Annotated in this window: 51 protein-coding genes and 12 pseudogenes (1 of these 63 cut by a window edge); 39 read left to right on the forward strand and 24 right to left on the reverse strand. The window is 61.5% G+C overall.

Features of this window, described 5'->3' with window-relative positions:
• A partial coding sequence (locus ACIPUD_RS35910) for a hypothetical protein (RefSeq protein ID WP_446482563.1) occupies positions 1-234 on the forward strand: 234 nt, incomplete at its 5' end.
• Here ACIPUD_RS35910 and ACIPUD_RS35915 read toward each other — a convergent pair.
• Positions 127-965 (reverse strand): annotated as a pseudogene (locus tag ACIPUD_RS35915) (diaminopropionate ammonia-lyase); the annotation flags it as partial. The gene ACIPUD_RS35910 and the pseudogene ACIPUD_RS35915 sit on opposite strands and share 108 nt — an antisense overlap.
• 953 nt (positions 966-1,918) lie before the next feature.
• Here ACIPUD_RS35915 and ACIPUD_RS35920 point away from each other — a divergent pair.
• Entirely contained in the window at positions 1,919-2,137 is a 219-nt protein-coding gene (locus tag ACIPUD_RS35920) for a rubredoxin (RefSeq protein WP_446482513.1), read from the forward strand.
• Between the two features lie 62 nt (positions 2,138-2,199).
• Positions 2,200-2,844: an FMN-binding negative transcriptional regulator gene (locus tag ACIPUD_RS35925; protein WP_446482560.1), complete on the forward strand. Its 645-nt coding sequence runs from the start codon at positions 2,200-2,202 to the stop codon at positions 2,842-2,844.
• 280 nt (positions 2,845-3,124) lie between these two features.
• On the opposite strand, the gene pdxR is transcribed toward ACIPUD_RS35925, so the two are convergent.
• Entirely contained in the window at positions 3,125-4,651 is a 1,527-nt protein-coding gene (gene pdxR / locus ACIPUD_RS35930) for a MocR-like pyridoxine biosynthesis transcription factor PdxR (RefSeq protein ID WP_446482514.1), read from the reverse strand.
• A 403-nt stretch (positions 4,652-5,054) separates the two neighbouring features.
• On the opposite strand from pdxR, the gene ACIPUD_RS35935 reads away from it, so the two are divergent.
• Positions 5,055-5,363, forward strand: coding sequence for a hypothetical protein (locus tag ACIPUD_RS35935; protein ID WP_446482515.1), 309 nt, complete (start codon positions 5,055-5,057; stop codon positions 5,361-5,363).
• A gap of 93 nt (positions 5,364-5,456) precedes the next feature.
• Here ACIPUD_RS35935 and ACIPUD_RS35940 read toward each other — a convergent pair.
• Positions 5,457-6,354: pseudogene (locus tag ACIPUD_RS35940) on the reverse strand (LysR substrate-binding domain-containing protein).
• Positions 6,355-6,464: 110 nt separating this feature from the next.
• On the opposite strand from ACIPUD_RS35940, the gene ACIPUD_RS35945 reads away from it, so the two are divergent.
• The 5 genes and pseudogenes from ACIPUD_RS35945 (at position 6,465) to ACIPUD_RS35965 (ending at position 9,926) form a co-directional block, all read left to right on the forward strand.
• On the forward strand, positions 6,465-7,214 hold the full coding sequence (locus ACIPUD_RS35945; protein ID WP_446482516.1) for an SDR family NAD(P)-dependent oxidoreductase: 750 nt from the start codon (positions 6,465-6,467) through the stop codon (positions 7,212-7,214).
• 24 nt (positions 7,215-7,238) lie between these two features.
• A complete protein-coding gene (locus tag ACIPUD_RS35950) occupies positions 7,239-8,090 on the forward strand; it encodes a transketolase (RefSeq protein WP_446482517.1) in 852 nt (283 codons plus the stop codon).
• Positions 8,087-9,098: pseudogene (locus tag ACIPUD_RS35955) on the forward strand (transketolase family protein). Before ACIPUD_RS35950 ends, ACIPUD_RS35955 begins: the two are co-directional and overlap by 4 nt.
• Before the next feature lie 195 nt (positions 9,099-9,293).
• Positions 9,294-9,572 (forward strand): hypothetical protein, encoded by a 279-nt coding sequence (locus tag ACIPUD_RS35960; RefSeq protein ID WP_446482518.1) that lies wholly within the window; start codon positions 9,294-9,296, stop codon positions 9,570-9,572.
• Between the two features lie 102 nt (positions 9,573-9,674).
• Positions 9,675-9,926, forward strand: a complete 252-nt coding sequence (locus ACIPUD_RS35965; RefSeq protein WP_446482519.1) for a 4Fe-4S ferredoxin — start codon at positions 9,675-9,677, stop codon at positions 9,924-9,926.
• A 27-nt stretch (positions 9,927-9,953) separates the two neighbouring features.
• On the opposite strand, the gene ACIPUD_RS35970 is transcribed toward ACIPUD_RS35965, so the two are convergent.
• The 4 genes from ACIPUD_RS35970 to ACIPUD_RS35985 all read right to left on the reverse strand — a co-directional run bounded on the left by ACIPUD_RS35970 (position 9,954) and on the right by ACIPUD_RS35985 (position 12,623).
• Positions 9,954-10,358, reverse strand: a complete 405-nt coding sequence (locus tag ACIPUD_RS35970) for a hypothetical protein (protein ID WP_377789655.1) — start codon at positions 10,356-10,358, stop codon at positions 9,954-9,956.
• A 16-nt stretch (positions 10,359-10,374) separates the two neighbouring features.
• Entirely contained in the window at positions 10,375-10,575 is a 201-nt protein-coding gene (locus ACIPUD_RS35975; protein ID WP_377789780.1) for a hypothetical protein, read from the reverse strand.
• A gap of 138 nt (positions 10,576-10,713) precedes the next feature.
• Positions 10,714-10,902 (reverse strand): hypothetical protein, encoded by a 189-nt coding sequence (locus ACIPUD_RS35980; RefSeq protein WP_338014005.1) that lies wholly within the window; start codon positions 10,900-10,902, stop codon positions 10,714-10,716.
• A 992-nt stretch (positions 10,903-11,894) separates the two neighbouring features.
• Entirely contained in the window at positions 11,895-12,623 is a 729-nt protein-coding gene (locus ACIPUD_RS35985; RefSeq protein WP_446482520.1) for a TetR/AcrR family transcriptional regulator, read from the reverse strand.
• A 127-nt stretch (positions 12,624-12,750) separates the two neighbouring features.
• On the opposite strand from ACIPUD_RS35985, the gene ACIPUD_RS35990 reads away from it, so the two are divergent.
• Complete coding sequence (locus ACIPUD_RS35990) at positions 12,751-13,950, forward strand: cytochrome P450 (protein WP_446482521.1); 1,200 nt, start codon at positions 12,751-12,753, stop codon at positions 13,948-13,950.
• A gap of 73 nt (positions 13,951-14,023) precedes the next feature.
• On the opposite strand, the gene ACIPUD_RS35995 is transcribed toward ACIPUD_RS35990, so the two are convergent.
• Positions 14,024-14,359 carry a hypothetical protein gene (locus ACIPUD_RS35995; protein ID WP_446482522.1) on the reverse strand — a complete coding sequence of 112 codons (336 nt, stop codon included), beginning with the start codon at positions 14,357-14,359 and terminating at the stop codon, positions 14,024-14,026.
• A gap of 281 nt (positions 14,360-14,640) precedes the next feature.
• Between ACIPUD_RS35995 and ACIPUD_RS36000 the strand changes: the two genes are divergently transcribed.
• The 10 genes and pseudogenes from ACIPUD_RS36000 to ACIPUD_RS36045 all read left to right on the forward strand — a co-directional run.
• Complete coding sequence (locus ACIPUD_RS36000; protein WP_446482523.1) at positions 14,641-15,843, forward strand: cytochrome P450; 1,203 nt, start codon at positions 14,641-14,643, stop codon at positions 15,841-15,843.
• A gap of 94 nt (positions 15,844-15,937) precedes the next feature.
• A complete protein-coding gene (locus ACIPUD_RS36005; RefSeq protein WP_446482524.1) occupies positions 15,938-17,227 on the forward strand; it encodes a cytochrome P450 in 1,290 nt (429 codons plus the stop codon).
• Position 17,228: 1 nt separating this feature from the next.
• Positions 17,229-17,536, forward strand: a pseudogene (locus ACIPUD_RS36010) (ferredoxin).
• Positions 17,523-18,368, forward strand: coding sequence for a glucose 1-dehydrogenase (locus ACIPUD_RS36015; protein ID WP_035974728.1), 846 nt, complete (start codon positions 17,523-17,525; stop codon positions 18,366-18,368). The pseudogene ACIPUD_RS36010 and the gene ACIPUD_RS36015 overlap by 14 nt, the downstream one beginning before the upstream one ends.
• Positions 18,368-19,711 carry a cytochrome P450 gene (locus tag ACIPUD_RS36020; protein WP_377789645.1) on the forward strand — a complete coding sequence of 448 codons (1,344 nt, stop codon included), beginning with the start codon at positions 18,368-18,370 and terminating at the stop codon, positions 19,709-19,711. Before ACIPUD_RS36015 ends, ACIPUD_RS36020 begins: the two co-directional genes overlap by 1 nt.
• Positions 19,712-19,817: 106 nt before the next feature.
• Positions 19,818-20,816, forward strand: a complete 999-nt coding sequence (locus ACIPUD_RS36025) for a polyprenyl synthetase family protein (RefSeq protein ID WP_446482561.1) — start codon at positions 19,818-19,820, stop codon at positions 20,814-20,816.
• A 60-nt stretch (positions 20,817-20,876) separates the two neighbouring features.
• Positions 20,877-21,119, forward strand: a complete 243-nt coding sequence (locus tag ACIPUD_RS36030; RefSeq protein ID WP_446482525.1) for a hypothetical protein — start codon at positions 20,877-20,879, stop codon at positions 21,117-21,119.
• Entirely contained in the window at positions 21,116-22,669 is a 1,554-nt protein-coding gene (locus ACIPUD_RS36035; RefSeq protein ID WP_446482526.1) for a hypothetical protein, read from the forward strand. The genes ACIPUD_RS36030 and ACIPUD_RS36035 overlap by 4 nt, the downstream gene beginning before the upstream one ends.
• Entirely contained in the window at positions 22,666-23,568 is a 903-nt protein-coding gene (locus ACIPUD_RS36040; protein WP_446482527.1) for a terpene synthase family protein, read from the forward strand. Before ACIPUD_RS36035 ends, ACIPUD_RS36040 begins: the two co-directional genes overlap by 4 nt.
• 76 nt (positions 23,569-23,644) lie before the next feature.
• A pseudogene (locus ACIPUD_RS36045) lies at positions 23,645-23,818 on the forward strand (type 2 isopentenyl-diphosphate Delta-isomerase); the annotation flags it as partial.
• A gap of 2 nt (positions 23,819-23,820) precedes the next feature.
• Here ACIPUD_RS36045 and ACIPUD_RS36050 read toward each other — a convergent pair.
• Positions 23,821-24,089 (reverse strand): annotated as a pseudogene (locus ACIPUD_RS36050) (MFS transporter); the annotation flags it as partial.
• Positions 24,090-24,146: 57 nt separating this feature from the next.
• Positions 24,147-24,434 (reverse strand): annotated as a pseudogene (locus ACIPUD_RS36055) (aldehyde dehydrogenase family protein); the annotation flags it as partial.
• Positions 24,435-24,868: 434 nt separating this feature from the next.
• On the opposite strand from ACIPUD_RS36055, the gene ACIPUD_RS36060 reads away from it, so the two are divergent.
• On the forward strand, positions 24,869-25,456 hold the full coding sequence (locus ACIPUD_RS36060) for a GNAT family N-acetyltransferase (RefSeq protein WP_094183269.1): 588 nt from the start codon (positions 24,869-24,871) through the stop codon (positions 25,454-25,456).
• Between the two features lie 442 nt (positions 25,457-25,898).
• Here ACIPUD_RS36060 and sbmA read toward each other — a convergent pair whose 3' ends face one another.
• Positions 25,899-27,113 (reverse strand): peptide antibiotic transporter SbmA, encoded by a 1,215-nt coding sequence (sbmA, locus tag ACIPUD_RS36065; protein WP_446482528.1) that lies wholly within the window; start codon positions 27,111-27,113, stop codon positions 25,899-25,901.
• Between the two features lie 617 nt (positions 27,114-27,730).
• On the opposite strand from sbmA, the gene ACIPUD_RS36070 reads away from it, so the two are divergent.
• Positions 27,731-28,477, forward strand: a complete 747-nt coding sequence (locus tag ACIPUD_RS36070) for an outer membrane protein (protein WP_446482529.1) — start codon at positions 27,731-27,733, stop codon at positions 28,475-28,477.
• Between the two features lie 211 nt (positions 28,478-28,688).
• Positions 28,689-29,030: a transposase DNA-binding-containing protein gene (locus tag ACIPUD_RS36075; RefSeq protein WP_007605899.1), complete on the forward strand. Its 342-nt coding sequence runs from the start codon at positions 28,689-28,691 to the stop codon at positions 29,028-29,030.
• A gap of 194 nt (positions 29,031-29,224) precedes the next feature.
• On the opposite strand, the gene ACIPUD_RS36080 is transcribed toward ACIPUD_RS36075, so the two are convergent.
• Positions 29,225-29,875, reverse strand: coding sequence for a transposase (locus ACIPUD_RS36080; protein ID WP_446482530.1), 651 nt, complete (start codon positions 29,873-29,875; stop codon positions 29,225-29,227).
• 257 nt (positions 29,876-30,132) lie between these two features.
• On the opposite strand from ACIPUD_RS36080, the gene ACIPUD_RS36085 reads away from it, so the two are divergent.
• The 8 genes and pseudogenes from ACIPUD_RS36085 (at position 30,133) to istB (ending at position 38,754) form a co-directional block, all read left to right on the forward strand.
• Positions 30,133-30,441, forward strand: coding sequence for a hypothetical protein (locus tag ACIPUD_RS36085; protein WP_446482531.1), 309 nt, complete (start codon positions 30,133-30,135; stop codon positions 30,439-30,441).
• Positions 30,442-30,446: 5 nt separating this feature from the next.
• Entirely contained in the window at positions 30,447-30,719 is a 273-nt protein-coding gene (locus ACIPUD_RS36090; RefSeq protein ID WP_035973649.1) for a phosphoribosyl-dephospho-CoA transferase MdcG domain-containing protein, read from the forward strand.
• A gap of 419 nt (positions 30,720-31,138) precedes the next feature.
• Positions 31,139-32,010: pseudogene (gene panB, locus ACIPUD_RS36095) on the forward strand (3-methyl-2-oxobutanoate hydroxymethyltransferase).
• 14 nt (positions 32,011-32,024) lie between these two features.
• Positions 32,025-32,876 carry a pantoate--beta-alanine ligase gene (panC, locus tag ACIPUD_RS36100; RefSeq protein ID WP_446482532.1) on the forward strand — a complete coding sequence of 284 codons (852 nt, stop codon included), beginning with the start codon at positions 32,025-32,027 and terminating at the stop codon, positions 32,874-32,876.
• 1,303 nt (positions 32,877-34,179) lie between these two features.
• Positions 34,180-34,962: a YggS family pyridoxal phosphate-dependent enzyme gene (locus ACIPUD_RS36105; protein WP_377789626.1), complete on the forward strand. Its 783-nt coding sequence runs from the start codon at positions 34,180-34,182 to the stop codon at positions 34,960-34,962.
• A gap of 525 nt (positions 34,963-35,487) precedes the next feature.
• Positions 35,488-35,906: pseudogene (locus ACIPUD_RS36110) on the forward strand (hypothetical protein).
• A gap of 686 nt (positions 35,907-36,592) precedes the next feature.
• Complete coding sequence (gene istA / locus ACIPUD_RS36115; RefSeq protein ID WP_446482533.1) at positions 36,593-37,894, forward strand: IS21 family transposase; 1,302 nt, start codon at positions 36,593-36,595, stop codon at positions 37,892-37,894.
• 20 nt (positions 37,895-37,914) lie between these two features.
• Positions 37,915-38,754 carry an IS21-like element helper ATPase IstB gene (istB, locus tag ACIPUD_RS36120; protein ID WP_446482534.1) on the forward strand — a complete coding sequence of 280 codons (840 nt, stop codon included), beginning with the start codon at positions 37,915-37,917 and terminating at the stop codon, positions 38,752-38,754.
• A 617-nt stretch (positions 38,755-39,371) separates the two neighbouring features.
• On the opposite strand, the pseudogene ACIPUD_RS36125 reads toward istB, so the two are convergent.
• Both ACIPUD_RS36125 and ACIPUD_RS36130 read right to left on the reverse strand, forming a co-directional pair.
• Positions 39,372-39,467: pseudogene (locus tag ACIPUD_RS36125) on the reverse strand (glutamine amidotransferase-related protein); the annotation flags it as partial.
• 1,059 nt (positions 39,468-40,526) lie between these two features.
• The gene (locus ACIPUD_RS36130) at positions 40,527-41,216 is read right to left on the reverse strand and encodes a methyltransferase (RefSeq protein WP_446482535.1); all 690 of its coding nucleotides are present in this window, start codon (positions 41,214-41,216) and stop codon (positions 40,527-40,529) included.
• 969 nt (positions 41,217-42,185) lie between these two features.
• On the opposite strand from ACIPUD_RS36130, the gene ACIPUD_RS36135 reads away from it, so the two are divergent.
• Entirely contained in the window at positions 42,186-42,854 is a 669-nt protein-coding gene (locus tag ACIPUD_RS36135; RefSeq protein WP_446482536.1) for a response regulator transcription factor, read from the forward strand.
• Positions 42,855-42,872: 18 nt separating this feature from the next.
• Here ACIPUD_RS36135 and ACIPUD_RS36140 read toward each other — a convergent pair whose 3' ends face one another.
• From ACIPUD_RS36140 to ACIPUD_RS36165, 6 genes and pseudogenes are all read right to left on the reverse strand, one after another.
• The gene (locus ACIPUD_RS36140) at positions 42,873-44,222 is read right to left on the reverse strand and encodes an aminotransferase class III-fold pyridoxal phosphate-dependent enzyme (RefSeq protein WP_446482537.1); all 1,350 of its coding nucleotides are present in this window, start codon (positions 44,220-44,222) and stop codon (positions 42,873-42,875) included.
• Between the two features lie 23 nt (positions 44,223-44,245).
• A pseudogene (locus ACIPUD_RS36145) lies at positions 44,246-44,893 on the reverse strand (HAD-IA family hydrolase); the annotation flags it as partial.
• Entirely contained in the window at positions 44,890-46,155 is a 1,266-nt protein-coding gene (locus tag ACIPUD_RS36150; protein ID WP_446482538.1) for a Tm-1-like ATP-binding domain-containing protein, read from the reverse strand. The gene ACIPUD_RS36150 and the pseudogene ACIPUD_RS36145, both read right to left, overlap by 4 nt.
• Positions 46,156-46,856: 701 nt before the next feature.
• Complete coding sequence (locus ACIPUD_RS36155) at positions 46,857-47,054, reverse strand: hypothetical protein (RefSeq protein ID WP_446482539.1); 198 nt, start codon at positions 47,052-47,054, stop codon at positions 46,857-46,859.
• 2 nt (positions 47,055-47,056) lie between these two features.
• Entirely contained in the window at positions 47,057-47,416 is a 360-nt protein-coding gene (locus ACIPUD_RS36160; protein ID WP_446482540.1) for a hypothetical protein, read from the reverse strand.
• 402 nt (positions 47,417-47,818) lie between these two features.
• Positions 47,819-48,046, reverse strand: coding sequence for a hypothetical protein (locus ACIPUD_RS36165; RefSeq protein ID WP_446482541.1), 228 nt, complete (start codon positions 48,044-48,046; stop codon positions 47,819-47,821).
• A gap of 344 nt (positions 48,047-48,390) precedes the next feature.
• Between ACIPUD_RS36165 and ACIPUD_RS36170 the strand changes: the two genes are divergently transcribed.
• Positions 48,391-48,678 (forward strand): DUF1488 family protein, encoded by a 288-nt coding sequence (locus ACIPUD_RS36170; protein ID WP_446482562.1) that lies wholly within the window; start codon positions 48,391-48,393, stop codon positions 48,676-48,678.
• A 400-nt stretch (positions 48,679-49,078) separates the two neighbouring features.
• On the opposite strand, the gene ACIPUD_RS36175 is transcribed toward ACIPUD_RS36170, so the two are convergent.
• Positions 49,079-49,258: a hypothetical protein gene (locus tag ACIPUD_RS36175; RefSeq protein WP_377789609.1), complete on the reverse strand. Its 180-nt coding sequence runs from the start codon at positions 49,256-49,258 to the stop codon at positions 49,079-49,081.
• Between the two features lie 1,470 nt (positions 49,259-50,728).
• Between ACIPUD_RS36175 and ACIPUD_RS36180 the strand changes: the two genes are divergently transcribed.
• Positions 50,729-51,190: a hypothetical protein gene (locus ACIPUD_RS36180; protein ID WP_446482542.1), complete on the forward strand. Its 462-nt coding sequence runs from the start codon at positions 50,729-50,731 to the stop codon at positions 51,188-51,190.
• Between the two features lie 216 nt (positions 51,191-51,406).
• Here the strand turns inward: ACIPUD_RS36180 and ACIPUD_RS36185 are convergent, their stop codons facing one another.
• Together ACIPUD_RS36185 and ACIPUD_RS36190 are read right to left on the reverse strand one after the other, a co-directional pair.
• Entirely contained in the window at positions 51,407-51,643 is a 237-nt protein-coding gene (locus ACIPUD_RS36185; protein ID WP_446482543.1) for a hypothetical protein, read from the reverse strand.
• Between the two features lie 4 nt (positions 51,644-51,647).
• A complete protein-coding gene (locus ACIPUD_RS36190) occupies positions 51,648-51,866 on the reverse strand; it encodes a hypothetical protein (protein WP_446482544.1) in 219 nt (72 codons plus the stop codon).
• 1,972 nt (positions 51,867-53,838) lie between these two features.
• Here ACIPUD_RS36190 and ACIPUD_RS36195 point away from each other — a divergent pair.
• The gene (locus ACIPUD_RS36195; RefSeq protein ID WP_446482545.1) at positions 53,839-54,072 is read left to right on the forward strand and encodes a hypothetical protein; all 234 of its coding nucleotides are present in this window, start codon (positions 53,839-53,841) and stop codon (positions 54,070-54,072) included.
• Positions 54,073-54,142: 70 nt separating this feature from the next.
• The gene (locus tag ACIPUD_RS36200) at positions 54,143-54,391 is read left to right on the forward strand and encodes a hypothetical protein (protein WP_446482546.1); all 249 of its coding nucleotides are present in this window, start codon (positions 54,143-54,145) and stop codon (positions 54,389-54,391) included.
• Between the two features lie 89 nt (positions 54,392-54,480).
• On the opposite strand, the gene ACIPUD_RS36205 is transcribed toward ACIPUD_RS36200, so the two are convergent.
• Positions 54,481-54,711 (reverse strand): hypothetical protein, encoded by a 231-nt coding sequence (locus ACIPUD_RS36205; RefSeq protein WP_446482547.1) that lies wholly within the window; start codon positions 54,709-54,711, stop codon positions 54,481-54,483.
• Between the two features lie 362 nt (positions 54,712-55,073).
• On the opposite strand from ACIPUD_RS36205, the gene ACIPUD_RS36210 reads away from it, so the two are divergent.
• The 3 genes and pseudogenes from ACIPUD_RS36210 to ACIPUD_RS36220 form a co-directional block, all read left to right on the forward strand.
• A complete protein-coding gene (locus ACIPUD_RS36210) occupies positions 55,074-55,415 on the forward strand; it encodes a helix-turn-helix domain-containing protein (protein ID WP_446482548.1) in 342 nt (113 codons plus the stop codon).
• A pseudogene (locus ACIPUD_RS36215) lies at positions 55,405-55,509 on the forward strand (HipA N-terminal domain-containing protein); the annotation flags it as partial. The gene ACIPUD_RS36210 and the pseudogene ACIPUD_RS36215, both read left to right, overlap by 11 nt.
• Positions 55,510-55,601: 92 nt before the next feature.
• Positions 55,602-56,119: the 5' end (the start) of a HipA domain-containing protein gene (locus ACIPUD_RS36220; protein ID WP_446482549.1), read on the forward strand. 523 nt of this gene lie beyond the right edge of the window; the window shows 518 of its 1,041 coding nt (coding positions 1-518); the start codon lies at positions 55,602-55,604; the stop codon falls past the right edge of the window.

Genomic DNA, 56,119 nt, shown 5'->3' on the forward strand with positions numbered 1-56,119 from the left:
CTCGTCACCCGGGCGACATCATCCCGGAATGGTGGGCGACATCATTTCGGAACGGGTGGGCGACTTCAAATCGGAATGGTGGGCGAGATCATCTCGGAATCCTGGGCGACATCGATCGGAATCCGCAGGCTGCCCATGAGCTACCTTGACGCGATGCCAGGTTCGAGCGCTTTCAAACAGGCACGCTGCGCGCGATGGATCGACAACCGTGAAGAACGGGCGATTATCACCTAACAACACCGAAAAATGTCCGGCTACGGCTGCGGCAAGTCCACCGACTCCTGTCTGGACGAAGACGTGGGTCGGAGGTTCGGGCAACTGTCGTAGTGCTTCAGTCAGGAGCGCGGTATATCCCTGCATTACCAGACCAGGAATACGTTCGTAGCCCGGCCGGGACGTGTCAGACACCGTGATCCAGCCGTTCTCTGCGGCAACTCAGGATGCTTCGGCAACGGAGTCGGCGCTGACGCGGATCATCTGCGCGCCATGTCAGACGATTGGCGCTACTCTGATTGCTGACGCCCGAGTGAATGAATATAGCGCAGTTCGCCCCCACTAGCTGAGCGCCGTGCGCTACGGACCTGCCATGATTGCCGTCCGTTGGCGCAGGATACCGTCATCCCCCGTGCTACGGCCTTCACCTCAGGTGCGTGAAGCTCCGAGATGTCAACAGCCCTGCCGAGGCGCGGAGTTGCTGCTTCTAAGACGAGCCGGATGACGGCATAGGAGCCGCCCAAAGCCTTGAAACTGCCAAGGCCGAGCCGGTGACCCTCGTCGTTGACTTGGACCGAGCCCACGCCAATCTCGTTGGCGAGGCCCGGCAAAGAAATCAGTGCTGTTTCCTTGTGGCCATTGCGATATCTAAGAAACCGCTCCACCTCGCACGCAGCTTCGCGACTCAGTATGTTGGCATCCGCACTATCCAAAGGCGCCCGGTGGTCAGTGCGATGGTTAAGAAGCAACATCGTTCGAGTTAGCGCAGATCTAAGCATCGCGGCGATGCGCTTGCCGAAACACTAGCGGCAATGCCAGCGATGTCACGCCTTCTCGCTAATCCGCAAGAAATGGGAGGCCGCTCTCGATGACGACCCTGACGGTGCTCAGGATCGGGCGGGTGATGCCTGATGTTTGAAGATCCGGCAGGAGGGCGTTGCGGCCATCGCTCACCCGTTCCCGGCTGCACTCCTCGTTTCGAGCACGAGGAAGGATGACGATTTCTAGGCCGTGGACACGAACTCGGTCCTCATCACGTACCCAGATCCAGCAGCACGAGAGCAAAAGGCAGCAGAGGCAAGCGCGTTGGATTGCAGTGGCGGGCCTTGCTCCCGGCCGGTTGATGCGTGCCTTCATGTTCTGCCGGCCCGGACGGCCAAAGCGCGGCCGAAGTCGAACCAGCATCGACGCTGGTCGTGATCCCGTTGCACGGTGAAGCAAGGACCTCCGATGGCAAGGCGTGTGGCGCCAATCTTCGTGCATGATGGCTAGACCCGTTTCACGCCTGAGTGCAATTGCAGAAAGCTCAGGACTGCAGCGGCCGCGTGGCTCGCCGCAAAGCCATTTGTAACGCCGCCGGCCGGCTGCTGGACGGTTCTGGCTCATTTGCGCTCTTATCGGAAGTGATGGAACGCACAGCCGACGCCTCGCAGGCCTTTGCGCCGATGAAAGCGGCGGCGCGTGGCTGAGGGACCAAAGGCTTCGCGGTCATGGCTGTCCAACAGTCGGATGACCAGTTTCGGCTGCTCGAAGAAGGAATGCACTTCTTCTCTGAGAGATCTTCCTACTACCGGGTTCACGGCCTTGACCAAAACCAGAGGACGTCAATCTGGTACAGCAAGAATGCGGCAGACTGGCTCTATGGAATGAACCAGTTCTGGCCTACATCCGTCTCATGAATGCTCCACAGCATAGGAGACCCGAGATGAGCAATGAAAGCGCTCACCTGCACTCTGAAACAGCGATCGGCGCACCGGTTTACAAGACTTGGATGTGCGCGCTCTGCGGGGTTGTTTACAACGAGCGGGAGGGATGGCCGGACGAGGGCATTCCGCCGGGCACTCGCTGGGAAGACGTCCCCGACGAGTGGATCTGCCCCGATTGCGGCGCAGACAAGAGTGAATTCCAGATGACCGAGGTCTGAACGAAATCCCGTTGATGCTGCGAGCAGCGTGCGCGGCATTCATCAATTGCCAGGGAGCTAGCATGTACGTCCCCCCACATTTCGCCGAGTCGCGCCCCGAGGCGCTTCACGATCTCATCAACAAAAATCCTCTCGGCATCCTCTTTACCAACGGGAAGAGCGGGCTCGACGTAAATCACCTACCTTTCGAGTTGCACGCGAAGGAAGGGCAGCAGGGCGTGCTTCATTCACATGTGGCTCGCGCAAATCCCATTTGGCAGGATATCGCCACGGGGAACGAGGTGCTGATCGTATTCCGCGCCGGGGACGCCTACATCGCGCCGAACTGGTATCCGAGCAAGGTCGAGTTCAAGAAGCAGGTCCCGTCCTGGAACTATATGGTGGCTCATGTGTACGGACGCGTGACGATCCGCGACGATGAGCGTTACGTTCGCGGCATGGTCGCGCGGCTGACGCGCATCCATGAGGCGAAGCAGGCCGATCCTTGGAAGATGACTGACAGCCCCAAGGACTACATCGACATGATGCTCAAGATGATCGTCGGAATCGAGATCGAGATCACACGGCTCGTTGGCAAGTCGAAGCTTAGTCAGAATAAGGAGGTTCGGGACATTCTCGGTGCAGGGAACGCGCTCAAGGCCCAGGGCAAGGATGTGATCGGCGATGCAATGCTGGCCGCCGCTGTGGCCAAAGCGGAGCAGGCCTGACTCATCCGACGGAGCGACATGCTCGCAGAAATCGTGGGCGCAGCACCTACTTGTAATCCTCGGGTATGGCGGGGCCAAATCCATCGGCGGCCCTGCGCAAGCATGGAAGAATCTCATTTGCCCTACGATCGTCTGCCCTGGCGAAAGCTGTGGTTGGAGTCAAAAACTGGAGATCAGTGCGCGTTCTTCCCGGCGCGCTGCGGAGCACCCCAACCCAATGTTCAAGTTCGCGGCGAGCGCCGATTGCCGCGAAAGAGACCTGAGCGCGGCCATCCAGATATTATCTGGCAGTTTCCATCCGTGGGCGCTTGGACAGTTTGGCATTTCTGTTCGCGCGGACCGATGCCTCAAGGACACCTTTCAGGCGGACTGCGGCCGCCTGCAAGTCCGCGACGGAAAAGCCGCCGAAGCCGAGCATTAGACCGAACCGAGCAGGCGCATCTTGGTACATGGGCGAGATCGGTCGCACAACCAGCCCGGCCTTGTGTGCTTGCTCGGCAAGCTTGACGTCGTCGAGGCCGGCAGGAAGCCAAAGCACCAGGTGCATACCTTGGTCGCTTGGTTGGAGCGCTGTCCAGGACGGCAGCTCTGTCTTAATGGCGGAGATCAGGGCCGCGCGCCGTTCTGCGTAAGCGCCCCGGATGCGCCGTATGTGAGCTTCGAAATAGCCCTCGCGCATATATTGCGCGAGCACATATTGATCGGCTGTCGGAGAATGGCGGTCAATAGGAGCACGGGCGCCCGCGAACGCATCCACCAGCGGAAGGGGAACGATGGCGTATCCGATCCGCATGGAGGAAAACAGCACCTTGCTCATCGTGCCGAGGTAGACGACACGTGTAGGATCGAGTCCCTGCAGGGACGGAAATGGATGTCCCGCGTAGCGAAGTTCGCTGTCGTAATCGTCCTCGACAATCCAGGCATTGTTTTGACGGGTCCAGGACAGCAGAGCCGTGCGTCTCGCCATGCTCATCGGCATGCCGAGCGGATATTGATGCGATGGCGTAACGAACGCGACCCGAGCCTTCGGGCATCGGACGAGACCTTCGTGGACGTCGATGCCCTGCGCGTCGACGGGAATCCGAGAGGTCTGGACGTTGAAGTTTCCGAGAACCGCGACAATACCGGGATAGGCGGGGTCTTCCGCCCAAACTGCGTCTCCGTCCGCAAGAAGAACGGTTGCAGCCAGAAAAAGACCCTGCTGCGTACCTGCCGTGATCACGACCTGGCCGGGCTCGCATTTCACTCCACGGGCCTTACGAACGTAGTCAGTAATCGCGAGCCGCAAATCAAGCAATCCTTTCGGGTATCCCGACGGGGCAGCCACGCGCAGCGCTCGGACGCGATTACCGAGGCGGCGCCACTTGTCATCCGGGGCGACCGCGCCTGCCGGCTGAGCGATTGCAAATGGCGTCGTCCCTTGGGGTCGAAGAGTTTGCGCGACCTCTGCAAGACGGGCGACGTTCTCCGCCAACACAGGGCCGATCCGCGGCGGCTCAATGAATGCCTGCGCTGGGCTCACGAGTTCGCTATCGCCGTTGACGTTGGCGACGATCGTGCCGCCTCTGACGCGCGCCTCGAGGTAGCCTTCCGCATGTAGCTGACCAAACGCCTCGATGACCGTACCCCTCGCGAGTTGGAGCGATGCAGCGAGGGCGCGAGTGGACGGCAGCCGTTCGCCCGGCTTCAACATCCCGTTTGATATCGCCTCGCGAAGTACCTGCGTGAGTTGTTGTCCGAGCCGGCCTGCGGTCTTGTCGAGAGAGCCCAGCGAGGGAATTGCGATGATGTTTCGGCGCCTTGCCATTGCCGTTCTGGTCTACCTGTCCGCTCGTACTTTGAAGTCCAGAATAGACCAACTGTGTGAGTCATTGAAAGAAATCGTCACATACCGCTCTACCGCTCGGCTTTGAAATCCCAACCCCCGAGCAGCGATGGCCTTGCGGGTCAGCTACCATCTCCCCATGACTTAGGTAGGCCGGCCCGAGGGCCGTGGAAGATCGCCTCGTTGAATCAAGGGCTGAGCATCTTCGTTGTTGAGAGGCTATCCAGTTTCGAAGCCCATCGAAAGTGTGAAATCCATCGGCCGCGTAGCAGCGGACGTCCGGAAAGGCCTGCATCAATTCGGCGAGCGCATGTCCCGGATCGAGGTCCAGCACCCCTGCTGACCCCCCAGCTCTGCCAGGGCCTCCAGGGTCGCCGACCAGTCGATGAGGCGCGCGATCTGGCAAGCGAGCTTCACTGTTGCATCGCTTGGGCAGAAGATGCGCTCGCCGTCGCCTCCTGCGAGCAGAATCCGCGGGCTTGCGATCGGCTCGCGCCTGCTGGCGTCGAGCGCCTCTTGCAACGGTTTGCAGGCGCGCGCGAGCCGTGACGTGTGGGAAGTGATCTCAATGCGTGTCTATATGTTGAAGGCGGCTGCGGCGCTCAGGCGCTACATCGATGATCGCCTTGTAGAGATGGATCGGCGAGCATCAGCGATAGCTCGCTGCCAGACCAATGAGGAATGCATGATCTGAGGTTCTCCGCAGGCGCGGACGCCCCGGCGGCGAAGGTTGCTGTTCGGCGCCAAGCAGAGGTTTGCTGAACCAAGCTCCAGCCAGACCTGCAGTTCATCGCGAGGAGCGGGCGTGTTCGCCGTCGAGTTGCGCCAGCAGCCAGTCTGCAAACGCTCGTACGGCCGATCTTTGTCGGCTGGCGCGCGGATAGATGAGACGGTGACCGGCGTAACTGATATCGTTCGCCCGTCCCGCCAATGGGGCAACCAATCGCCCATTGGCCAGTTCACGCTCGGCCAGGAGGGTTGATTCCAACGCCACTCCCAATCCCTCCGCAGCGGTCGCAATCGCAAGAAAGCTCCGATCGAACCTCATGCCGTGGAGCGCGGGGGGCTTCCAATCCGTTCGCGGCGAACCATTGATGCCACTGCACTTGCTTCACGTCTGAGCGGATGAGCGTCTGATCGAGCAGATCAGCGGCTTTCCTTATCGATTTTGCGAGCGGGGGAGAGCAGAGCGGCGTGACCGTCTCCTCTGGTAGAGGAACAATCTCGACGCCTTCCGCGCGCGGCGGACCGTAGACGATATCGATATCGAAATCATCGTTGCTGAAGCGCGCATAATCCGTGCTTGCGGCCAATCGAACCTCGAGCTTCGGGTACGCAGCAAGAAACTGTGCGAGCCGTGGTGCCAGCCATTGCGCAGCAAAGCTTGGGGCGGAGTGGACGCGCACAAGTTGCGATCCGCGCGCGGCGACTTCCTCAAGGCCGCGGCGGAGCTGATCGAACGCCGCCCCGGTGTGACGCATCAGATTTTCGCCGGCAGGCGTGAGCCGCACAGAGCGCGCACTGCGATCGAACAGAACGGTCCGAAGCGTGGCCTCCAGCTTCCGGATCGCGTGACTGACGGCGCTCGGCGTCAGATGAAGCTCATTCGCCGCATCGCGAAACGATCCGGTCCGGGCTGCGGCTTCAAAGGCACGAATTGAGGATATCGGGATCTTCGAGAGCATCCGATAAGTGAACCAGATTCATCAATCCGTGACAACTGTGCGTTTGTACGGACGGCCTCCGCAGGTCATTCCTGAATCCAGCAAGGAAGAACAATTTGCGGGAGGAATTGATGCTGCTCAGCGGCAAGACGGCAATCATTTCGGGCGCGGCCTCGCCGCGGGGGATCGGGCTCGCAACCGCCCGGCGATTCGCCGCCGAGGGCGCTCGGGTGGCCATTCTGGATATCGACGCCGGCGCCGCGGCGGACGCTGCGGCATCGCTTGGAAAGTCCCACATTGGACTGGCGTGCAACGTCGCCGACAAATCGTTCTGCGAACAGGCAGTCGCCCGCGTAATCGAAACCTTCGCACGCATCGATATCCTGATCAACAATGCCGGGATCACCCAGCCGGTCAAGTTCCCGGACATTTCGCCGGCCGATTGGGATCGAATTCAGGACGTCAATCTCAAGGGTATCCTGTTTCTGTCGCAGGCGGTGATCCCGCATATGCGCGCACGAAAGTCCGGGTCGATCGCATGCATGTCGTCCGTCTCGGCCCAGCGCGGTGGTGGCATTTTCGGCGGCCCACACTACTCGGCTGCGAAAGCAGGGGTCCTTGGCCTCGCCAAGGCGATGGCGCGGGAGTTCGGCCCTGATCGGATTCGCGTCAACTGCGTCACGCCCGGCCTGATCGGCACGGATATTACGGCAGGCAAGCTGAACGATGAAATGAGAGCGAAAATTCTGGAAGGCATTCCGCTCAATCGCCTCGGCACGGCAGAAGACGTTGCCGGTATCTACACCTTCCTAGCCTCCGATCTATCTGCCTACGTCACGGGTGCCGTGATCGACGTCAACGGCGGCATGCTTATCCACTGAGCCAGCGAGATAAGGTCCAGATCGATGGAAACGCCCACCAATGTGCTTATCAACGTGCCCAAGCTGGCGGACCGCGCCTACAATATACGCCGCAATGCGTTGCGCATGGGCGAAGTCCAGGGGCAGGGTTATATCGCGCAGGCGCTGGACATATCCGATGTTCTCGCCGTGGCCTACTTCCACGCCATGCGTTACCGGCCTGAAGATCCGTCATGGGACTGCCGGGACCGCTTTCTGCTCTCCAACGGACATTATGCCATCGCACTCTACGCAGCTTTGATCGAAGCGGGAATTGTCCCGGAGGAAGAACTCGAAACCTATGGCAGCGACGAAAGCCGCCTGCCAATGTCGGGCATTGCCTCCTACACGCCCGGAGTGGAAATGTCGGGCGGATCGCTCGGACTTGGGCTGAGCATTGCCGTCGGCATGAGCCTAGGACTCAAGCGCAAAAAATCCGAGGCACGGGTATACACGTTGTTTTCCGAAGGCGAACTCGACGAAGGCTCCGTCTGGGAAGCGATCCAGTCGGCAGGCCACTACAAGCTCGACAATCTGATCGGCATCGTCGACGTCAACAATCAGCAGGCGGATGGTCCTTCCACGCAGGTTATGGCCTTCGAGCCGCTAGTCGACAAGCTTCAGGCCTTCGGCTGGTTCGTGCAGCGGATCGACGGCAACGATCTCGATGCCGTACTTGCCGCGTTCGACGCCGCCAAGTCCCATCCCGAGCCCAAGCCGCGGATGATCGTCGACGACACTCTGATGGGGAAGGGCGTTCCTTTCCTGGAGCAGCGCGAGAAGAATCATTTCATCCGCGTCGAGCAGCACGAATGGCAGCTCGCGCTTGCGGCGCTGGAAGCGGGGAGGCAGGCATGAGGACCATCAGATCAGCACCGCAGCCGGGCAAGCCGCGCCTTACCACCTCCGCCATGATCGCATCGATCGCTTCTGAGGGACAGAAGACGAAACCGGCGCCCTTTGGACATGCGCTCGTCGAGCTCGCCCGCAACCGCCCTGAGGTGGTCGGCATGACGGCCGATCTCGGCAAATACACCGACCTGCACATCTTCGCGAAGGAATTTCCGGACCGTTATTATCAGATGGGCATGGCCGAGCAGCTTCTGTTCGGCGCAGCGTCGGGCCTTGCCGCCGAAGGCTTCATGCCGTTCGCGACCACTTACGCGGTGTTCGCATCGCGACGGGCTTACGACTTCATACACCAGACGATCGCGGAGGAAGATCGCAACGTGAAGATTCGTCTGCGCGCTGCCGGGGCTGACCTCGGGCTATGGCCCGAGCCATCAGGCCGCAGAAGATGTCGCCCTGTTTCGCGCGATGCCGAATATGACGGTCATCGATCCCTGCGATGCTCACGAAATCGAGCAGTTGGTGCCCGCCATCGCGGTCCATCACGGGCCTGTCTACACCCGCCTGCTGCGCGGCGAGGTGCCGCTCGTGCTCGACGAATATGATTACAAATTCGAGCTCGGCAGGGCCAAGCTGATTCGTGACGGGAAGGACGCCCTGGTCATCTCATCCGGCATCATGACCATGCGTGCGCTCGAGGCGGCGCAAACCTTGAAGGGCGACAGCATCGACATTGCGGTGCTGCATGTTCCCACCATCAAGCCGCTCGACATTGAGACGATCTTGCGTGAAGCCGGCAAATCGGGCCGTCTTGTCGTCGTTGCCGAGAACCACACGTCGATTGGCGGCCTTGGCGAGGCAATTGCCGCGGTTCTGATGCGTTCAGGCGTTCATCCGCGTTTCCGCCAGATCGCATTGCCGGACGAATTCCTTGACGCTGGCGCACTTCCGACACTGCACGACCGTTACGGGATTTCCACCGCAGAGGTCGCAAGGCAGATCAAACAGTGGCTTTAGTGCACCGGCGCTAAGCGCCAATCCAGCCAAGCCCTTGTGAGGAGCTACGCCCGTCGCATGTTGCGGCGGCGAGCGATGGCTTGGCTTGCCTACATGCCGGCGGTCGAGAGCCGGTGAACCAAGAGTCGCGAAAGCTGCACGCCAGCGCAGGCTGATGCTGTCGGCACCAACGTCAATGCAGGATCAGGAGGAAACATGATTGTCTCGAAGCCCGGAAGGATGAGCCGCCGTACGCTATTGATGGCAGCCACGGCCGTACCTCTCTGCGGGATTCTTACTCGTCCGGCTTCTGCAGCCGAGTTCGTTCACAAGTTTGCGACCGGGCAGGATCCGACCCACCCCGTGAATATCCGGGCCCAAGAGGCGATCGACCGTATCCGCGAAGCGACGAGCGGCCGGCTGGAGATCAGGCTGTTTCCGGCCAATCAGCTCGGCTCCGACACCGAACTCCCGACCAGGTACGCAACGGCGTGAGTTCTTCAACTAATCGTCCTCGATCCTTGCCACCCTTGGTGCCGAGCGCGGGCATCGTGAACACCCTTCGCATTCGCCGATTACGACAGCGTATGGAAGGCGATGGACGGCAAACTCGGCACCTATGGAATTCCGGTCATTGCCCGTCACGACGACATGCTTCGTTTTGCGAGCTTTCATTGTCCCGAGGATGCGCTTTGGGTCTCCCTTTTCGCGGATGAGAACCAGCCCGTCGTCGTCAAGACACTGAAGCGGACCGCGGCGATCGGCAGCTATCGCCGAGCTGCCGGCTGGGCCGACGAGACGCGGGATGGGCGCGGCATCGACCGGAGCTATCTACTTTTTGGCCAATAAGTTGGGCTGCCGCCGCGCCCTGCCTACTTAAGATGCATGCGCTCGCGCGCGTTCGCGGGCTTCGCGGCGACGCTGGCGCCGTTCGCGTCGGCGCTTCGCTCGCTCTGCCGGCAGCGGCAAGGATGGCACTGGTGGCCCGGCCGTTTCCACTGGCACCTTCTCCACCGGTTCGTGTTCGGTCCGGCGCGCCTCCATGGATTCGAGCACGGCTCGTCCCTTCACAGTAATCCTCCAGCCGCCGTTTTGACGCTCGACGAGGCCGTCCGAAAAAATGTCGAGCCCGGGTACGCGCGTCGCCATCCGCTTGGTGCGCTCGGCCCATTCCGGGCCGCTGGTCGCCAAGATGGCCATGTCGCGCTTGAGGTCCGCCATCACGGCGAATCCCTCGGGGTAACTCACCAGGATCTTTAAGACCGTGACCTGCAAATTCACTGCGCACCTCGCCTGATCAACGCCACATCTTCGGCGCTTGTGTCAGGGCTTTCCGGCCAATCTGCCGCAGCTCGTCCGGTGTCGTTTCGCCGGTCTTTGCAGCTTCGAGGATCTTGCACGCGACATGGGTGCGAGCGCCCGTCTCGTCGCGGGGTAGCTTTTCGCAGACCTCGTCAAGTACCGCTCGCAATAGAGCGGTTGTAGCTTGTTCAAACATGGGTACGCCCCTTGGAAAGCCCAATCCTACCGCAAGTCTTTCCATTTTGGGATCCACTAATGTGAACTATGAACTCTGCCGCACTGCACACGACCTGGGCTTGCTCCCCTCCCGAAATCCTGCTCGAAACTGCGCCTCTCAAATCGGCCAGGCCGAGTCGCGGCTCAGCCTGCCCCTCACCGTGGGCGAGGACAACGATTCTCCAAGAAGCCGAACCGGCTGTCGAGCAGGCATCTCGTTTTCAAGCAGCGCGATCGAGAAGTGTTCGAGCTCGCGGTGGTTCGAAATCGCGATCGGCCTGGACCTGCTGCGCGTGATGATGTCCAAATCGTTGACTTGAGCCTTCAGCCGGACGGTCCGGGCCTGCGCGGTCCTTGTCCTCCCAGTGCCGCCAGACCTTCTCGATCAGCGGGCCCAACTCGGAGGCCATTGCGTCGAAAGCGCTAAAGATCGGTTGAGGACGTGTTCTCCGCACCAACCGACTTCCGGATCCGGTTCGCGCGGACCTCGCGGTGATCAATGCCCCTCGATATCCAGTAGTATTACGCGCCGGCCTTGCCGAATTGGCTTGCAGAGTCGAGCGACTGATTGCGGAGGTCGAGGCAGTGTACAGCCCGAGAGCATTCATCTTGGCGCAACTCGCCGGACCGATGCCGTGGGATTTGCTGACAGCGAGTGCCTCCACGAAGCCGGGGCTCATCTGCGGCGTGATGACGTACTGGCCGTTTGCGGCGCCAGGTTTCCTGCAGATACGCGCCGGCCGCGGAAACTCGCGTCCGAGGGGCCGCGCTAGCTCGCCCTGGTCAGCGCTCTGGAGCGGGACATCGCTGACGGCCGGCTGTCCGATGGCGACCACCTGAGGCGCTGAAAAAGCCTGCCGGGCGTCCCAGCGCGAGTGCTCTATTGCCTGCCGACGTTGCAGAGCCCCACGGCTCGCACGATGAGTCTTGACCGCGGCCGCGCATCGATGAAGCCGCGGAGGAGCCCGATCTCGCCATCATAGAGGATGACGTTTTACGGCTTTTTCTTCCCCGAGCGTCCTGTGCCGATCGCCTCATTGGTGCCGGCCCGCTCCTTCTAAATCACGTCCTACTCCAAATGCCTTGCGCCAGCCTTCAGGCTCGGGACGAACAGTCCCGCCGGCCTACATCGCTCAAACTGAGCTCCTCCTGCACGCCTGTGCCTGGTTTGTTGCTCCGAGGCTGTGATGCGGTTGATTGAGAGCGGAAAGCTGGAAGAACTTCTGCGTGAGCGGCGCGTCCAGGCGCACGAGCGTTACGGGGTGTTCGTACGGCTGCCATCAAGCCGGTGCTGCCGAGCTAACGAAAATCACCAATGGAAATTCTCGGCCAGGTCTTTGTCCGCCGAGCGGCTTTGATCTTCACCGACCAAGCGTCGATGAGACTGCCGAGGACCAATCGCCCGTTGCCGCGAATGTCCGGCCATTTCATCGTTGGTGTTCCCAGTGGCAACGAGATCACCCCATGCGCCGCCGATAGCAGGGCGGTCGCTAGGCGCTCCGTCAGCCCTGGCGTCGCCTCCACGCCCAATTCGGAAAGATACTCCGCGATCGAGGTCACAAAGAGCCCGTATCCCTTTCGTGCGATCTCAGTTTGCCCGAAATAAACCCCGTCGGGAAAACGCCTGTCCTCGACCGTGCCGGCCATCGAATAGAGCGATCGAAAATGATCGGGATTGTCGACCCAATAATCGATATAGGCCTGCATGACGCGCCGCAGCCGGGCCTCGCCGCTGGATTGGAGCGCGCGGACTTGTTCGAGCCGATCCGCCATTTCCTCGAGATTCCTCTCCTTCACTGCCATCAGTAGCAGGATCTTGGTCGGAAAGTATTTGAGAACCGTGCCCTTCGAGTAATCGAGCGCATCGGCAATCTTCTGGATCGAAACCGTTTCGAGCGTGCCGCTCGCGAATTGCTTTCGCGCTGTTTCAAGGATTCGAGCCTGCAACGCTTGCTTGTCAGCTTGTTGGCGCGCGCGCTTCTGAAAGCGCCGCATCGCCTTAGGGTTTCCTGATCTCTCGACCGACATCCGAATCTCCGCCTGGGGTCTCCTGCAGCTACATGGCAAAAACGCCCTTCGATTCGTGGGCTTGCCAACTCTCATTATAAATGACTATAGTCAATTAACTACACGAAACGACAGTGGGAGGGAAGCGGTGGCAGCATCGGCACTGGAGTACGCCTGCAGCGATTTTGATCCGTTCGCCTGGGACACTCGCATCGACCCCTATCCGGCCTATGCCGCGCTTCGCGCGAAGGCGCCCATCGTCCGCCTTGAGAAGTACGGCATCTTCGCCGTGCCGCGTTTTGCCGAGATCAAGGCGGTCTTTGCGGACCATCTGAACTTCAGTAATGCCGGTGGTGCCGGCATCGTCAATTATTTCAAGGAGAAGCCGTGGCGTCCGCCGGGCATTGTCCTTGAAGCTGACCCGCCGCTACATACACGCACCCGAAAGGTGCTGGCGCGGATCATGTCGCCGGGTGCGATGCGGGGCCTCGAGAACGGCTTCAAGGCCAAGGCTGTCGCGCTGGTCAATGAATTGATCGAAAAGAGATCGTTCGACGCAGTCCGCGATCTTGCCGAAGTATTTCCGGTGACCGTATTTCCGGACGCCCTGGGCATCGACAACGAAGGCCGCGAAAATTTTCTGACCTACGGCGCAATGGTCTTTGCCGGCATGGGGCCCGAGAACGACTACTTTCGAACTCTCATGGCCCAGTCACCTCAAGTCTTGCCCTGGGTCGCCGCAAAATGCCAACGGGAGGCATTGGCTCCCGGCAGTTTTGGCGCGCAGGTCTACGAGGCTGCAGATAGCGGCGAAATCACCCAGGACGAAGCGCCTCTGCTCGTTCGGTCCTTTCTCTCGGCGGGGCTGGATACGACAATCAGTGCCATAGGCATGGCTCTCTTTAGTTTGACCCGTCATCCGGAGCAGTGGGCCGTACTGGCTGCCAATCCTTCGCTGGCGCGCGCGGCATTCGATGAGAGCCTGCGCTATGATTCCGCCGCACCTTACGTCTTCCGGACCACACCGCATGAAACCGAGATCGCAGGGGTGCCGATCGGTAAGCACGAGAAACTGTTACTGCTGATTGGTTCGGCAAATCGCGACGAAACGCGGTGGGAACGGCCCGACCAGTTCGACATCACCCGGCGCGTTTCAGGGCATATCGGCTTCGGCACCGGGATCCACGGCTGCGTGGGGCAGATGATCGCGCGGCTCGAAGGCGAAGCCGTTCTGGCGGCCTTGGCGGCGAGCGTCGCATCAATCGAGACAACGGGCGAGCCGGTATACCGCGACAGCAGCGGATTGCGGGCCCTCAGCTCACTGCCGGTACGCGTTACGACGAAATAGCGCCAGCCCGGGCTCTTTGCAGCGGCTGTCATTGCGCGTCAGGACGGCTGAAGGACCTGCTTCCTTTGCGAGCTTATTGTCCCGAAAGGGTTGTGTTGTGACGCCGTGCAAGCCCCGCTGCTTCCTCGACGTAGTTGCTATAGTTCAGCACGCCTTTCGCATGGAAGTTCGTTGAGCCGAGAAGGGATCTTGTTCTTGTAAACGAGCTTCCCCAAGGGCCCGAAGGATCAAGGATCGCCTTGCTGACGTTTTCATCGAAAATCGCGGGCCCTCTATCAAGTCTCGCGAAATGCGCCATCTTCGTCGTCGTGGCGAACCCCAGGCCGGTCATCAGATCAACGCCGGCGGCGAGCAGCGCATCGCGTTGCGAGTCCGTGCTCTGGCGCTCGGAGTCCGACGACACGCGCATGTAGCCAACCAACATAGGCGGATACGCATTGGAAATAGGTTTCCGTATTGCAGCGCGTGGAGACAGAGTTTTCCGCATGTTTTTTGCGCCACCAGGCGTTTAGTTTAGGACGCCACTACAAGATTCGGTAGTTGGCTAAAGACACTTTGAGGCCCTAGGGTCCGGCCGCCTTCCCCGCCGATTATCATCGACGAACAGAAGTGAACGCAAGCGCACGTGAAGCCCGCAGCGCCTGCCGGTCACCTTCCGCCCTTCCATCGCGTAGAGACTGAAGTGTCACCATGTCCGAACAACCCTTGCCGACGCTGCCGATGTGGCGCGTCGATCACATCGAGCCCTCGCCCAAGATGTTGGCGCTACGCGCCAACGGTCCGATCCACCGCGTGCGCTTCCCGTCGGGGCACGAAGGCTGGTGGGTGACAGGCTACGACGAGGCCAAGGCGGTGCTGTCCGACGCGGCGTTCCGGCCCGCGGGAATGCCGCCGGCGGCATTCACCCCGGATTCGGTAATTCTCGGTTCGCCGGGGTGGCTCGTCTCGCACGAGGGGGGCGAGCATGCCCGGTTACGCACGATCGTGGCGCCGGCCTTCAGCGACCGCAGGGTGAAGCTGCTCGCGCAGCAGGTCGAGGCGATCGCCGCGCAGTTGTTCGAGACGCTGGCGGCCCAGCCCCAGCCCGCCGACCTGCGGCGCCACCTCTCCTTTCCGCTTCCGGCCATGGTCATCACTGCGTTGATGGGCGTGCTCTACGAGGATCACGCGTTTTTCGCCGGGCTCTCCGACGAGGTAATGACGCACCAGCATGAAAGCGGCCCGCGCAGCGCGTCGCGCCTGGCCTGGGAAGAACTGCGCGCCTACATTCGTGGAAAGATGCGGGACAAGCGCCAGGATCCGGGCGACAACCTGCTGACGGATTTGCTCGCGGCGGTCGACCAGGGCAAGGCGACCGAGGAAGAGGCGATCGGCCTGGCCGCGGGCATGCTGGTGGCGGGGCACGAGAGCACCGTCGCGCAGATCGAATTCGGCCTGCTGGCCATGTTCCGCCATCCGCAACAGCGCGAACGCCTGGTCGGCGATCCATCCCTGGTGGACACGGCGGTGGAGGAAATCCTGCGCATGTACCCGGTGGGCGTGGGCTGGGACGGCATCATGCGCTATCCGAGGACCGAGGTGACCATCGCGGGCGTGCATATTCCCGCGGAGAGCAAGGTGCTGGTCGGACTGCCGGCGACGTCGTTCGATCCGCGCCATTTCGACGATCCGGAAATCTTCGATATCGGGCGCGACGAAAATCCGCACCTAGCGTTCTCCTACGGTCCGCACTACTGCCTCGGCATGGCGCTGGCCAGGCTGGAACTCAAAGTGGTGTTCGGTTCGATCTTCCAGCGCTTTCCCGCGCTGCGCCTGGCCGTGGCGCCCGAAGAACTGAAGTTGCGCAAGGAGATCATCACTGGCGGGTTCGAAGAGCTGCCGGTGCTCTGGTGATGCGCGGACTCCCCCGGGAATCGCGATCTTCTCCGCAATTTGCCGGCGCGCCTGGCGCGCGCCGTTCAGATCAGCCAGCCAACAGTTAAGCAAGATGGACGTGCAAGAAACCACAGCAGCATGCCGGGACGCCTTCGCCGAACTGGCTTCGCCAGCGTGCATCGACGACCCGTATCCGTTCCTGCGATGGTTGCGCGAGCACGATCCGGTGCATCGCGCGGCGTCGGGTCTCTTTCTGTTGAGCCGCCACGCCGACATCTACTGGGCGCTCAAGGCCACGGGGGATGCGTTTCGGGGACCGGCGCCCGGCGAACTGGCGCGCTATTTCCCGCGCGCGGCGACCAGCCTGTCGCTCAATCTGCTGGCGTCCACGCTAGCGATGAAGGACCCACCGACGCATACGCGTCTGCGCCGGCTGATCTCGCGCGATTTCACCATGCGCCAGATCGACGACCTGCGGCCGAGCATCGCGCGCATCGTCGCAGCGCGCCTGGACGGCATGGCGCCCGCGCTGGAGCGCGGGGAGGCGGTGGACCTGCATCGGGAATTCGCGCTGGCCTTGCCCATGCTAATCTTCGCCGAACTGTTCGGCATGCCCCGAGACGACATGTTCGGGCTCGCCGCCGGCATCGGCGCCATTCTGGAAGGCCTAAGCCCGCACGCCAGCGATCCCCAGCTCGCCGCGGCGGACGCGGCCAGCGCCAGCGTGCAGGCCTACTTCGGCGACCTCATAGAGGGCAAGCGCACCGATCCCCGCCACGACATCGTGTCGATGCTGGTCGGCGCACACGAGCACGATGCCGACACGCTGTCGGATGCGGAGTTGATCAGCATGCTGTGGGGCATGCTGCTGGGCGGCTTCGCCACCACTGCCGCGACCATCGACCATGCGGTCCTGGCGATGCTGGCGTATCCCGAACAGCGGCACTGGCTGCAGGGAGACGCCGCGGGGGTGAAGGCATTCGTCGAAGAAGTCCTGCGCTGCGACGCGCCCGCCATGTTCAGCTCCATTCCGCGTATCGCCCAGCGCGACATCGAACTAGGCGGCGTGGTGATCCCGAAGAACGCGGACGTGCGGGTGCTGATCGCGGCCGGCAATCGCGACCCGGACGCCTTCGCCGACCCCGACCGCTTCGATCCCGCGCGGTTCTACGGCACCAGTCCTGGCATGTCGACCGACGGGAAGATCATGCTGAGCTTCGGCCACGGTATCCACTTCTGCCTCGGTGCGCAACTGGCCCGGGTGCAGTTGGCCGAGAGCCTGCCGCGGATCCAGGCGCGCTTCCCCACGCTGGCATTGGCCGAGCAGCCCACCCGGGAGCCCTCCGCGTTCCTTAGGACATTCCGCGCGCTGCCGGTGCGGCTGCATGAGCACGGTGGCTGAGATGCGCGTCGTGGTCGACCAGGATCTGTGCGGAACCACCGGGCAGTGCGTGCTGACGCTGCCGGGCACCTTTCGCCAGCGCGAACCGGACGGCGTGGCCGAAGTGTGCGTGGCGACGGTCCCGCAGGTGCTGCACGCCGCCGTGCGGCTCGCGGCCAGCCAGTGCCCGGTCGCCGCCATTCGGGTCATCGAAAGCGACGCTGGCGATGACGAGCGCGCCACCGCCGACCCCGCGCCTTCTCCGGCGAGGCCGAGCGGCAGGCCGCGAAAGACCAACGCAATCCACGAGGACACGATCGGACGGTTTGAAGGCAAGGTGGCCGTGGTGACCGGCGCTGGCGCCGGCATCGGCAAGGCATGCGCCCTAGCCATCGCGCGCGAGGGCGGCAGAGTGGTGGTGGCCGACATTGATGGCTCGGCGGCCATCGCCTGCACCGCGCAGATCGCGGCCGAAGCGGGCCACGCGCTGGCGCTGGCGATGGACATCGCCGATGCGCAGGCGGTGGCAGCGCTGTTCGAGACGGCGGAGCGGCACTTCGGTGGGGTCGACCTGCTGGTGAACAACGCGAGCGCCATGCATCTGACCCCGCGCGACCGAGCGATCCTCGACTTGGACCTGGCGGTCTGGGATCAGACCATGGCGACCAATCTGCGCGGTAGCCTGCTCTGCTGCCGGCAGGCCATCCCACGGATGATCGCCCGCGGCGGCGGCGCCATCGTCAACATGTCGTCGTGCCAGGGGCTCAGCGGTGACACCGCGCAGACGTCCTACGCCGCGTCGAAGGCGGCGATGAACATGCTATCGGCCTCGCTCGCCACCCAGTACGGTCATGCGCAGATCCGCTGCAACGCGGTTGCGCCGGGTCTCATCATGACCGAGCGTCTCCTCGCCAAGCTGGACGAGCGCATGCAGCGGCATCTGCGCCGGCACCAGCTCCTGCCGCGCGTCGGCCGTCCCGAGGACGTGGCCGCGCTGGTGGCGTTCCTGCTTTCCGAGGATGCTGCGTTCATCACCGGCCAGGTCGTGTGCATTGACGGCGGCATGCTGGCGCATGTGCCGACGTACGCCGACGGTGGCAACAGCCGCGCCGCGCGGCCTGCCGGCAACACCGCCGAAGCGCCTGCGGCGCCGCGCTGCTGATGGACATGCTGCTCAACCCCCTGGCTCGTCGGCACCGGCTGCGGTACGACATCCCGGTCGTGCCCGGCGCTTTCCCCCTGGTCGGGCATCTTCCCGCCATCGTCTGCGACCTGCCGCGCCTGCTGGGGCGCGCGGAACGGATGCTGGGCAGCCACTTCTGGCTGGATTTCGGCCCTGCCGGACACCTGATGACGTGCGTGGATCCGGATGCGTTTGCACTGCTCCGGCACAAGGACGTGTCCTCGGCGCTGATCGAAGAGATCGCGCCCGAGTTACTTGGCGGAACGTTGGTCGCCCAGGACGGCGGCGCGCACCGGCAGGCGCGCGATGCGATCAAGGCGGCGTTCCTGCCCAAAGGGCTGACTCAGGCCGGCATCGGCGACCTGTTCGCGCCCGTCATCTGGGCGCGGGTGCAGGCGTGGCGTGACCGCGGCGACGTAACCATCCTGCGCGAAACCGGCGACCTGATGCTCAAGCTCATCTTCAGCCTCATGGGTATCCCCGCGCAGGACTTGCCGGGATGGCATCGCAAGTACCGGCAACTGCTGCAGTTGATCGTCGCGCCCCCGGTCGACCTGCCCGGTCTGCCCTTGCGGCGCGGCCGCGCCGCCCGCGACTGGATCGACGCGCAGTTGCGCCAGTTCGTCCGCGACGCGCGCGCGCATGCCGCGCGCACCGGGTTGATCAACGACATGGTGAGCGCCTTCGATCGCAGCGACGATGCGCTCTCTGATGACGTCCTGGTCGCCAATATCCGATTGCTGCTGCTTGCCGGTCACGACACCACCGCCTCGACGATGGCCTGGATGGTGATCGAGCTGGCGCGGCAGCCTGTGCTGTGGGACGCCCTGGTCGAGGAGGCGCAACGCGTGGGCGCGGTGCCGACCCGGCACGCGGACCTGGCGCAGTGTCCAGTCGCCGAGGCCCTGTTCCGCGAGACGCTGCGCGTGCATCCGACGACCACGCTCCTGCCGCGGCGGGCGCTGCAGGAATTGCAACTCGGCCAACGGCGCATTCCCGCGGGCACCCATCTGTGCATCCCGCTGCTGCATTTCTCGACCTCGGCGCTGCTGCACGAGGCGCCTGATCAGTTCCGCCTGGCGCGGTGGCTGCAACGCACGGAGCCGATCCGGCCGGTGGACATGCTGCAGTTCGGTACCGGCCCACACGTCTGCATCGGCTACCACCTGGTATGGCTCGAACTGGTGCAGTTCTGCATCGCCTTGGCGCTGACCATGCACAAGGCCGGGGTGCGGCCGCGGTTGTTGAGCAGCGCCGAAAAAGGCCGGCGCTATTACCCGACCGCACATCCGTCCATGAAAATCCGCATCGGATTCTCATGAGCTGGCATCGCTTGCGCCCGTATGGCGAGGCAGCGACACCGGCAACACCGCGGCGGCCCGCCGCTCGCCGTGGCCGTCTCCTGTCAGATACAAGGACATGAACAGCATGCAGACCGGTTCCACGCTACACGACGACCGAACTGGCGTTTCCGGGCTCGGCGGATTGGGCGCGCAGACGCGCGGCGCTTCCGACAGGCTGCTGCCGGAGATCTGGATGCACGACGGTGCAAAGCGGGTCGAACAAGCGCTCGCGCGCCTTCTCTGCGCCGAAGACAACGGTGAGACCGAGCTGATGGCGGCGATGCGCTACGCCACCTTGCATGGCGGGAAGCGCACCCGCGCCTTGCTCTGTCTGGCCGCCGGCGCACTGGCCGACACGCCGGCGCACATGCTCGACGACGTCGGCGCCGCCATCGAGATGATGCACGCCTGTACCCTGGTCCACGACGACCTGCCCGCGATGGACAATGACGTGCTTCGCCGCGGCCTTCCGACCGTGCACGTCGAGTTCGGCGAAGCCACCGGGATCCTGGTCGGCGACGCGCTGCAGGCGCACGCCTTCCTGACCCTGGCGAGCCTGGATGCGCCGGGCGACAATCCTATCGCGCTCGTGCGCGAACTGGCGCGGGCGGTGTCCGCCGAGGGTGCCGCAGGCGGGCAGGCCATCGATCTGTCGCTGGTCGGAAAGCACGTCGAGCTGGACAGGATCGTCGCGATGCACCGGATGAAGAGCGGAGCGCTAGTGCGCGCGTCCGTTCGCATGGGCGCGCTATGCGCCATCGCGGAGGATGCCGCGCACGCTGCGCTGTACTGTGCGCTCGATCGCTACAGCGCCTGTTTCGGCCTGGCGTTGCAGGTGGTCGATGACATTCTCGATGCGACAGCGGATACCGCGACGCTCGGCAAGACCCCCGGCAAGGACGCGGCGGCGCAGAAGCCGACCTGCGCGTCGATCATGGGGTTGCAGGCTGCGCGCCAGTTCGCGTTCGATCTACTACGCGACGCCGGAGAGGCCATCGTCCCGCTGGGGCCGCGTGCGGAACGGTTGGGGCAGATGCTGCAGCGGGCCAACGCGCACCTGTTCAAGCACGCGCCATGCGCATGAGCGCGCCCGTGCGCATGAAGTCGCCCCTGTGCCGCTGCGATCGGCCGGCGGTAGCGGTGCATGCTGCACCGTGTCCGAGTCCGCGGCGCCGATCGCAGCGGTTGCCCTGCACGGCCGCGGCGCGCTGCGGCCAAGCCTATGCGGCGGACCGGCGCCAGCGTCGGTGGCAAGTCGCCGCGCCAGAGCAGTGCGGCCGTCCGGCGCTGCCCATCGGCCGGGCCGCGACGGACCTGCGGCGACGTGCGCGGCGTCTGCCCGATCCTGGTTCTCGTCAACCGTCTGCAGAAGGAAGATCCCGCGTGAACGCGCAGTCCGAACATATCCTTTCCGAATTGCGCCACCTGCTGAGCGAGATGAGCGACGGCGGCAGCGTCGGTCCGTCCGTCTACGACACCGCGCGAGCTCTGCAATTCCACGGCAACGTCACCGGTCGGCAGGACGCCTACGCGTGGCTCATCTCGCAGCAACAGGCCGATGGCGGATGGGGAAGCGCGGACTTCCCGCTGTTCCGCCATGCGCCCACGTGGGCGGCGTTGCTGGCATTGCAGCGTGCCGATCCTCTTCGCGCCGCTGCCGACGCAGTCCAGGCTGCAACACGGTTCCTCGAACGCCAGCCCGATCCCTACGCGCATGCGGTGCCGGAAGACGCGCCGATCGGCGCGGAGCTGATCCTGCCGCAATTTTGCTGCGAGGCCGCATCCTTGCTGGGCGGCGTGGCGTTCCCGCGCCACCCGGCGCTGTTGCCGTTGCGGCAAGCGTGCCTGGCCAAGCTGGCGGCGGTGGCGACGTTGCCGAGCGGCCATCCGTTGCTGCACTCCTGGGAAGCCTGGGGGACCTCGCCGACCACCGCATGCCCGGACGACGACGGCAGCATCGGCATCAGTCCGGCGGCGACCGCCGCGTGGCGTGCGCACGTCCTGACACAGGGGAGCACGCCGCAGGTCGGGCGCGCGGACGCGTATCTAAAGGCGGCATCGAAGGCGACGCGCAGCGGCATCGAAGGTGTTGTTCCCAACGTCTGGCCGATCAATGTGTTCGAACCATGCTGGTCGCTGTACACCCTGCATCTGGCCGGGTTGTTCGCGCATCCCGCGCTCACTGAGGCGGTGCGCGCGATCGTCGCGCAGCTCGATGCCCGCCTGGGCGTGCGCGGTCTCGGCCCGGCCTTGCACTTCGCAGCCGATGCGGACGACACCGCCATTGCGTTGTGTGTCCTGCGCCTGGCAGGCCGCGAGCCTGCGGTCGATGCCTTGCGCCATTTCGAAATCGGCGAGCTGTTCGTCACCTTCCCCGGCGAGCGCAATGCCTCGGTGTCGACCAACATCCATGCCTTGCATGCGTTGCGATTGTTGGGAAAGCCCGCCGCCGGCACCAGCGCCTATGTCGAGGCCAATCGCAACCCGCACGGTCTATGGGACAACGAAAAATGGCACGTTTCATGGCTGTATCCCACCGCGCATGCCATCGCTGCGCTGGCGCAAGGCAACCCCCAGTGGCGCGACGAGCGCGCGCTGGCGGCGCTACTGCAGGCGCAGCGCGACGACGGCGGCTGGGGCGCCGGTCGCGCGTCCACATTCGAGGAAACCGCCTATGCGCTGTTCGCGTTGTATGTGATGGACGGGAGCGAAGAGCCGACAGGGCGCCGGCGCATCGCGGAGGCGGTGGCGCATGCGCTGGAGTGGATGCTCGCCCGCCATGCGGCGCACGCATTGCCGCAGACGCCGCTGTGGATCGGTAAGGAACTGTATTGCCCCACGCGGGTCGTGCGTGTGGCCGAACTTGCTGGGTTGTGGCTGGCGCTTCATTGGGGGCGGCGCGCCCTGGCCGAGAGAGCAGGAGGAGCGGCACCATGATCCAGACCGAACGCGCGCTGCAGCAGGTGCTGGAGTGGGGGCATTCCCTGAACGGGTTCGCCGACGAGCATGCCATGGAAGCGGTCAGGGGCGGCCAGTACATCCTGCAGCGCATCCATCCGAGCCTGCTCGACACCAGCGCCCGCACCGGCCGCGATCCGCAAGACGAAACGCTGATCGTGGCGTTCTATCGCGAACTGGCGCTGCTGTTCTGGCTCGACGATTGCAACGACGTTGGCCTGATCGCGCCGGAGCAGCTCGCCGCTGTGGAGCAGGCGTTGGGGCAGGGCGTGCCGTGCGCGCTCCCCGGATTCGAGGGCTGCGCTGTGCTGCGCACCTCGCTGGCCGCACTCGCCTACGATCGTCGCGACTATGCTCAGCTTCTCGACGATACCCGGCGCTACTGCGCGGCGCTGCGCGCCGGACACGTGCGGGCGGCAGGGGCGGAACGCTGGTCCTACGCCGAGTACCTGCACAACGGCATCGATTCGATCGCCTACGCGAATGTGTTCTGTTGCCTGTCTTTGCTGTGGGGGCTGGACATGGAGACCTTGCGCGCGCGTCCGGCGTTTCGCCAGGTCCTGCGGCTCATCTCCGCGATAGGGCGTCTGCAGAACGATCTGCATGGACGCGACAAGGACAGCTCGGCCGGCGAGGCCGACAACGCGGCGATCCTGCTGCTGCAGTGCTACCCGGCTATGCCTGTGGTGGAGTTCCTCAAGGACGAGCTGGCCGGCCATACGCGCATGCTGCACCACCTGATGGCGGAAGAATGCTTTCCCGCGCCGTGGGGAGCGTTGATCGAGGCCATGGCGGCCATCCGCGCGCAGTACTACCAGACCTCGACCAGCCGCTACCGCAGCGACGCCGCGGGGGCAGGCCAGCGTGCGCCGGGCTGAACTTGCGGGACGCGGCGGCGTGCGCCCGCTGCCGTCGCTCCGATCCGACGCAACGCCGTCGCCCGACGGAGCGAGCGTGAGCGACACCGCCCTGAGCCGGTGCACGGACGACTATCTGGACATCGTGCTGGATCGGCGAACGGCGAAGGCCACGTTCGCCGGCGGCTGGAAGTATATCGGTTTCGAACCCTGCGCATTGCCCGACTTGGACCAGGCGCAGATCGAGCGCTGCGCCTGGCTGCTGGCAAGATTATGCGCGACGCGGACTCTATAGCGGTCACCGAGAAACCCGGTACCAAACCTTCCAGCGTCATGCCGACGAAGGTCGCGGAGATGAAGACCGCATTCTGGGCTAGGGTCGAAAAGCTCGTCTTCAGCATCAGGCTCAGCACGGTATTGGCAATGTAGATGTCGAAACCGTCGAAAAACGTTCCTATGCCGATCAGCAGTATGATGCGGCGATAGAATGGCCCGACCGGCAGTCGAGCAAGACGAGCGCCTGCGTTCACGGATGTCGACATTGACTCTCTCCATTGATGCGGCCCGCCTTCTTCGAACGTCTGCCGCTTGTCGTTCTGTTAGTTCAGCCGCTTCTGGTTGGCCGTGTCGCGATACCAGTCGAACGGCTGCTCGTGCGTGGCGATCATCTCGCTCTTGGTCTCGAGGTGGTCGTCGAAGGTCTGGGTGCCACATTCGCGGCCGGTGGCGGCGAGGCCGCCTCAGGGCGAGGCGGGGTCGAGCCGGTGATGATCGTTGACCCAGACGACGCCGGCCGACGGAGGCGGCAACTCGATCCGCGCGGGCGACGTCACGGGTGCGATCGCTGCGGCAAGGCTGAAGGGGAAGTCGTTGGCAATCCTTGGGGCAGTCAATCCCAAGCACCTACCTGGGTTGGCAGGTTCCAAATTAGACTGCGGTGCTTAGACTCGTCGAGCGAATGCAACTCGCAACGTTTGGCGAAACAAGATCACCTTGTAACACTAATCGTCCTCCTCGCTTCCTTCGGAAGGCTGCCAGGCTTGTCGACGCCGGTAAAATGAGCCCTTCCTTTCGGAAAGGGCAGGATCCAGATGACGCTCTCATGGCGAAAAGCACAAGTCCTCGGCAGGCCCAAGGGTCAGGGGCTCGCAGCGAGAACCTTCGTCCGAAGCCGCCGTCGAAGGCGGCCTTCTGAGGCGGGATGAGAGCCGGAGGCGGAAACTAAAGGGGATGAATGTTCGGGGCACATCCATTCCGCTCACGTCCAAGGTATCGGTCCTGTGCTCCAACCTTCAACCCTGCGATCGAAAAGCGGTGCATCATGACAAGAGAGCCGGGCGTCACCTCGGCGAACGCAAGTATTCGGGCAAGAATCGTCTGGACGATTGTCCTCGGCTTTGCCGCCGATCCTTTGATGCGTTGGAGTTGGCCGGACCCTGGGCAATATCTTGGCAGCATGACTCAGTTCATCAAGGCCTGTGGCGGACGAGCATTCGAGCATGGCACAGCATACGTCACGGGAGAGACTCGCGCGGCGGCCCTGTGGCTGCCTCCGGGCGTGCAGCAGGATGAGGATGCGCTGGACGCAATCATGGCGCTGTCCCTGCGCCCTGAAATCAGCGAACATATGGCACACCTGCGCCAGGGAATGGCCGAACATCATCCCTCCGAGCCACATTGGTATTTGCCCCTGATCGCTGTCGATCCGAACTGGGCCGGACAAGGGCTTGGCACATTGCTGATGAAGTACGCTCTTCAACGCTGTGATGAGCAGGGCCTCGCTGCCTACCTCGAAAGTTCGAATCCTGAAAACATTCCGTTTTACCAACGCCACGGGTTCAAGATTATTGGAGAGATACAGCATGGGTGCTCACCGCCACTTACGCCGATGTTGCGAAAGACGCGGTGAACGGAATTCGGAGACGCTTCGCATGCTGCGGCTCCCGAAGCGTCCTTGGAGACGAACTGAGGCGCATTGCCTCATCCGGATTGTTACTGGACAACTTCTCGCCGGTGATTGGGTCGCTGCCATCGAATTGGTCCGGTGGCGTCTATGGCGGGAAAGATCAGCATGGGCGCGCGGCGGCAGGTGGTGTCGGCCGAACGGGATCGTTGCCGGTCGGCCACCCGGGCGGAAAAGAGGCGCATCTCGATGCGATATGCGCGACGACCGGCTGGCATCGCAAGTATGCGGTGCGTGCAATTCGGGCACGCACAACAGTTGGACCGAGGCCGGTCGAGGCACCGCGAGAGCACAAGCGAGGATATGGGGCTACGATCAAGGACGCGATGACCGCAGTGTGGGGGCGGGCTCAAGGGCCGGGTTTCGTCAACTCCTGCAGCTACGCCAATCATGAGGCTGGCTCCTTTTGTGTCTCGATCGACGGCAGTGGCCCACCGTGGATCTTTGCCTCAAAACTCCGCAGCCGCTGATAGATCGAGATCAGTTCGACGATCGTGCTCCAGGAGTTGACGAGATACTGAAACGAGGTTCGTACTTGCGTGAACGCGTTGAAGATCTGGTTCATCGCGCCGAGGGCGATCCTGCCCGCGATGATTGTGGGCGCAAGCAGCAGATAAGGAAAGATGACGTCGGTCTGCAGATAGACGATCCGGCCGATATTGAAGTACATGAAGTTCAGATAGAGCCGGAAGTAATTCCTGCGAATGTCGCTAAACAGCACGCTCAATGTCGGCGCATTGGCACGCGCCGTATCATCCTCGCCGAGCACGAGCTCCTTGCGATAGGCCGCTTCGACCCGCTGGTTGAAAAATTCAATTCCGGGCAGGCGGATGCCGATAAGCGCGAGAACGCCGGTGCCCAGGATCGACCAGATCACCGCGGCGAACACCAGCGGATAGGCAATCGAGCCGAACAGAGGCAGCTCCGTGACGTTGCTGGACAGCCTCACCAGAACCGGCAGGAACGCCAACAGTGTCAGCACCGCGCTGATGAGATTGACGCCTAGACCTTCCATGGTGCTGGCAAAGCGCATGGTGTCTTCCTGAATCCGCTGGGAGGCGCCTTCGATCGTGCGCAGCCGCGGCCAGTTGGCGACATAAAAATCGTTCATCGCCGTGCGCCAGCGGAAGATGTAGTGGCTGACGAAGAATCGCGTCATCACGCCGACCACGACGGCCACGAGCGCTATGCCGGCAAAGGTCGACAACTCGCTGTAGAACTGCTCGACCGTGACCGGCGCCGACTTCGAAAGCGCAGCCTGGATCATGTCATAGAACGGTCCATACCAGCTGTTGATCGCGACCGAGACCTGGACCTGAAAGTAAGAGGTGAACAGGATCAGCGCCGAACCAAGAATGGACCACGTCGCCCAGGGATGCGGGGCAAATAACATCCATGCAGCCGCGAACACCGTAACGGCCAGCGCAAAATAGAGATCAAACCACAGCGCCGAGGCCGACCAGAACGTCGCAAGCCCGACCGGCTTCTCCGGGGCTGGAAAGAGATTGCCGGCAAATACATACCAAAACGCCATCGCCAACGCCGTCCAAAGAATTGACGACGCAAAGATCAACTTTGGTCGAGGGAAGAATGAAACGAACATGCTCGCTGTCCTTTATCGACTCAGAACTTCAGCTCAGAAGATGAACACACCGCGGCCGCTGGCCACCACCGGTCGGCAAGCGTTATCGGCGATCTGGGCATTGGCGGTGTGGTAGGAAGCCTCGGGTGGAGAACGGCTCGCTCAACCAATAAGCAAAATCCTTCGGGCCGCATCCTTCATCCCGTGTTTCGCATGCTCTGTCGACCGCGGGACACAGCGGCATCTGCGACGAACGGGTCAGCATCTGCAGGACATTGATTCAATCGAATAGACTTCATCTGATCTCTCGGAGCCGGTGAGTGCAACACGAGCATGGTCGTAACGGGGTCTCTAGTGGCGGCACGGGACAAGAGCAAGAGTTTTGCAAACCGCTTCACTCTTCTCACTTGCGGTGTGGCTTGCGACGATCTGACTTGCGTGCGCTTACTCCGCTGAAATCAGCGGCCGCAATCTATGCTCGCACGCGAAGGTGGATTGCGACGCTGTTGGAGATGATCTGCACCGCAACCTGACGCAGCGTTCGGTTCACGCATTTCTTTCAGCGCAAATGTTGCGATGCAGTTACAGCAATTCGCGCGGACGTGGTTAAGACGCATGAGGCTCGGGGCACTGAAGAGATGAGAGTAGAACTGAAGAACTTGTTGCTTGCGACTGTGAGCATTGTGGGGCTTGGCGCGTTGGTGCCCGCATTCGGCGCGGATCTGGCTGCGCAGCCGGCCAAGCCTCTCTACACCAATGCCCCGCGGCCCGTCGCGGCTGCAATCTACGACTGGAGCGGCTACAACGTCGGTATGAACGGCGGCTTTGGTTCAAGCTCGAATTGCTGGGATTCCGATGGTGGCAAGCCTGAGGGCTGCCATGATGCCACCGGCGGAAGCGTGGGCGGGCAGATCGGCTGTCGATGGCAGACGGGCCCGATCGTGCTTGGTGTTGAAGGCCAGGGGAACTGGGCTCATTTGACTGGTTGGAATCCCAGCGTGGCTTTTTTGGATATCAACCAGACCAAGATTGATGCGTTCGGCCTGGTAACGGGGCAGATCGGTTATGCCTTCGACAACGTACTACTTTACGCCAAAGGTGGCGCCGCGGTGACGAGCAATACGTTTCGGGTCATCTGGACGACGGGCGACTTAGGTGGAGAAAGCAAGCACGTTCTTTGGGGCGCCGCGTTGGCAGCCGGTTTCGAGTACGGCTTCGCACCGAATTGGTCGATTGGATTCGAGTACGCACACCTGTTCATGCGGCCAACCATGGTCGGCTTCACCGAGCCCGCTGGTGGGGTCGACCGCATCCGCCAGGATCTCGATCTTATGACTGCATGGCTCAACTATCAGTTTGGCGGCCCGATTCTTCTCAAATATTGATCTATCGTTCAAAAAGGTGGATAAGGCCTTGGCCTATGGCCCGGGGCCTATTTTGGTGGGCCAGGCATGGCACGGAGCGCCGCGACTGGCGCGGTTGACCGGCTTTCAATTACCCATAACTTTCTCCGCTTGAGCTGATCCGCTGATCAGCAAAATCTTGAAGAATCACTTGTGTTCCTTGCTGAGCACCTGATGCGCGAGGGGGTGCTCTATGGGGCTCACATTGAGGGATCGATCGGCAAAAGGCCGTTTGCGATTTTTAGGCGGTGAATGTTGGATTGATCGAGAGACTAGTGGATGCCAGTTTAGGGACGCGCGGCTCGGCGACAGATTCCGCTGCTCACGCAGATTGGAAGCGCCATCGGACAAAGTATTCCGCTCGTCTGCCAATTGGGCGAATACCAAGGCAGCTTATCGCTTCTTCTCTAATGACCGGGTCAGCGAAGCGGACATTCTGGCGGGCCACTTTCAATCGGCGCGTGAGCGCACGATTGCCGCCGGCGGTCCGGTTCTAGTGCTCGATGATACGACCGAGTTCAGCTATCAAAGATAGAACTCCGATCGATCCGAATCACGAAGAGCATAAACAGCGGCCGGGGACAAGGCGGGCTACCTGAGGTCGCACACGGTTTGCGGCATCCTGATGCACTCGAGCCTGGCGGTGACGACTGAAGGGCTCCGCTTGGGCTGGCCGCCGTCAAATTCCGGACCCAGAAGAAATTCAAGGGGCCGCCGCGCTCAAGAAGACTAGGATCCAAATTCAATTGAGCCAATATGCGACGAGAGCGGCAAGAGGCGCAGCGGCCAAGAAATTCCGGCCGAGCTTGTCGCACCGCGGGGCGATGCGCCGGGAGTCCTTGAGCCTGCAAAAGCAGTGTTCGAGACGTTTCGGCCTTTGTAGGCGCATTTGTTGAAGCGCTGGATGGCAACACGGTTAGATTTATTGGGGATTACGGGTTTCGCGCCGCGACGAATGATTTCGCCGCGAAGCTTGTCGCCGTCGTACCCTTTGTCGGCGAGGAGCGCACTCATAGGTGGCGCGAGCGCCAGCACATCGGGAGCCGCTGCGATATCGGCATCCTGGCCTGCCGTCAGATGCAGGACGACCGGCCGGCAAAGGAATCGCTCAGCGTATGGAGTTTCCTCGTACGGCCTGCACGCGAGCGGCCGATTGCTTGATTGTGCTCCCCCTTTTCCGCCGGAGGCACACCGGTGAGCTTTAATCGAGGTCGAATCGAGCGACAGCACAAACCGATCTTCGCCAGGCGTGGCCAGCGCTTCGAAGTTGCGCACCATCGTCCTCGCTTGCCCAGCGATGAAGCGATTGTAGATCGTCGTGTAAGGGCTGTGGAAGGAAAATAGAAAACAGCAAGTGTGAATATGGTTGGCTGCGGTCAACCGATCGGCGGAGCGGTGAGGAGGCGGTTTGATCGGCCGCAGGTTGATCGGTCCGTTGCTTTTGCTGCAACAGGCTTTAGGGTTGGTGGGGCATAGTATGTTGCAAGCCCTAGTCCGCACTGAAGGACAGCCGCTAAGTCCCGATCTATCTCAGTATAGGCAAGAGCCTCAAAATGTTCGACGACTGGCCTTGAGCGGCCATGCGAACAGCGCCGGCCACGCATCTGGGTCGGTTCTTGCACAATCGATGTCATCGCTTGCGCGCCGCAGCCGACCTGCAGCACCAGACCATTATCCAGGCGCCGACAAATGCAAAAAATCACAAGTCAGAAGAAGTCTCGCGTGCATTAGTCGCGGGTGCCATGCAGAGCGCACGTCTACTACAACATCCGGTAGGTGCCAGCGCCGACGAATGGGTGGCGTTTTTGTGCGGTAACCCACGCGCGCTCGTGGTGCGCCATGACGCAGTGAGTCGGTCGGTTCAATTTAAGAACAAGCTCATTGCGTTCGCGAAGCATTGGGGCTTCCGTCCTCGCGCCCGCGCTGCGTATCGGGCGCGCACGTAGAGAAGATGGAGAATGGCCTCGGCTACGTGAAGAAGAACGCGATCGCGGGTCATTCATTTGCGGGTTGGTCGGACCTCGACCTGCTTTGCAGGGTGGCGGCAACCAAGCAGGCCAGCACCCTGCGCTCTGACATCGCCGACATCGCTCGCCAAGCGCTGATGCGGCTCGACCAAGAGATCATTTGTGCCGCGGGCAGCGTGCAATGGCGTGAGCCAACAACCGCGGAAACGGCCGAACTCCTGGTGAAGCGTCAAGGCGGTGTCGACAGCATGACCTGAGTCCGCGGGACCACTGACCCGGACCCCGACTGACCACAGCTTCACCTTTCCGCCACTGGAAGACCATAAGCTAATCGCAGCGCTTCGGCACGACTAGATCAGCGACCCCCTGCGTCGTCCCGTGCGCTCTCATCTGGAATGGCTCCGACCGCCCCAGCGCGCCTTGAGGCGCGGCGTGACTCAAGGTGCTTCCACATGACAATTTGAATTTGGAAATTCTTGCTTGGTGGTCGCGCGACCATTGGAATGTTTGTGCACTCGGTCGGCGACCTTGGAGACATATGTTTCTTTCTTCCTTTCACTGTTGACAGTTTTCTCTTGTCCTCTACGAAAGCATGGTCCCAGGATGCGCGTAGTACTCAGCCGCGTCGCTCGCAACATCGGATTACCGTTCGCCTAGTTGATGGAACGTATCAAAAATGAGCCACGCTTCGGAAGTGTCAGTTGAGCGGGTCACAATTCCAATCTTGCGGCGGTGGAGGCAGGAGCGGCGGCGTGTCACCATGACCACCGCCTATGATGCGGTTACGGCAGGCATCGCCGACCCCGTCGTCGACATCATTCTTGTGGGCGACAGTGTTGGCAATGTCTGTCTCGGATTCGACAACACGTTGCCGGTCAGCATGGCAATGATAAACATCATCTGGAGGCTGTTGCACGCACAAGGCCCCGTGCTCTGCTCGTGGCCGATCTGCCGTTTCTTAGCTTTCACCTTGGTCCGGAGGAGACGATACGTAACGCTGGAGGGTTCCTGCAGCGAGGCGCAGATGCCGTGAAACTCGAGGGCGGGGCCAAGCGCGTGGAAATGGTGCGTGCCTTGGTCGATTGCGAAATTCCTGTCATGGGCCATCTCGGCCTCACGCCGCAAAGCGTCAATGTCATGGGCGGATTCAAGGTGCAGGGCCGGAACGCCGATGACGCTTTACGGCTGCTCGATGACGCTCACCGTCTGCAGGAGGCCGGATGCTTCGCGTTGGTGCTTGAAGGCATTCCGGCCGAGCTAGCCCAGCGAGCGACCGAATCGCTATCGATACCAACCATCGGAATCGGCGCGGGTCCCGACTGCTCGGGCCAAGTGCTCGTATTCCATGACGTGCTGGGGCTAACCATAGGTCATCGGCCCAAATTCGTTCGCGCCTATGCAGATGGTTTTCAGATGTTACAAGAGGCGCTCTCGCGCTGGGCTGCCGATGTCCGCACCGGTGCGTTCCCGGCGCCGCAGGAGTGCTATCGGCTTCCTGAAAGCCTGAGTGACATTATCGCAACCTGGGCTCCTCCCAACCCAACCTGATGTAAGGTGCAACGATGCAGACGATTACCACGGTCGCTGAGCTTCGTCGTGAGCTCGCGAAGGCTTGCAGCGCGGGCAAACGCGTCGGGTTAGTGCCTACGATGGGGTATTTGCACGATGGCCATCTGGCCCTGGTCGAGGCGAGCCGAGCGCAATGCGATGTCACCGTCGTTAGCATTTTCGTCAATCCGACTCAGTTCGGACCAAACGAGGATCTCAGCAGCTATCCTCGCGATTTCGTGCGCGATGAAAAATTGTGCCGCGATGCCGGTGTTGAGATTGTGTTCGCGCCGGGTGCACAGGAAGTCTATCCGGCTCAATTCGAGACCTTCGTCGAGCCGGGCCAACTGGCGAAGCCACTCTGCGGGGCTTTCAGGCCTGGGCATTTTCGGGGCGTGGCGACCGTCGTGTGCAAGCTGTTCAACATGGTGCATCCGGACGTCGTGTTTTTCGGGCAAAAGGATTTTCAGCAATGCGCGGTCGTGCGTCGCATGGCGACAGATCTCAATCTTCCCATCAAGATCGTCACCGTGCCAACCGCTCGGGAACCGGACGGGCTCGCGATGAGCAGCCGCAATCGGTATCTCAGCAAGGAAGAACGTCGGCGAGCCGTTGCCATCAGTCGTGGACTGTTCGCCGCGGCGGAAGAATTCCGCGCAGGAGTGCGCGAGGTGGACAAGCTGATTGCGATCGCCGAGCGGCAACTTGAGACAGTGGATCGGCTGCAATATCTTGAACTTGTCGACGGTGATACGCTCAAGCGCGCCGAGAGTCCCCTGCGGTTTCCGGCGGCGCTCTGTGTCGCAGCCTACGTTGGTTCGACCCGACTGATTGACAACGTCCTACTGGGACTACCAACTCCGTAGCGCAATTCAGAACCAAACCGATAAACTATCTTTTCGTTATAATCCACGGATCGGCCGACCGATTCACCTGCTCAGGCCGTGGGCCCAACCCAGCGATTTGAGACGGTGCAGGTCCGGGATTGGAGCGTCGCGCACTCCGCGACCCTTGTTCCGCCGACGCAGCGCAAACCTTAGCATCTGGATGTGGGTCGGACATGGATTTAGCGATGAAGGGCTGGGTGCGCAAAGTTCAAGCCGCTCAGCGCCGGACTCATCGCCGTTTTGTCCCTGAACGGACTCAGTGTGGACGTGGGCCGGTCCGATTGGGCCCGGCGCCGCCAAAGGCGACCGTAGTGAATGGAGTGCGCGCCCGGTGCTTCTGCGGAATTCGCCGCTAGTTCGCTCGAAAAGCAAGCCGTCTCAGCTCCCAGCATCTTCGGCACCGTCGACCATCTCCAACTTGCGCACAGCAGTCAGATGACAGTCGCGGCGTTCGGATCCACGACTCCACATTGAGACCAAGCTTGTTACCTCCCGCGCCTCTATTCACTCACGACGCGCGAAGTCGACATCGCGATGACCCTGGACACGCAGGCACCGGGTCAGGTGACGTCGCAAAGGCGTACTGACTACACACTCCATCTCAAGGGTCGGAAGTATAAGTCAAACACCGCCGCTGGCCCAAATCCTTGGCGGATCTGGCGGGTCACGTTTTGTCGGCCTACATCCCCGAACTGCTTTCCACGGAGAAACCTATCGAAATTCGGTGATCGCATCCAGTCCTGCCGACAATTTGCAGCACGAGCGTGATGGCGCAGGCCGATGCGGTGCAGTATGGAGCGGCGCTTCTGAAAATGTTGCATCCGAAAAAAGTGCGGCTCTCGGATAGATACTCGATTGCTGTCCGCGTGTGACGGCTGCACCGATAAAGGCCGCTCTCGACGCCATTGTAGTGGGTTTTCCTGCCGACAAGCGCATATTTCTGCATCGTTGATGGTAAGGCGCTCAACCAGAACTGCCCCGATTTGAACGAATATGAACCTTACTCGTGAATGGAGGGGCGTGAATTGTCTCTCCCGAGCAGCACAGAAGTTTCCGTGCTGGCCTCCCTGAGCCAGAGCGGCGAGTTGGGCGATGGCGGATCGGGAGATCCGGAGCACCTTGTCTGGGATTAGGACGTCCCTATGAGGGGATACGGCCTGGATTATGCGTCGATGGGAGAGGTTCTGACGAACTAGCCGGACTCGACTCTGCTTTATGTGCTACCGAAATTATCGGCGTTTGCCATGTCAAACACCATGGACGTGGAAGCGAGGAATTCGCGATGTCACAGATGAATAGCGCCCGATTCACGGACGATCCGCGCTCGTTATTGCGCTCCAATCTTGATGAGCTTGAGCAGCGCATAAATCGGGCTTGTATGCGGGCTCGCCGCAGGCGTTCAGAAGTTCGTGTTTTGCCTGTCAGCAAGACCGTACCCGCCGCGGTTATCCGTATCGCATCCGAACTCGGCCTTTGCGAGTTCGGCGAGAACAAGGTCCAAGAGGCGGAGAGCAAGGTCCGCGATTTGGCCGACCTGTCGTTGAACTGGAGTGTCATCGGTCACCTCCAGACGAACAAAGTGAAATCCATGGTCAAGTTCGCGAACGAGTTTCATGCGTTGGATACCTTGAGATTGGCTGAAGCGCTCCAGGCCCGCCTGAGCGCCGAAGGCCGGCATCTCGACGTGTTCGTCCAAGTCAACACCTCGGGTGAGGTGAGCAAATACGGTTTGCCGCCCCACGAGGTAGAGGACTTTGTTCTTCGGCTGTCCGATTATCCAGCCCTTGTCCCTCGCGGCTTGATGACTCTCGCCGTCCTGAGCGGAGAGGCGGACAAGGTTCGCGAATGTTTCAAGTTGCTGCGGGGGCTTCGAGACGCACTCCGCGATAGAACATCGACGCGACTTGATCTCCTCTCAATGGGGATGACAAGTGACTTCGAGATAGCAATCGAGGAAGGTGCCGATGTCATAAGAGTTGGTCAGGCGATATTCGGACCTCGGCCGACCAAGGACGGACAGTATTGGCCCGGGCTTCCTCTCCCCACCAGCGCGCTATCCGAGTGAGGCCCCGGGACCTGCCGCGAGTTCTGTTTCGTCCGTCGCCTGCCAACAGCAGAGTAAAATCACCACACGAATGCTTGCAAGTCGCCCCGTCACGATCCGCATGGCGCCCCTTGTGAGCTGACCAGGCTCGATGGCGGACCCACTCTAAGTCGACACGCCGGAGCCTCGCCGATTGCAGGCGGGCCGCCCAACGGAAAACACGGCGAATTTCTGCGCGACCAGGAACACTAAGGTGCGCCGCGAGGTTCTTCTGCGTCAGGGCTAGGGCTTGCGGAGTTCTCTTCCATGGCTATCCAAATCGTGATGGACCATACAGGCGGCAGCCGACATTGTTTTGACCAAAGCGACCTGAAGGGCCTGGCCAGGCCGAGCCGCGCTTCAACAAGCTGACAGGCCGCGGTTTATCGCTGTCAATCGGACGGCGGCGGGTGATCTGAAACCCGTACGGGCATTTGATCCGAATGCAGGTGAGACGCTGCTCTGTTCGCGCCTTGTCGGGACTAGCCAGACTCGCCGGCGCGGCAAATGTTTTTGCTTAGACGCGGCGGTGTCGCAAGTAGCGCGCGTTTGCGCGCCCCGCGTTCGCTTTATCGGAGCTTCATCGAGCAAAATGGGCCGGACGCGCGTGCGCGACGCCTTCTGCGCAATTGGTTATCTCCAAGAGCAGCGTGCGCAATTTGATGCGATGGTTATTTCGAAGTCACCGGCTCTCACATCGGGCGACGGTATCGAATTCATCAGGGCACCATAGTTTTGGAGCTTGATGAAACATGTAGCCTAAGATCGGGTGGTGTTTCGTTCTCGAACAAGCGCTCGTAGCCGGCGACGTGATGCTCGCTCAGAAGATCGCGCTCGAGACCGACGAAGCCGCAGTGCGCGCGCTTGCCAAGCGGTTTTGTCCGAGACTGCCCGCCCTGCTCCGAGTAGTACGGCGTGCTTACTAGTCCGCTCATGGGCGGGACCGCCGCCTGTGACAGCGGCAGCCCCTAGCCGCGAAGGCGCCGTTTACGCGATACATCGGCAGCTCCGCGGCTGCAGGTAAGCCTCAACCCGGCGATCGCCTTCTGCAATGTGATCCACTTGTTAGCCTTACCGCACGCGAGTGGTCCTCTGCTGATGATCTCAACACTTGCCATTGTTTCGCGTGAACGCCTCGTGCAACTGCCTCCGTCAGCAGGGCTCGGTGGGTCACTGAGATATGCGATTGTTAGCCTGCCCAAAAGATACGTCAGGGTGCTAGCTTCGCAGAAGCAGGGATTTGCCGTCGCATATCGATGAGTTCGAGCGCTCCATCTCTTGACGCCCGCATCAAAATCAAACGGACGCGCGTGGCCAGGCAACGAAGCCGCCGCGCCGAATAGAATGGCGCGCCGTCTTCGCACTGGGTGAACCCGGACGGGGCAATGACCGGTGCCTGAACGTAACGCTCCGATGCGTCGCCGCAATCAAGACCCCAAATTAACATTGATGCCCTGGGTCGAGGTTAATTCTGGAACCGAGATTCGAGCGTGCAAGCGAGCAGGACCGTCTGCTTTTCAGCCTCCGCGCCCCCACTGTCGCGCGCCGTGGAAAACTGCCCCCTCTGCGTCACGAGGAATTGCCCCTCCTCGAATAGCTGAGGAGAGAGTGAATGAAGCGGGAACGAATCACTGAAGGCTCGCCGTGGAATGATCCACGGGGGCAGGTGATGAAGACGCCGGATGAGGTGGCGGAGATGATGCGCCTGAGGGCGTGCGGATGGGGTGTGAAGCGGATTGCGCGGCAGCTGGGCTGCAGCCATCACACTGTGAAAGACTACGTTGCGGCGGGCGGTGTGAAGCCGTTCAAGTCGCCTGAGCGGAAGAAGCAGCTCGACGGCCTTGAGGGCTGGCTGCGCGAGAGGCTCATTCGGCATCGCGGCAATGCCGATGTGGTGCGCCAAGACCTGTTGGCCGAGAAAGGCGTGGCAGTCAGCCGGCGGACGCTGCAACGCGCCGTGCAGCCCTATCGCCAGGCGCTGAAGGCGGAGGCGCTGGCGACGACGCGGTTTGAGACGCCACCGGGTCGGCAGCTGCAGATCGACTTCGGGGAGCGCCTGGTCGAGATCGGAGGGGCGAAAGTCAAGGCATTCGTGTTCGTGGCGACGCTCGGGCACTCGCGACGGCTCCATGTGCGTGCGTTCCGGGCCGAGAGGCAGGAGCATTGGTTCGCCGGGCTCGAGAGCACATTCACGACCTTCAGCGGTGTGCCGGAGGAAGTGCTGATGGACAATCCACGCGCGCTTGTCGTGCGCCACGACGCGGTGAGCCGGTCGGTTCAGTTCAACGACAAGCTTATAGCCTTCGCAAAGCATTGGGGCTTCCGTCCTCGCGCCTGCGCGCCATATCGGGCGCGCACGAAGGGCAAGACGGAGAACGGCGTCGGCTACGTGAAGAAGAATGCGATCGCCGGTCATTCCTTCTCAAGTTGGGAAGCATTCGAGGCGCATCTCGACAGATGGGAGCGTGAGGTTGCGAACGTTCGTATCCACGGCACGACCGGCGAGGCGCCGATCATCCGCTTCGCGCGTGAGGAGATACATCGGTTGAAGCCGCTCGGGGGGCAGCCGTCGTTCGGATCGTTGCGTGAACTGACCCGCGTCGTCGGCAATGATTGCGCCGTCGAAATCGACACGAACAGCTACTCGGTGCCCTGGCGCCTTATTGGCGAGCGCGTGGCGGTAACGATCGCGGCCGGCGAAGTCCGGATCCGCCATGGATTGCACCAGGTAGCAGTGCACAAGCAATCGGAGGGACGCCGGCTGCGGATCGTCGACGCCGCCCATCTCGATGGTGTCGCTGGGCGCAATGGCGCGGTCCGCCAGGAGATCGCGGCGGTGCTGAATCCGTCTCCACCGCCGTCGTTGTTACGCTCTCTGGCCGAATACGAAGCGGTGGTCGGAGGAGGCTTCTGATGGCGTGGGGAAAGAAGATAATGGAAGAAACGATCGATCCGCTCGATGCCATGCTGGCGCGATTGCAGTTCTCCTGCATCCGCGATCAGCTCGACAGCCTGCTCGACGAGGCGGCGCGCGCGACCCTGTCGGCGCGTGAGACGCTGATCCTGCTGTGCGAGCGCGAGATCGCACGCAAGGATCATCGCCGCATCGAGATGGCGCTGAAGCTCGCACACTTCCCAGCCGTCAAGGAACTGGCGGGCTTCGACTTCGAGGCGCAGCCGTCGATCGATCCCAAACAGATCCGTGACCTTGCCGCGTCACGTTGGATCGCCAACGGAGAGAACGTGCTGTTGCTCGAGCCACCCGGAGTCGGCAAGACGCACTTGTCGATCTCGCTGCGGCGAGAGGCGATCCTGGCCGGGTACACGGTGCAGTTCACCACGGCGACGACGCTGGTCGCAGGCCTTGCCAAGGCCCATGGCGAACGGCGTCTGGACGAGAAACTGCTCGCGCTATCGAAGCCAAAGCTGCTGATCGTCGACGAGCTCGGCTACCTGCCGCTGGAACCTGACGCGGCACATCTGTTCTTCCAACTGGTCAGCCGGCGCTACGAAACTGGCGCCATGCTGATCACCTCGAACCGCAGTGTTGCCGAATGGGGCACCGTGTTCGCTGATCCCGTGGTCGCCACCGCGATCCTCGACCGGCTCTTGCACCACAGCCACGTGCTGACGATCCGCGGCGACAGCTACCGGCTCCGAGCCAAGCGCAAGAGCGGCCTCATCAAGACGCCGACCGCCGGTGACGGCCCTCCGGTCGGCTCCGCCTCCCTCCGGCCCGTCACCGGCGGAAACAACCTTCAACCGAAATCATAATCCCGATGGTGGGGGGCAGTTCTTCATGACGCAAAGGGGGCAGTTCCGGATGGCGTTTGACACCCCACCGATATTCATCGTTTCCCGGATCTTATCGCTCGAGGATTGGACATGACGCTGGACGTACAAGAGATGGACTGCGAGAGCGCCCGGAGAAGCTCTACGCGAAGTGCCGCCCACGGCGTTTCGCTCGTTTTGAACCAGAGCGGAGGGAAGCGAGACCGCTGGCGCGCGTGAGCGAACTCTACGGACGCTCGCCCGATTTAAGGGTCCGCGGCTGAATGAGCTGGTCCCGCTACTCTGATCATGGGCGGTGCCACGGGATCGTCGCGTCGAATAATTACAAGATCGGCACGGCAGAAGCAGAGCGCCGAAGGACGGGCGAGCAGATGCCACTTCTCCTGAGAATTCTATAACGGCATCCGGAAATTATCAATCGTGATAGAGTTCTATTGATCCGAGCACCTGAAAGGTATTGATAGGTTCAAGCGGCTTAGCGGTCTCTGTGCTGCCCGCCGCAAATGAACTCGACCCATATTTCCGCAGTACTGCTCTTTTCGCGTTGACCGGTATCTTATCGAGCCGCGCATTTGTGAAACCGATCTATACGGCCGCGTTTAAGAAAGCTCTGCAAGCCGCAGGAAGTTTGCGAATAGTGCGTCCCCTTGTGATGCGAGTATCGACTCCGGATGGAACTGCACGCCGTATGTCGCTTGATTGGCGATGGGCAAGAGCCATGATCGCCCTGTCCCAGAGCGCTGTCACTAGCAGAGCGCGAAGTGCCACCCTCGGATCACCCACAATGGTCTCTCCGTTGCAGATAGCTTTCCCGTCCGCGATCATATAAGCGCAGAAGTGATCGCACATCACATAAGAGGCTGCCCGAGTACCGGGTCGCTCATGCGCTATCCAGGAACGTGAGGTGCCTCCGTTGCGAGAGGCCTCGCATGCCTGTGACGGGCTCAATCCACTGCAGTTCCACTACTGCATGACTCTGTCGCTCCGCGATATATGGATGTTCATAATTCGGACCGGCGAAGGCGAGCGTTATATCACCAAAAAAACCCCTATATGCCTGTCAGCTAACCACGCCCGTGGCGAGGGCCAGCCGAACATACTGGCTCCGCATCTGCAGGCATGCTGTAGTCGGCCGCGAGACGTAGCTCTCGCAGCCGCTTACCTGCCGGATCGATTGCTGGTAAACCTCGTGCGCTTTATAGGCTTCGAGCTGGCCTTTCCTTGTCGAACTCACGTCAATTTCGTTTAGCCGGTCACTCTGCGGTTGCGAGCGACTTCAAGCCGGCGCGCGTACGGGATTTTGGCGAGAACGGAAAGGGCTTCGATTATTTTGTCGATATATGCCTTATCGTTTGCGGTGAAGAATACGACAATCGCACTGCCTGGTGTTTAGCTGAATCTCCTTCGGCCGCTGCTCCGCAATTCGAGCCCGCAACGCTATCTCGCCCACAGCGTCAGATCTCACTTGTCAGGGCGGCGAATTGTGCCCGTTCCCCAAGACGCGTCCGGCCGAACCGCTCGAGCCCGGGCGGGATAAATGCTCACCTAGCACTCCGGGGTAAAGCCAACCGGTGTGTTCTGGGAGGCTATTGTCTGGAGCACGGCACCGGCTCTCTCGACGGTCGCGATCGAGATGCGCACTCGCTGCACGCGGCCAAGTGATTTCAGCTCGGTCGGGAACATGCAAATTGGCCTGATTTGCTGCACCGGCAAGCGCTGATGTGGGTCCCGCGCGCTTGTTGGCGAATAGATCTTCATCGTGCGGATAGCTTCCAAACAATGCGTACGTGCCCGCCTGGAATGGTCGGTCGGAAAATATGCATGTCTCTGACGCGCAGTTTGCTGTCCCCGATCAGGTTCATGACATACCCAACGTCTCCCTGATCGGAAAAAATCACATACATCGCACCCTTCGGACTTAACCAGACGTGCGCCCCTCCGACCGCGGCGGCCATGACCTTGTGATCTTGATCGAAACACGAACGCTCCAGATCGTCATTGGCCTTGCGGTTCCAATAGGGGGCGGCAAAGATAATGGTATCAAATTGTGCTCCAGGTTGTAGCGCAGCATAGGTGTCACTCTCGATTGCTTCTGCTCGATCCCCATAGCCTAATCGCTCGATGTTTATCTTCGTCGAGAGAACGGCCTGCGGATTTATGTCGAGAGCGACTAGACGTCTTGCCCCGGCACGGAGTGCTGCAAGGCCCAGCACACCGGATCCGCACCCAAGATCGAGTACCGCCGCGCCGGGCTCGATGTGCCATTTTGATATCAGTGCGTCCGGTGCGTGACTTAGGCGCGGTGACAAAACCCCGGGCAGGATGTGCAAAGACATCCCGCCGACTTCGACATCGTGCGGATCATTGTTCAAACGCAGTTCGGCCAGCATTGCATCGACGTCTGTTGTTTGGCTGCGTACGGATGCGCCGAGTTGGGTGATCATTTCAACCTCCATGAGTGCTTAGCGAGCGGCGGGAGTAGTCCAGGGCAGCAACAGGGTGGGGCCAGACGCGTGCGAAACCGGCAAGCCGTTCAACGTTAAACTCGATGATCGGGCTGAGAAGGTTGATCCGCTCGGGCGCGGTGTTGCACCTCTCGGATATGGCCCAAGGAAGATATTGCTCATCTGGCCGCGCCCACTCGCTTGGTGTCGTAGCTCTCAATAGCAACGTCCATGCCAAGCGTTGGCCGGATTAAGTTCGAGCTGGGTCTAGACATGCGCCCACACATTGCGGGTCGTTCCAACCATACGATCGAGCGCAAAAGTCCGCGGCCCCCGGGACGCTGATCACAAGCCCCTACCGTGAGCTCGCAACACGGTACGGCTGTCTGCTTAGCCGTCGGAAGGCCCTGAGCTCTCGATCGGCATCATCTTCCGTGATGTCGTCGTGCCGCTGATGTCTGGACGGCCGAGATCCGCGTTCTCATCCTGGTTGTCGCGCCATAGATGTATGCTTGAGAACAAAATGTCGGAATAGGACAAGGGTTGAGCCGTACGTGTGTTGATATGCGGAGCGGACCATCTCGCGCGCGTGGCGTGCGAATTAAAGCTCGGTTAGGTCGAGTAGATCGATGCTGCCCGCATTGTGCAACGTCGCGCGATGCGAATTCATTTTGTTTTGTCTCAATGCAGGGCGTCACGATGTGACGCGGCTTGTGTGTTCGGCAATCAATTGGTCGTCCAGGCCGGCAATTGGTGCGAGGATCGAACCGGATGCGGCGAACGTGCCGGTGCCGCTGTCCAGTCAATCGGCCAATCGGTGGAGGCGCAGACCGGCTCGGGCCTCGGCTCGGCGGCAACTTAAACCGGTGGCCCGGAAATTGCCCAAGTAAAAGCAGTGCCTCTGCGGGCGTCGCCTGCGCGAGGAACTACCAGATGTCCCAAATGGAGTGGAATCGAGGAGGGTTGGCCATGCTGATGCTCATGGGCCGCTCGGACACCGCAACGAACGAAGCGATGCATTTTGCCCATTCCATGCTGGAGGGCTCGGCGACGGCATTTTACGAAGTCGACGAGGGCTACAACCTCCGGCGCTTCCTCCTGTCGCGCATTCCGGAGCCGTTTCATCTACAGTACCTCGACGGCATGAGTGCCTTCGACCCGCAGCATCCGAGACATGCGGGCCACCTTTCGGTGGCGCGCCTGAGTAAGACGATGGCCGGCCAGCAAGCAGGCGAGACAGCACTCTACCGCTCGTTCATCGGCCAATGCGGCATCGTCGACATGCTCGATTTCTTCTTCCGGTGCGACGACCAGATTGTCGCCGGGATCAGCGTCGTATGGGACAGGAAGGCCAGGATCCCGGAGGGCGCCGTGACCATCGCCGAGAAGATGCACCAGTACCTCCAGTTCAACCTGGTCGGCCGCGCCGCCGCGTCCGAGGACGGGCAGCGCTACGGGCTGACCAGCCGCGAGATGGATGTGGTGCGGCTGTTGTGCTGCGGCCGCACCAATCGCGAGATCGGCGAGTGCCTTAAGATCGGCCAGGCGACGGTAAAGACGCACCTCATCCACATCTTTCAAAAGCTCGGTGTGGAGACGCGCTCCGCGGTGGTGGCGTTGATGGCGCGGCCGAATTAGCGGCCACGCCTGCCTTCATCAACCAGTCGCAAGGCCGTGGTCGATCGCGTGAGCGATCGTCCTGGCGTCCTCGGCCGTAATAATCAACGGCGGAGAGAAGATAATAGTGCTGCCGGAGACGCGCACCATCACGCCGGCATCGTAGATGGCATCGGCGATCTTTCCGACGCGCTTCTTGTCGAGCGCCTTCTTGCTGCCGCGGTCGGCGACCAGCTCAAGCGCCGCCATCAAGCCCTTGCCACGCACGTCGCCAACGATCTCGTGCTTTTGCTTGAGAGCCGCGAGCGCCTCGTTGAGGATGGCGCCGGAGGCCTCGGCCCTGGCGTCGAGCTTAAGCCGCTTTGTTTCGGCAAGCGCGGCGATGGCGGCCGCGCAACCGACGGGATGGCCGGAATACGTGTAGCCGTGGCCGATCGAGCCGAAGCTCGTCTCGTCGCTCTCGAACGCCTCGGCGATTTTATCGCCGATCATCGTGGCGCCCAGCGGGAAATAGCCCGATGTGACGGCCTTGGCGATTGTCATCATGTCCGGCTTGACGTTCCAGAGCCGCGCGCCGCACCATGCCCCGGTGCGGCCGAAGCCGGTGACGACCTCGTCCGAGATCAGGAGGATGCCGTAGCGGTCGCAGATCTCGCGCACCAGTCCCATGAAACTCAAATGCGGGACGATAACGCCGCCGGCACCGAGCACCGGCTCCATGATGAAGGCGGCGATGGTGTCGGCGCCCTGGAATTCGATCTCGTCGAAGAGCGCATTGGCGCAGAGCTGCGCGAGCTTCGCAGGGTCGGTCTCGTTGAAGGGATTGCGGTAAGTCCAGGGCGAGGGGATGTGGTAGACGCCCGGCAGCAGCGGCTCGTAGTTGCGGCGGAAATTGGCATTGCCGTTGACGGATGCGCCGCCGAAATGCGTGCCGTGATAACCCTTCTTCAGTGCCACGAATTTGGTGCGGTCGCGCTGGCCCTTGATCTTCCAATATTGCCGTGCGAGCCGCAACGCGGTCTCGACGGAATCGGATCCACCCGAGGTGAAGAACGCGCGCACCATGCCCTCCGGCTTGAACCATTCGGTGAGCTCATAGGCGAGCTCGATCGCGGGTCCCGTCGAGACGCCGCGAAAGCCGGAAGAGTAGGGCAACTCCTTGAGCTGATCGGCGATCGCCTTCTTAATCGGATCGCAGCTGTAACCGAGCGTCACATTCCAGAGCCCCCCGACAGCGTCCAGCACGGTCTTGCCTTCGATGTCGGTGACGTGGATGCCCTCGCCCTTCATGATGATCCGCGGCGGATGGTCCTGCATGTCTTTGGGATGCGCCATCGGATGCCAGATCCGGCGGGCATTGTTCTCGATGAGAAAATCGATTTCGCGCATGGATGGCTCCGCTGTCGAAAGGCAAGGCCGAGCATGTGGAGGGCCTGCCGGTAAGGTTCTGGGGATGTCGAACATCGAACCAGACAGTCGAGAGCCCGCAGGCGATCGCACCCTTGATGTTACGTTCTTGGTCGTCGACGAACACGCAGGCCTGCGGCGCGAGCTCGAGGGCATCTCACACGGCGCCATAGGCCTGGGGTCGGGCTTCAGGATGCCGGTGTGCGTGGCGTCGACGATAACCTCGAACGCCCGAGCAGCGGCCGCTTGCGCCGAAAACTCCGCGCCTTAAAAGATGTCGAGCCTGGTTGGAGAGAATGGCGACCTTGCGGCCGGCTCCTCGCGCGATCCGGATGGCGCGCCCCGCTTCGGGGCGGATGATGAGCATCGGATCAGCGCCGCGCGCGCGACGGACGAAGGTCTGCATATCCCACCAGTCCTTGCCGACGAGCGGCCGACCTCCCGGCTGCGAGTCAGCCAATGCGCGCTCCAACAATTCTCGGCGCTGCATCGCCGACCAGAGCAGATCGGGGTCCTCCGCGAATGGCCAGCGCCAGGTCAGTGCTCCCTTGGCAACGCCGCGCGGCTTCCGTCGCATCATGCGTTTCGAACAAGGTTTTTGAGATCACCCCGCGGAAATCCAGCACCAGTGCCCTTGGCGTGGATATGCTCATGTCTGCTCCGCCGGAACCTTGCCGGCTGGAACGATGCCGTCTGCCACCCAGCGGTCGAAGATCGCCAGGATCTTCGCGACGAAGCCCGGGTGATTGATGTGGTCCTTGATCACGTGAAGCTCGACGGGCGGGCGGATCGCAGCACGCATTTCCGTGACGAAGGCGCTGAGGCCTTCGGGATCGTACAGCGTCTCGCGGTCCTGATCCCATCGCTGGGTGCCGCCGAACGGAAGGACGAAAGCTACTGGCGCCGTCGCCTGCGCAAGCTTCGCGGCAATGGCGCGCGCGATCCGTCGGCGATCGACGGCACCGGAGGTCGCGGACGCAAGCAGGCGGTTATGCGCATGGAGCGGACGATCGGCGAGTTCCGTCGGCACCGGCAGCCAGGCGGGAAAGTCCACCATGTCGATGGCACCGGGCGCGACGATTTGCGGAATGCCGTTCCGGCCGGCATTCATCAGACGGTCCGAGCCGGAGTTTACCACCGAGCCCATCACCTGGTTGGCGACCTCCTGAAGGCTGAGGTCGAGCACCGCGGCAAATCCGCCTTGCGCTGCGATCGATTCCATCGCACGGCCGCCCATGCCGGTGGTGTGGAACACCACGACCTCGTAGCCGCGAGCCTCGAGCTGCGGCTTCAGCTCGACCATGTAGCTGAGGCAGCTCTTACCGAGCGAGGTCAGCGCTAAGATCGGGCCCTCGGGCTGCAGCCTGATGGCGCCGCGGGCCGCACCGACGATCGCGCCGCAGGCCTGCGACAGCACCGCCGTGCAGGTGCCGTTGAGGCCGTAGAGGCCGCCGGCCCACAGGATCATCATCAGATCGGCGGCGATGCGCTCGGGGGGAATCAGATGAGAAAAGGCGATGGTCGACACGATCAGCTTTGGAAAGCCGAGCGGCAGGGCGAGCGCGACGTCGAGCGCGAGGTCGGTGCCCATGGTGCCGCCGATCGCGATCATGGCGTCGATCCGGCCGTCGTCGCAGAGTTGCCGCGTCAGCCGGGCGGCGCCGCGGGCCATCAAGGTCATCGACGAATTCTCGTCGCCGCTCGCGATCACGGCGGCGATCGTCGTGTCGGCGGCGGCGGCAACCGCGTGCTTGTCGTGCGCTGCCTTGTAAGGGGGATCGCCGAGCACGCTGACGTCCATCAAGACGGTCTCGCCGCCGGCGCCCGCAATGCAGCGCTGCATGAACAGGAGCTCGTCCGACTTAGTGTCGCCGGTGCCGATCAGCAGGATGCGAGGGCGTGATCTGTTGGTCATTGGAAGGCCGGTGTCAGCGAACGGACGCGCAACGGCCCATGTCCGAGCGCAGATGAATGTTGCTGCAACGTTATGGATTTGCGGCGATGCATGATATCCACCTATCGGTGGATTGTGAGAAATGTCGTATCGAGGCTGTATGAAGCGCATGATCGCGGTCGGCCGCGCAGCCGCCGATCCAACGTTTCACTCCGGGCGTTCTCATGTTGCAATCCGACATCAACGCGCGGCGATCCGCAGCCGTCTCTCCGCGGCAGCACTTCATTGCAGGCGCCGCGGTCGAGGGCGCAGGCGAAGAGCTCGCCGCGCGAGGCGTGCGGTGATTGCGGCATTCCGATTGCACAGTGGAAAATCTGATCGTTCGCTTGAAGGGAGTTGGACCAGGAATTAGCTGCGCGGAAGAGCGAGCGACGCTAGACGCTCACCACACCCTCGCCGGCGTAAGTGACCTGGGAGACTCGCCGCCTATCTCTTCCGGAAGAACCGGGCCAAATCCGCCAATACGCCGAAGCTGAACCGAAAGCCCGCTGGTGGTCGAGGTCGGTAGGGTTCCGAGGAAGCATTGCAGCGGGGGCAAGGGTCGCCGGCCGCGCCGCAGCCGCAGGCGTGTGGACCATCCCAAGAGCGGTCCTGGTGGGCTTCGCATACCCAGCCAGTGTCTTCGCAGGCGGCGCAGTTCATGGATCAACCTTCGGAGCATCCTATCTTGCCCTCGGATGCACCCGTGCGTCGACCAGGACCTCCGTGATGGCGTCCCGCAGGCTGTCGCGGTCAAAGATCCGGATCAGCCGGTGGATGATGGTCGCCGTGTCGTGCTCTTTTGTCAGGTAGTCCGCAAGTGCCATCATAGCGAGGTCGTAGCTCTGCTCGATCTGCTCGGCGGGGTTCAGGCGCACCATGCTCAAGCGGCTCCACGCAGGGGCAGCGCCAATAGGATACCGAACCGGCGCGTCACGTTTGCCTCGATGAAGGCCTGCAAGGCCGGCATGATCTCGTCGCGGCCCCTGACGCGCTCGGCCAGCTCATCGGCAATCTCGCTGGTGGCATCGCGAGACCAGCCCTCCATCGCGTTGAACGCGACGATCCGGACGGGATAGGCGTACTGGCCAGACGACAGGTCCCGGATGATGGTCTCGACGTCGGTGTCCTGCTCGTCGGTCTCACGCCAGGAGCAGCCAGCTCGGGCGCCGAAGTCTTCCCGGACTAGGTAGATGTCCCGGTCCAGCCGATCCAACGGCACGATCGAGGGCGCATGACGCATGACGCAACTCCTACTCTAAGAGGAGCAATTGCTCTGCTGGGGGGATCGTTCCGGCCGCACTTTTGGCCAACTCAACCGGGACCGACAATCAAGAGGCCGCCCGCTTACGAGGTCTTATCGTCTGTGTCGGGGGGGAATTGGCTGGGCAAATGCAGTTCGAGCAGGAGCCTTTGCTGCTTTGCTACGGCCATCTGATCCCCTCCTCGCGGAGGGAGATTGCGTCTTCTATGGCGCGTTGCGCGCGGTCCAAGAATTCCTGAGTTTCCGGGCTGAATGGTTATTAAAGAGAGGCGCTCCGGCTTGAGGCGGGAGCGCGGTGGCGTCTCTCACTCGACCGACGCCCTAAAATTGTGGCCGGCGATGGGGCCTAACGTACCACAGGCGAAACAGGTCCTAAAGCGGTCAGTTAATCCGGGGACGAAGCTGAGTCGTGACGGCGCACTCGTCGTCGGCGTATTCCTGCGCCACCCGGCGAGCTTCTAAGTTGCGCTCGTCCAGCTCAGCGAGGGTCACGACTTGCTCGGCCCTCCGGGCCAACTCTTCGTAGTTTTGCGCGACGTTGCGCAGCGTGTCTCTGGTTTCAGGAAACTGGCAGTTGCCGCCCTTGGCGTGAAGCTCCTCCGCACGCATAAGCCAGTACCTCGGGGAGCGCATTCGCTCCATGCCCGTGGGCCAATCCCCTGAATCGGACTGTTCCAGTTGCTTAATGCAGGTTAAGTCCGCTGGTCCTGAATGCACGTAAAAAGGGTAAAACAGGCAGGGAAGCGTCAAGAACCCGGCAGATAGGAACGATGCCTACCAGCCGATTTTATTCTGCATGCGTTTCAGACGCGTGAGGCTATCGGGTCAGTAGCCGGGAGCGGCCTCAGCCCTGGGTCGAGCCACCTTGGCCTGGGGCCGTTCTTTCGGCTGAAGGGCTTAGCGCTGCGATGAGGGTTAGTCTTCATCCCGGCTGAGCCGCCATTTATTGAAGACTGAGCGACGGACTCCCGAGATACCTTACCTTTGATCCATCTGGCGAGTTCGATGCCGCGAACAATGAAGCGTTGTTCTTTGCGATGTTCGCGGGCGACAACCGCATCGATTGCAGAGTAGATATAGCCGCCCTGCGGGATCGAGCTGCGGAAGACGGATCCAGCCCAAACGACGTTATCGAAACCTTCAAGAGGCATCGCTCGACGATCGCGCGGATCGCAAGTGAACAATACGACACCGGCGCAACGATGCCCGTTGTGCGGACGCATCAGCTTACGCCGCGGTAGCGCGTTCGGCCTTCCTGTCTAGGTCAGCGAAGGGTCCGATCTTGGCGGCTGCAGCCTCGCCAATACCCTGCCGTCGGCAGCTCTGACGGTAATTGCCTTGTTGAGCATGGCCGCCATTGTTTTCCCAATCCGCAAAGCTTCTACGCTCGTCCTCGGCATCCAAGGCCATGATCGAGCTTTCTGGACAAGCGACGTCATCGCAGTCCTGCAAGCGTCCGGGGTCAACATGGTTCTTCAGGGCACCGCCCTCCAGTCATAGGCCGCTGTGACCGTAAGTAGGCCAGACCCGGACGACGGAGAGACGGCCCCGGCTTCAGGGGGCTGGAGGTTATAGGCCGGGGCCGCTCCGCCAGCTCGGACGAGCGAGCGAGGCAACAAACCAAGTAGTGGGGGCCGGTTCCTAACGGAGCGTCAGCAGGTCCTGCCCGGGCGCCAGTAACCGCACGTAGGTACCGCTCTCGTGCAGCTCCAGCCAGCCCTTTTCAACCGCGTGCCTGATGCCGGCGCCGAGCTCCGCGCCGCTTGCCTTGAGCGTGTAGAGGAAGGGATAGTATATGGATTCTGCCGTCCTGTACCGCATCACTCCTCGAAGCTAGCTGAACGAGCTGGCGCGCGGCGACTTCCGGATCGGCAAAAGGGCGTTCGGTGACGTGCTTCATCGCTACAATCAAAACCTCAGCCCCATGCTTGGCCTGACTTGCCCGCGACTGTCATGCCAGTTTGGGACGATATGCACAGATCCTGCGGCGCCGCATGCCGAGCAGACCAGGCGCACGCCGACGCACGACCACGGCTGATCCTGCGGGAGTGTGTCGAGCCGCACGTCCACCTTGCGATCGCAACAGCCGTTCAAGCATTGGATGTTGCAGGTCACATGCCCGTCAGCCAGCCATTCAGCAGGAGAGCGGGACGGATAATGGCCGGCCCATTTAGTGTATCGGCGACAGCGCATGCCACTATCAAGCAGCATCCTAAGTAGCTCGCAAATTATCGATTCCTAGTAGGTCGACACAGTCGCGAGCTAATGCGCGTCGTGGGTGTGGAAAAGTCGCCTGAAGCTCCGCTGGTTCACGCGGGCAGGTGCTCCCCTCAGCCGATAAGCGAAACAAAGCCGCCGGGCAAACAATACCTTGCCCGGCGGCCTGATATCCGTTCAGCCCCGGGGCGGGATTAGCAAAAATCCCGGATAGTCATCAGTATAGGCGCGCGGTGTGGAGGTTTAGTTCGCTTTTAGAAAATACACCCCAAAGCCCGCCGGCTTACGCCAGCATTGCCATGCTACAAACCAAGGGGCGATCGAGGTCCCTCTGCCCGCAGCGATTAAGAGCGATGCCGAGGCAGGTCCCACTAATTTCTTGTAGCGATTTGATCCACTGCAGATAGGGAGTGCGCAGAATGATTAAACCGATTTTATTTGCTTCCATTGCTCTGGCTTTGATCGGAGGCGCTGTACAGGCTCAGCAGGGCGCGCCTTGCAACCCGCAAGACAAAAATTGGAAAGGTGCCAGCAGCTCGCTACCGGACGCGGTTTTTCGAGTGCGGGGGAAGAGGAAAGGGACAACGTCGCGCAAGCGGGAGTTCGTGATCGCCTGCATGCACGGGAAGCAAAACTAACCAGGCGCTTATCTTGAGCAGGAAGAGGCTGCCGGGCTCGAAATGCCAGTTCCCCCGGCAGCACTCTTGTCTTAGACTGGGCACTGAAATCCCACTCCTGTTCAATTCGGCAATGATCATGCCACAGGGCTGATAACCAAATCAGCGGCCAGTTCACGCTGGGGCTGATGCAGGGTGACCCCCCGAACGGTTGCACCACAAGCGTCTGGCTTTGTTTCGCGTATAGGTCCGAGGCAAATAGGGAAGGTAATCCTCGGCCTCAGGACAACCCTCCTGAGGCCGCTTTTTGGCCAGCCATTCCGTCACTTGATTCACATACTGAAATGCCAAGCCGTCCCACGGAGCGAGCCAGCGTGCGAGTCGGGGCCCTCCAACAGGACCGCGTCCGCGTGCCAGCTCACAGCCCGCGGTGGCTTGGCACCGAGTTATTCGCGCCATGCGCTCTCATGTCTTCACGCTCGACGACTGGGGCAGAACACTGGAAGTGCAAGAGATTGAGTGCGTTGGCCCCGGAGATGCTCTTCAGCTAGGCTCAGCCGCCGCGGTAAAAGACCGGGTCGAAGTCTGGTGCGGTTCCCGGCGGCTCACTTCTTATGAGCCGGATCGAAGTCGAGTGAGGCCGCTGCTGCGTCTGAGCGAACTCTTGACGGTGGCCGAGGGCCGCGTTCTTAAAGGCGAGCAACACATCGCCCACCAAGAAAAGCCGATCGCTCGGCTCAAGCGCGAAGGACGCGAGCTCACACTTGCGCTTTCCATTTTGGACACACTGATCGAAGTCCAAAAGGCTTACTCACAGGAGCGCGCTGATTGCCCGGGAGCTGGCAAAACGGTCGAGCTAGAGATCTCGACCTGCTGCCGCCAGCGACGATCACCGTCGGACGCCCCGTCTACCTTCTAAGCCCATGCGTGTCTCGTCAATCGCAGTGGCACGAACCCGGACTAGCGGCTGACTTCCCGTTGTTGGAGGTGATTTTTCGTCCACAGGGATGTGTGCCGCTTCTGTTTTCGTTAGCGCCAAGATCACCCCAATGCGGTGCTCGCGTTGAACGGGTCGGCGTGACACTTTCCGCCGCATGTCCGGCGTCTGGCGGCACCTGCGACACGTTAGCCTGTGCTATCTCACGTGCATTTTCTCGACGATCGCATAGAGCAGCACGAAGATCGGCAAGAAGACGAAGAACCAAACGGCCTCTGGTTCGTCCCGGGAAAATTCACGGTTCGGATCTGTTTCCGTGCCGAACGGCACAGGTAGCACAGGCGGCTTTGTACGGCTGCGTTTTACCGCTCGGGTTAGCAGCCGTCGAATCGCTGGTTCGTCCGGATCGCTTGCGCGTCGGCTCTGGTTCGTCACGACTTTAGACCGCGAACATCAGTGGGTATTTGCGGACCAGTTCGAGGTCAATATAGCCGGCGGCATTGATCCGCTCGTGGAGACAGTAAACGAGCGAGCCTGGGTCGAGCTCCAGGCCATCCCGTTTTAGTGCCTTGCGCGTCCCCAGTCGGCCGGCCCATTGTCTCCGTCCGTTTGGATCAGGGCGCATCGCGTCGAACACGGCGGTGTCGTTCTTCGTCATCGCAATTCCAGAGGTGTTGAAACCAATCTTTACGAAATGACCTCAGCTTGACGCCGGTGTTCTCGCCGACGAGTGACATTCGCTTTTGCAGTTGCTCACCTCGAGCCCGCATAGGTCGTGCTGACCGTCTTCCCTGTCTCACTCTCGCCGTTGCAGGTTGCCGAAAGGGAGTTCGGCGAAGGGTGATCCAGAATTGACACGTGCGGCCGGACCAGCCTCGGCCCCGCGGGCTGCAAGGGCGCTAGCTGTCTGCTCCTCTGGGTGCGTGGGCCGCCAGCATTGGATCGCTCTCTTCGTCGAGTCAGCGCTTCAAATGGCTTTAGGAGGAAGCCCACCATCCGTCGGGGAATGGCTCTAGCAAAGTCCAATCGACTTGGTTGTCGTTGTCAGGGGGGCTGATATCTCCTGCATTCCCGTTTAGTGTCGCGTGGCTACGGAGGCGAACAGACAAAGCGCCCCGTTCACGGCGTCGAACGCGGCGCGACGGAGGATGTGTCAAGCGTAATGGAGGCACGCCGCGGGCGCTTCGCTCAGCTTCTTCGACCAGATCTCGCAGATATTCCAACTCTGAGAGCTGAGAAGTGAGTTCGCTAAGTCGTTCGGCGTAACGGATTGCGCGAGAGCCTCGCATAAATGTCCTCCCCAGCACAAAAAAAGCACTATCAGGATGGCGTCAGAGCAAATAGCGCGAGTATTAAAAGTAGAAGACTACCATCGGCAAATAGCGGATTTCAACACCTTAGGCTAACTGGCCAGCCGCAGGACTGCGTCCACTCCGATGCCAACCCGTCAACGATCTTGACCTATTTTGCCGAAAGCTTGGCTGGGCGTTCGCAGTTAAAAGGGGCTGGCGTCACGTCAGTGTGTCGCAAAAGTCCCTCGTTGGCGTGGCAGAAATCGCCTTCTGCGTCGAAAGTGAGAAGAACCAGAATTGGCGATCCGACAAGTGTAACCAGGAGAAGCCGCGCAATACCCGGCCGACCCATCCTTGGCGCTCGCGCGGTGCCCCGGCAAAGATCTGGGCGAAAACCGTGTTCGCAAGGTGCTCACGAAAAATCGCGTTTTGCTCGGGCTTTCTTCAGAGTGTGGTTCAGCGCTTCATCATACGCGCGGGGCTGTGCGGCCCAAGAGCAGGGTCTATATCACTACCTAGAAGTGCAACAGCACAGAAAAGATCGGCGACAGCACGAAGAAGGGAACGAGCGGCACTTCCGTGCCGAGCGCCGGAAGTCCTGACCGGGTCGGCCGGCAAGAGCTGCTTGTTCGTGGCGGTGCTGGCGGTGACAAGAAGGTAAAGCCGAACAGAAGGGTGCTGATCCAGATGGTGAAGCGCGTCGCTGAGTCGCTCAGCGACCTTTCCAGCCCTTCGACATCGAAGCGGTTAGTGATTTAATCGGCAGGCATGGTCCCCGCCGTAATCCTCCCGTATATCGGTTAAATTGCTAACCGAAAGGTCTGACGAAACGATTAGTGGATGATTGCGGGCTTGGTGGCAGCGTTCGTCGTCCACTAAGCCCTAGACGACGGAGACGTCATGAAATGGCCGGCGGGCATCACTGCCCCGGGCCATCGCTTGCGCTACTTTGCGGTGGCGGTGATCGGCAGTGCTGGCCGCGAGCCTGCCGAACGCCGATTAAGAAAGAGCCATAACCAGCATGCTCCATAGTTCGAACACGCCGTTCTTCTCCACGGCACAACGGCGCAGGCCATGCCGCGTCGATCCCTCGCGCGAAGGCATGCGGAGCTCCTCGCCGGGGGCACTCGGGAAGGGCCTGCCGTGATAAAGTATGCCGGCGTCGCTATCACTGCCCCGTTCCGGGGTGCCCTCCTAAATAAGAAGGGCGAGCCCACCTCGGCAGCGCGGCCGGACCCGGGCTGTTCGAGCAGAAAGACGGCGCATCACAAGGGTCAAACGCTGCCAATCGCCGTGGTTGCAATGCTAAAAGTTCCTCGCCGACTGACTGGGGGCAGCATGGTTAAGGCATTTCGCAATATGCTCATGGCACTTACTTTTGTAGGAGTTGCCGGTTGCAACATGTTTTGGAATTTCATGAATGACTATATGGCCTGCGGCGTTGCGCTGGCGGCTTCAGTTACAGCCGGCTTATGCGTTGAGCGCATCTTCATCGAGCGGTCCCGTCGGGAGATGATCCGCCTCCACGGCGCGGACTGGCATTCAGCGGAGAAACGACAGCTCGACTCATGAGCGTCACCCGTCGCACGCTCGTCGTTTTCATCATCCGATTGTTCGCATTCGACCCGAGGGGCCTAGCCCGATGATCAAACTGGTCCATCCATTCCGGTTCGCTCGCATCGAGCGCCTGCGAGAGCTGCTTGAACGAGACTTCGAAATGGCAGTTGATCCGAATGCGGGCGTGAGCACCACCAAGCTGGTGAGACCCGATCCGCCAATGCTCGAAACAGGTGTGATACTCGATCGAGATCCAGGAGGGGTCCGAACTGGGTCCTTGGTTGCGAGCCATGCGAGCGCTACGGCACCGCAACCGGTCAATACGCCCGAATAGCATCACGACTGGAAGGGCGATGACCATAAGCCGCCCCCGGGGTAGGGGATGCCGAAAGCGGACTCCCGGCTCCATTGGTTCTTACCGCTTTACAATGTTGCCAGGGGGATCTCGTCGTAGTCGTCACCATCGCCGCCAGCGAGGTAGGCAAGAGGAGCGATCCGAACCAAGTCGGGCCCCAGGCTCAGCAGGTGGCGAGAAGCGGTGCATGAGATGGCAACCTGATGATTGAAGGCGGCCCATGTGATGTCCGTCACCGGACGGCGGGTCGTCACTGAAACGAGCACTGTCTGCTCTGGCGACGCGGTCTCGAGAACCATTTCGAGCTCGCCATCGCCCTGGCGCCAACTCATGGCGGCAGTGGACAACAGCCAAGACCGGCAAGCGCGGAGCATCAAAAGACCCGCAAAGCAGGTACCTCGGCGACGGTTGCATCGAGCACAACAGTACTCGCGCCTATCGAGCGCCCAACGAAACTCGTGCCCCAGCGTCCGGGATTGTTGGCTAGTTGCGAGATTGAACACCGGCCACGTCCTGCCGCTCACGCCGATTCGCCTCGAGTCACACGTAGAGATGTCGGCGCTCGATGACATTCGAGTGTGTCTCGAGCGGTGACATTTTAGGATTGTCAGCGAACGCTGACATATGTTAAAGTGAGCGAACGCTGACATTTGGAAATCCCATGCTCATATGCACCCCGGCCGAACTCGGCGCCGTCCTTCGCGACCGGCGCAAGAAGCTGCAACTCGATCAATCGACCTTTGCCAAACGTATTGGCGTCAGCCGCCAGTGGGTGATCGAGGTTGAGCACGGTCACGCGCGCGCTGAGCTCGGGCTGATCCTTCGCGCCCTTCATGCCCTGGACGTTCGCCTGGATGCGGGCACCGAACAAGCGCCCGCCCGCGAGGCCCCCAGGCCAGCCGTCGATATCAACGCCATCGTGGCCAAGGCCAGGAAGAAAAAGGCTGACCAGCGAACTTGTTGCTCTGCTGGATGGTCAGGAAATCGGCCGCCTGCGCAATGACGCCCGCGGCCGGCTCACCTTTGTCTACGACAAGGGCTGGCGCCAGGCCGAGGGAGCCTATCCGCTGTCGCTGTCCATGCCCCTCGCGGCCGAAGAGCACGGTCCTTGCGCCGCGCAGGCTTTCCTGTGGGGACTCCTGCCCGACAACGAACGCGTGCTCGAAGACGGTGGGCCCGAAGATTTCAGGTGTCCGCGCGCAACGTGTTTGCCCTTATTTCCCATGTCGGCGAGGACTGCGCGGGTGCCATTCAGTTCGTCACGCCTGATCGGCTGGAGGCCTTGCGAAGCGGTGCTGACGACAAGGTCGAATGGCTTGACGAAACGGCGATCGCTAATCGCCTGCAAACTCTACGCGAGGATCACGCCGCATGGCGGTTGCCGCGCGATACCGGACAATTCAGTCTTGCGGGTGCCCAACCCAAAACCGCCTTGCTTCTGCAAAAAGGCAAATGGGGAATTCCCGCTGGGCGGATTCCGACGACGCATATCCTCAGACCGCCGACCGGCCATTTCGATGGACACGCGGAAAATGAACACATCTGCCTCATACTTGCGCGCAATCTCGGTCTGCCCGTCGACGACACCCAGGTGATGCATTTCGGAAAGGAAATCGCCATCGTGATCGAGCGCTACGACCGGCAGTTCAGTGGGAACGAGATCGTCCGTGTCCACCAGGAAGATATCTCCCAGGCGCTCGGCATCCT

It is taken from the genome of Bradyrhizobium sp. CAR08 (genome assembly GCF_052871955.1).

Excerpts from the sequence above, each read along its gene's own strand:
- ACIPUD_RS35950 (WP_446482517.1), top strand. The coding sequence starts at position 7,239 with ATGGAAACGCCCACCAATGTGCTTATCAACGTGCCCAAGCTGGCGGAC.
- ACIPUD_RS36190 (WP_446482544.1), bottom strand. The coding sequence starts at position 51,866 with ATGACGAAGAACGACACCGCCGTGTTCGACGCGATGCGCCCTGATCCA.
- ACIPUD_RS36160 (WP_446482540.1), bottom strand. The coding sequence starts at position 47,416 with ATGCGTCATGCGCCCTCGATCGTGCCGTTGGATCGGCTGGACCGGGAC.
- ACIPUD_RS36020 (WP_377789645.1), top strand. The coding sequence starts at position 18,368 with ATGGACATGCTGCTCAACCCCCTGGCTCGTCGGCACCGGCTGCGGTAC.
- ACIPUD_RS36210 (WP_446482548.1), top strand. The coding sequence starts at position 55,074 with ATGCTCATATGCACCCCGGCCGAACTCGGCGCCGTCCTTCGCGACCGG.
- ACIPUD_RS36070 (WP_446482529.1), top strand. The coding sequence starts at position 27,731 with ATGAGAGTAGAACTGAAGAACTTGTTGCTTGCGACTGTGAGCATTGTG.
- ACIPUD_RS36060 (WP_094183269.1), top strand. The coding sequence starts at position 24,869 with ATGACAAGAGAGCCGGGCGTCACCTCGGCGAACGCAAGTATTCGGGCA.
- sbmA (WP_446482528.1), bottom strand. The coding sequence starts at position 27,113 with ATGTTCGTTTCATTCTTCCCTCGACCAAAGTTGATCTTTGCGTCGTCA.
- ACIPUD_RS36165 (WP_446482541.1), bottom strand. The coding sequence starts at position 48,046 with ATGCGTGCGGAGGAGCTTCACGCCAAGGGCGGCAACTGCCAGTTTCCT.
- ACIPUD_RS36135 (WP_446482536.1), top strand. The coding sequence starts at position 42,186 with ATGCTGATGCTCATGGGCCGCTCGGACACCGCAACGAACGAAGCGATG.
- ACIPUD_RS36075 (WP_007605899.1), top strand. The coding sequence starts at position 28,689 with ATGGGGCTCACATTGAGGGATCGATCGGCAAAAGGCCGTTTGCGATTT.
- ACIPUD_RS36195 (WP_446482545.1), top strand. The coding sequence starts at position 53,839 with ATGGTTAAGGCATTTCGCAATATGCTCATGGCACTTACTTTTGTAGGA.
- ACIPUD_RS36200 (WP_446482546.1), top strand. The coding sequence starts at position 54,143 with ATGATCAAACTGGTCCATCCATTCCGGTTCGCTCGCATCGAGCGCCTG.
- ACIPUD_RS36090 (WP_035973649.1), top strand. The coding sequence starts at position 30,447 with ATGGAGAATGGCCTCGGCTACGTGAAGAAGAACGCGATCGCGGGTCAT.
- ACIPUD_RS35995 (WP_446482522.1), bottom strand. The coding sequence starts at position 14,359 with ATGCGCGTGTCGTCGGACTCCGAGCGCCAGAGCACGGACTCGCAACGC.
- ACIPUD_RS35920 (WP_446482513.1), top strand. The coding sequence starts at position 1,919 with ATGAGCAATGAAAGCGCTCACCTGCACTCTGAAACAGCGATCGGCGCA.
- ACIPUD_RS36180 (WP_446482542.1), top strand. The coding sequence starts at position 50,729 with ATGCGCTCTCATGTCTTCACGCTCGACGACTGGGGCAGAACACTGGAA.
- ACIPUD_RS35985 (WP_446482520.1), bottom strand. The coding sequence starts at position 12,623 with ATGTCGGTCGAGAGATCAGGAAACCCTAAGGCGATGCGGCGCTTTCAG.
- ACIPUD_RS36175 (WP_377789609.1), bottom strand. The coding sequence starts at position 49,258 with ATGCGGTACAGGACGGCAGAATCCATATACTATCCCTTCCTCTACACG.
- ACIPUD_RS35975 (WP_377789780.1), bottom strand. The coding sequence starts at position 10,575 with ATGTTTGAACAAGCTACAACCGCTCTATTGCGAGCGGTACTTGACGAG.
- ACIPUD_RS36140 (WP_446482537.1), bottom strand. The coding sequence starts at position 44,222 with ATGCGCGAAATCGATTTTCTCATCGAGAACAATGCCCGCCGGATCTGG.
- ACIPUD_RS36030 (WP_446482525.1), top strand. The coding sequence starts at position 20,877 with ATGCTGCACCGTGTCCGAGTCCGCGGCGCCGATCGCAGCGGTTGCCCT.
- ACIPUD_RS35960 (WP_446482518.1), top strand. The coding sequence starts at position 9,294 with ATGATTGTCTCGAAGCCCGGAAGGATGAGCCGCCGTACGCTATTGATG.
- ACIPUD_RS36155 (WP_446482539.1), bottom strand. The coding sequence starts at position 47,054 with ATGGTGCGCCTGAACCCCGCCGAGCAGATCGAGCAGAGCTACGACCTC.
- ACIPUD_RS35935 (WP_446482515.1), top strand. The coding sequence starts at position 5,055 with ATGAGGCGCGCGATCTGGCAAGCGAGCTTCACTGTTGCATCGCTTGGG.
- ACIPUD_RS36000 (WP_446482523.1), top strand. The coding sequence starts at position 14,641 with ATGTCCGAACAACCCTTGCCGACGCTGCCGATGTGGCGCGTCGATCAC.
- ACIPUD_RS36130 (WP_446482535.1), bottom strand. The coding sequence starts at position 41,216 with ATGATCACCCAACTCGGCGCATCCGTACGCAGCCAAACAACAGACGTC.
- ACIPUD_RS36005 (WP_446482524.1), top strand. The coding sequence starts at position 15,938 with ATGGACGTGCAAGAAACCACAGCAGCATGCCGGGACGCCTTCGCCGAA.
- ACIPUD_RS36105 (WP_377789626.1), top strand. The coding sequence starts at position 34,180 with ATGTCACAGATGAATAGCGCCCGATTCACGGACGATCCGCGCTCGTTA.
- istB (WP_446482534.1), top strand. The coding sequence starts at position 37,915 with ATGGAAGAAACGATCGATCCGCTCGATGCCATGCTGGCGCGATTGCAG.
- ACIPUD_RS36150 (WP_446482538.1), bottom strand. The coding sequence starts at position 46,155 with ATGACCAACAGATCACGCCCTCGCATCCTGCTGATCGGCACCGGCGAC.
- istA (WP_446482533.1), top strand. The coding sequence starts at position 36,593 with ATGAAGCGGGAACGAATCACTGAAGGCTCGCCGTGGAATGATCCACGG.
- ACIPUD_RS35945 (WP_446482516.1), top strand. The coding sequence starts at position 6,465 with ATGCTGCTCAGCGGCAAGACGGCAATCATTTCGGGCGCGGCCTCGCCG.
- ACIPUD_RS36040 (WP_446482527.1), top strand. The coding sequence starts at position 22,666 with ATGATCCAGACCGAACGCGCGCTGCAGCAGGTGCTGGAGTGGGGGCAT.
- panC (WP_446482532.1), top strand. The coding sequence starts at position 32,025 with ATGCAGACGATTACCACGGTCGCTGAGCTTCGTCGTGAGCTCGCGAAG.
- ACIPUD_RS35925 (WP_446482560.1), top strand. The coding sequence starts at position 2,200 with ATGTACGTCCCCCCACATTTCGCCGAGTCGCGCCCCGAGGCGCTTCAC.
- ACIPUD_RS36205 (WP_446482547.1), bottom strand. The coding sequence starts at position 54,711 with ATGGTTCTCGAGACCGCGTCGCCAGAGCAGACAGTGCTCGTTTCAGTG.
- pdxR (WP_446482514.1), bottom strand. The coding sequence starts at position 4,651 with ATGGCAAGGCGCCGAAACATCATCGCAATTCCCTCGCTGGGCTCTCTC.
- ACIPUD_RS36025 (WP_446482561.1), top strand. The coding sequence starts at position 19,818 with ATGCAGACCGGTTCCACGCTACACGACGACCGAACTGGCGTTTCCGGG.
- ACIPUD_RS35965 (WP_446482519.1), top strand. The coding sequence starts at position 9,675 with ATGGACGGCAAACTCGGCACCTATGGAATTCCGGTCATTGCCCGTCAC.